This is a genomic window from Burkholderia sp. MSMB1589WGS (genome assembly GCF_001636105.1).
Lineage (GTDB): Bacteria > Pseudomonadota > Gammaproteobacteria > Burkholderiales > Burkholderiaceae > Burkholderia > Burkholderia humptydooensis.
In genome coordinates this window covers 1-57,671 of the sequence record NZ_LNJT01000007.1, presented here as the reverse complement: position 1 = coordinate 57,671, position 57,671 = coordinate 1, and the positions used below count along the sequence as shown (strand labels likewise).

The window sequence follows — 57,671 nt, the reverse complement described above, 5'->3', positions numbered from 1 at the left end:
GACGCCCGCGCGATACAGGCGATACAGCGACGATTGCGCGAGCCGGCGCCCTTCGTCCGAGCGCGCGTCGACGTGCGCGAGACCGACGAGATGCCGGCCCGCGACCTCTCGAAAGCGCTGGACGAAGTAGCCGTTCGCGCGATCGACGGCGCCGACGTAGCGCGCCTTCGTCCACATCACGAACCACGAGATGGCCGCCATCGCGAGCAGGACCGCGATCACAACCCATGCGTCGACCGTCACCGACTGGACGATCACGCCGAAATAGCCGAAGCCGAAGCCGGACTGCTTCTCGTCGGCGCCGTACGCGAGAAGCTTCGATTCGGAGCCTTGCGCCAGCGCGTCGACCGCGATGGCCTGCGGCGAGCGCGCGAGCCTCGACAGCCGGAGCTCGTCGAGCGCCCCCGCGTACCCGGCGAAGCCGGCCGGCGCGCCGGCCACGTCCGCGCCGATCGCGGCCGCGCCCGACAGCGCGGGCAGCGCCGCCGCCGCTTGCGCCACCTGCTTGCCGTTCACGTAGACGGTAAGGTTCCTGCCGTCGGCCGTCACCGCGAGATGCGTCCACTGATTCGCGCCGACGGGCGGCGCGGCCGGCGTGCGCGCCGGCGCGGCGCCGCCGTCGATCTGCGCGAACGGTACGCCGTTGTCGAGACCGATCAGCAGCGCGTTCGCGCCGTCGCGGCGGCTGTAGAGCAGCGCGTTGGGCGCGAGCGCCGACGGCTTCACCCATGCGCTGAACGTGAAGCCCGCGCCCGCGGCGACGTTCAGCGACGGGCTCGCCGGCAGCGTCAGCGAACCGTTGCCGTCGAACCGCGCGCCCTTGCCGACGATGCCGTCCTCGATCGTGCTGAACGACGCGTTCTGCGCGTTGTTGCCGTAGGCCGTCGCGTCCTTCGGCGGCGCGCCCGCCGCGCCGTTGAAGTGATAGACGAGCGTGTAGTCGGCGTCGAACGTCTCGGCCGGCTTGCCGCCGTCCGGCGCCTTCTTGTTGCCGTAGTACATCCAGATCGACTCGGCGGCGCCCGCGGGCATCTTCGGGATGTCGACCCAGATCAGCGCGACGCCGAGCACCGGATCGTACTGTTCGATGTGGAAGTTCAGCGGCGTCTTGTCGTCCGATCCGACGAAGCGGATGTCGGCGCCGTTGTCGGCCAGCCCGTCGAACTGGAAATTGCCCGAATGCAGACGGATCAGCAGCGGCACGCGGCCGGCCGACTCCGTGAGGTTCGCGCCCTTGGCGCTCGCGTCGATCGTGATCGACTTGCGGTACGACCAGTCGCTCTGCCACCATGCGCTCGCGACGCCGGGCAGCGCGCCGAGCATCACCGCCAACAGGAAAAACAAGACTCGCTTCACGATCCACTCCCCGAATGTGCGGGCGTTGCGCACGTCGCGCCGCCCCGGCACGAAAAGAAAATCCGTCAGAACCCCAGCCGAACGTAGAAATCGAACCGCGGGCTGTAGCGCCGCGTATAGACCCCCGCCTTCAGCGGCCATCCCGCCTCGAAATCCGCGCTCGCGTACTTGAGCAACTGCAGCCGCGTGCCGACGCCGACGCTCAGCAGATTGAAGCGCGACGTCTGTTCCGCCTGCGGGCTCAGCAACCACAGATGCGCCGCGTCGACGAACGCGTGGAAGCGCCACTCGTTCACGCGGCTGCCGACCGCGCCGCCCAGCCATTTCGTGAGCGATGGGCTGCGCAGCTCGAGCGAGCCGATCACGCCGCTATCGGCCGTGTCCTCCGCCTGCATGTAGCCGCGCACGCTGTTCATCCCGCCCGCTGCGAACTGCTCGCTCGACACGAGCGGCGAGCTCGAGAGCTGCGCGCTCACGTGCGCATTGGCCTGCATGTCGTTCGCGAAGCGCTGCGTGTGATTGAGGTCGAACTTGCCGTAGACGAAATCCGGCGTCGCGTTGTAGCGCTTGTTGTCCCATGCGCCCCAGTCGCTGCCGATGCCGCGGATGTTCGTCGTGAGCGATGCCAGGAACGACGTCTGCGACTGCTTCAGGCTCAACTGGCCGTTGTAGGAGAACGTCACGGGCACGTAGGTCAGCGGCGCCGTCGACGTCTGGCGGCCGAACATCACGTTTTCGTCGTAATGCTTGCGGTCGATCTCGATGCTGACGGACTGCGCGTAGGTATCCGTCGCCGGCAGCGCGTAGATCGCGGTGAAGCCGTATGTCGTGCCCTTGCCGAGCACGTTCATGCCGCCGACCGACGCCACGTTGCTGTCCGAGTGGACGACGGTCGCGAGGAAGCTCCAGCGCGAATCCCGGATCGGCGCGAGGTACGAAAACGCGTAGACGCGCGCGTCGTTCGGGTGCTGCGGCGCGATCACATAGGTGGCCGACATCACGTGGCCGAGCTGCCACAGGTTCGAGTAGCTGAGGTTCGCGCTCGTGCGCAGCGTGGACGTGCCGGGGCTGTTGTCGTTGTTCAGCTCGAGCGTGCCGTGCAGCGGGCGGTGATCGTCGACCTTCAGGTCGACGTCGACGGTCTGCGGCATCGTCCCCGGCTTGAGCACGGGAATCACCTGCCGGTCGGCCGAGCGATTGAGCTCGGTGAGCTGCTGCTGCGCCTGGCTGAAGTCGGGCACCGCGCCTTCGGCGAGCGCGGGCACCGCGTCACGGATGTGCTGCGGCGAGTGGTACTTCGCGCCGTCGACGCGCAACCGGCCGACCTTCGTCTCGACCACCTGCAGCAGGATCACGCCGTTTTTCACCTGCTGCTGCGGCAATTCGACGACGACCGATTGATAGCCGCGATCCTGATAGACCTTCTGCAGCGCGTCGCGAGCCGCGTTCACGTCGGCGAGCGTTCTGCCCGGCCCTTCGAACGGATAGACGGCCTTCTCGATCTCGATCGCCTGCAACATCGTGTTGCCGCGCACGATGAATGCGTTGACGTCGAACGTCTGCGGCGCCGTCGAGGCCGCGTTCGCGGCCGGCGCGGCGGCAGCCTCCAGCGCGCGGGCGACGGGCGCGACGCTCAGCCCCCCGGCCAGCACGACGCTGGTCAGGCGTCGGCGCATCAACCGCCTTGGCTCGCGTGACTTACGGTCTACTCTCGGCGGCATGCGCCATTCCCCTTTTTGTTCCGGATCGCAACGGCGCGAACGGCGTCACCCGCTCGCCCGCTATCAAATACGTGTTTCATTTCGATGACTCTTACTTCGCCATCCTGATCATGTCCCGCGCACCCCGAGCGCCGACGAACAGCGCCGGTTGGCATCGACGGCGAGATGCGCTCCGGCGCGACAAGCGGCGTCTCACCGGAAAGGACGAAACGAAAGCGAAAAACCCGCAGCGGCCGATGCGCGTCGTCACGATCGACAGCCTGCCGACGCCTCGGCGCGCGAGCGTCGATCGCGAGCGGCACCGCGCGCGACACGCTCGATGCAACGCTCATCTACCTAGACGGAACGAAGCGCGCATTGCCGCAACCTTTTTGCGTGCGACGGCCGACTCGACGCCGCAGGCGTGCGAGCGGCGCGCATGTCGCCCCTCGGCTGCGCCCATGAAACGGCGCGGCCGATCGAGCACGACCCGCAATGCGCGCGCAGCGGATACCCCGCGTCGTTGGCGAGGACGTTGCGCATGACTGTGCTGAGCCCCGTTTCGTGTGCATATCGTCTGCCCGGCCGGCACGGATCGTCGGCGGCGCGCGCGATCGCGACGCACCCGCGGGCAGCCCGACAATCGTCGGGTTTGTACCGGGAACTTTTTGTGACATTCTCCTGAAGATTCGCACGAGTCCGCGCGCCGGCCACGCGCCCGATCCATGCCGCCGCGGCACCGCGCCCGCCGAAATCCTGCGGCTTGCGGCCGCCCGATCCGTCCTAGCTATTGAGAAAGCCCGCCAAGAGAAAGCACGTCAACGACTCGGACGAACTCATGTCATTCGCCGCGATGCTCGCACGGTGGCTCGCCGTGCGCCTGTCCCGCACCACCGCAATGCCGGGCCGGCTGCGCCCGACCGCGGCCGGCCATGCCGCCGCGCGCCGCCCGCTGCGCTGGCGCGCACCGTGGCTCGCGTGGCAACTGCTGTCATGGATCGCGCTCACGCTGCTCGCGCCGCCGATCTGGACGATCGGCACGCTGCTGCTGATCAATTCGTCGAGCGACCAGCCGCTCTTCTGGATGCTCGCGATGGCGATCGTGCCTGTGGCGAACGCAGCCGCGATCGTCGCGACGAACCAGCGCCATCACCGCGCGCCGTTCACGCGGCGTTCGGCGGTCGCGCTCCATGCGTTCTGCGTCGCGATGGCGGTCGGCTGCACGCTGTTCGTGTTGCTGCTGTGGCGCTCGCACGCGATTGCCGGGCTCGTCGGCCCGCTCGCCGTCACGACGGGCGGCGCGCGCTCCGCGACGCTCGCGTGCTGGGTGACGGGGCTCGCGGCGACATTCGGCGTGGCGTCATCCGCGCATGCGAGCATCGCGCATGCGTGGCTGGCGTTCGAAGGCTGAGCGCGGCCGGCATCGGCACGGAATCGCCACATAATCGCCACGATGGGGCACGCGATGGATCGATACGAGAAGCGAGGGGCGACGCGCGCGCGACGCGAGCGCGGCATCGCGATCGTGACGGCGCTGCTCGTCGTCGCGCTGGCGGCCACGCTCGCGGCGAGCGTGCTGTGGCGTCAGCAGGTCGCGACGCGCGACGTCGAGAACCAGCGTCTCGCGACCCAGACGATGTGGGTCGAGCGCGCCGCGGTCGAATGGGCGCGGGCGACGCTGCGCGCGCAAAGCGCGACGTCGAACGTCACCGTCGTCGGTCAGACGTGGTCCGCGCCGCTCGCCGACGTGCAGCTCGCGGACCTGCTGCCGCCCGGCACCGCGGCGCTCAACGCCGAGCTCGCGCGCGCATGGATCTCCGGCCACGTCGAGGATGCGCAGGCGCGCCTGAACCTGACGAATCTCGTGTCGCGCGTCGCGCCCGGCAAGCCGTGGCAGACCAGCGGCGAAGGCGTGCTCGCCTACCGGCGGCTGCTCGGCGAGCTGTCGCTCGATCCCGCGCTCGCCCAGCAGACGGCCGACTACATGCTGCGCTCGCTGCGCGAAACGAACGCGCCCGACGGCTGGCCGCTGCAGCTCGTGTCCGTCGACGATCTCGCGCGCATCCCCGGCTACGACGCGCACGCGATCGCGACGCTCGCGCCGTTCGTGACGATCCTGCCCGATCTGACCACGGTCAACGTCAACACCGCGCCCGAGCCCGTGCTCGTCGCCGCGATTCCGACGCTCTCGCGCAGCCAGGCGAAGCGGCTCGTCGATCGCCGCCAGACCGCGTACTTCGTCAGCACCGGCGATGTCGCCGAATATCTGACGCCCGCGCAGGGCGGCAACCCGACACTGCCGGACGGGTCGACCGTCGGTGTCGACAGCGGCTATTTCGTCGTGCATTGCCGCGTGCATTCGGCCCGGATCAACGCGCGCATCGACACGCTGATCGCGCGCTACGGCAGCGGCAACTTCAGTTGGACCGCGGTGATCTGGGTTCGCCGGCTCGCGGGCTGAACGCGGCGCGTGCCGCCGCGCGCAGGCAAGCTTCGACGCGCGAGCGCCCACCTGCCGCCAGCACGCCGCCCGCGGAAACGCCGCTAGTTCAGCGACGACTCGCTCAGCGTGACCGGACACACGCCCGGCGTCGCGTCCGCGCAGTCGAACGACAGCCTCGTGAGGCTCGTCTCGCGCACTTCGCCGAGCAGCCGGTTCCAGTCGTCGATCGACACGAGCAGCGCGATCGGCCGGTTGTACTTGGTGACCATCACGAGCGCCTCGCCCGCGTGCCGCAGCGCCTTCGACGGATTGCTGCTGAAGTCGCGCGTCGCCATCGCGATCGTGCGCAGGCTGAACACGTTCGCCACGGGATCGTCGCCGTCGTCGTGCAGCAGGCGCTCGAGCGTCGCCGTGCGCAGCAGCGCCTGCGATTTCGCGGACAGCCGGTTGTCGCGACGCTTGCGGCGCTCGCTGCGCGGATCGACGTGCACGGCGAGCAGCCGCACGATCTGGCCGAGCGTCGCCGCCGACAGCCGGTCGTAGCGCCGCCACCACTCGGGCGGCAGCGCGATCATCATCCCCGCGTAGGTCGCCGCGACGCCGTCCGCGATATGCGGCGGCAGACGCTCGATATCGCGCGCGTCCAGATCGAGCGCGCCGGCGACGGCCTTCATCATCGCGCCGAGCGCGTTGTACGCGAGCGCGGCGATGCCGCGCGCGAGCTGCGCCGCGCGCGCGGGCACGTTGCCGAACCGCGCGGCGCCGAGCACGGGCTCGATCGGCAGCGGCAGCGCGTCGCGCCAGCGCGTGCAGGACAGTTGCACGACCTCGCGCGCGTCGAACGGCGCGGCCGGCAGATCGGTCAGCACGGCGATCGTCGAGCCGGGCTCGAGCGAGTCGGAATCCGAGCCCGAATCCGAATCCGAGTGCGAGCCCGCGCCGCGCCGCCACTCGATCCGCCGGAACACGCCCGACATACCCGGCATCCCCGACACGCCGCCATCGCCCGCGATGCCGACCGCCTGCTCGTAGAGGCGTCCGTCGCCGAGCACGCCGGCTTCATGCCAGTCGCCGAGCGGCCGGCACGCGAGCGTGCGGCCGTATTCGCGCACGATGAACGCGCCGCCGCCGCGCGGCCAGCCCGACAGGATCGCATCCGTGTCGAAGCGGCCGTCGACGATCCACAGCTCGCCCGCCCGGACCGTTTCGAGCAACGCGGCGGCAAGCGCGCGCTCGTGCGCGCGGCCGCGCTCGTACGGCAACAGATCGACGATCATGCCGAGAGCCGGATCGTAGACGGGCAGCGCCCGCGCACGCTCAGCGGCGTCGCGCGCCGGATCGTCGCAGGCGCAGCCGTCGGCTCCCGGCGCGCATGCGCCGCCGTCGAGCACGCGCAGCCGCATGCCGCCGACCGCGGGCGCGCGGTCTTCGGCGCGCATCGCCGCGAGGGGCTGCAGCAGCTCGACGCTGTCCTTCACGAGCGCGCGCCCCCAGCCGGCCCGCAGCCGGCTCATGCCGTCGTGCAGCGCCGTCACGGCCGCGCCGAGCGCGGGCGATGCGCCGGCGGCGGCGCTCCCCGGCGCGCGCGTGCGTGCGGCGATCGCCGCGAACGCGTCGACCGCGAGCGCGAACAGCGTCTCGCGAATCGGCTCGCCGTTCGGTGCGTCGTCCATGTCGGCGGCGGCGTCGATCCAGTCCTCGTGCAGTGCGCATTGCAGCACGAGCCGCGCCATGATCGCCATCGGGCTCTGTTCGACGAAGCGTTCCACGATCGTGCGCATCACCTGATCACCCCGCGCTGTATGGTTGAACGCCCGCGCATGCGGCCCGGCCGTCGGCACGATCGCGCTTGACGGGCCGCTTTCGACGCCGCAGCATCGTGGGCGACCGGAGACGCACGACGACGCGCCGTCGCGCCGATCCGCCCGCAATCGATGCACGAGGCACCGGCATGTACGTAGATCCACGCGTGGCGCACGGCCGCGCCCGGTTCGACCTGGGCCGCTCTCCGCGCCTCGTCGCCGACGAGCGCCGCTGGGCAATCAGCGACGTCGTCACGCGCTGCATCGACGACTTCGCGGGCGAGCGCAATCGCCGCAACCTGATGCGGCTGCTCGAGCGCCGGATCGCGCCGAAGCTCGCGCGCCTCGGGCTCGAACCGTACGTCGGCGCGCTCGGCCGGCTCGAAGGCTTGTTCGTCAACTTCTCGACGATGAGCGCCGAGCACGGCCTGCGCGAATTCCAGCTTCAGTTGACGGTGCCCGACCTCGTGCTGCGCAGCTTCGCGTCGAACGTCATCCGGCCGCACGCGGTCGCCCGTTGCATGCAGCGCAACGGCGTGATGACGCTCACGGAAATCGAGCACGAGACGCGCATCGCGTTCGTCGCGGCGCGCGTGATGCGCGCGCTCGCGCTCGCGGAGCGCTGGCGGCAGATCGGCGTGCCGACCCCGCACGGGCTCTTCGTCGGCACGCTGACCGACACGCGCGACATCGCAATGAACACGTATTTCCGGCCCGGCGACAACGACAGGCCGTCCCGCTGGAGCGGATTCGCGGAGCTCTTCTGCGCGATGCCGCACTGGCGCCCGGAGCAGGTCCGGCACGGCGGCGATCTGCTGCAATGGATGGTCGACCATATCGTGGCCCTGAAAGAATCCGCACCGTTCTTCGAACGTTTCCCCTTCCTGCGCGAGCCCCTGCACGACGCCGGCGACCGGCTCGACGCCGCCTGGCGCGGCGCGCGCGCCGGCGCGCAGGACGCGCCGCCGTCCTGATCGCGAACGATTGCGCGGCATGCGCGGCATGCGCGACATTCGCGGCGCGCCGGCCGCGATCGCTCCCCCCGCGCGCCGGGGCCTGCTTCGTCCAGCCGCGGTCGCGCTTCACGGCCCTCTCGCTCTCTCGTAAACAAGGTCGAAACGGGCTCGCCTAACCCGCAGACTTTTCTTGCCGCCCGCTCGCACGGGCGCTTCCGGGCGCGGGGCGGCGCGTCAATGCGAGCGCGTCGATCCGTCCGGCCCCTGCCGGCCGATCGACTCGAGCACCACCCACATCCAGATCAACTCCCGGACGGTGCGCGCATGCTCGTCGCTCTGCGCGCGCCAGCGGCGGAAAGCGTCGAGCTCGCGCGCGGTCGGGCCGCCCGCGCGCAGCCACAGCAGCCAGCGCACCGCGCCCTCGCGAATGTCGTCGGCGCGCGACTGCGCAGCGCCGGAATCTGCATCCCGTTGCGATATGGTCATGATCACGCCACCGCCCGAAGCTCAATCGACGCACCTTCCCCGTTGCGCGCATCGCTGCGCGGGCCGGGGCGCTTGCCACACACGCCTCGGGTCCGACGACGCTCCACCGGGCGGCCGCTGCCGGCCCGCCCGGCGTTTGCCGGCCCTCATGGATCAGGTCGTATCGACGCGCCTTAACCCGCATGCCCCGCAGGCCGCGGGATGCCCGAAAGCGCCGGCGGAATCGCCGAAAGAAGGATGGGGAGAATGCGGACGGGTCAGCTCAGCAGCACGATGTTGCCGGGCAGACGGGTGACGCGCGCGCCGTACAGGCGCCCGACCATGTCGATCACGTCGTCGAGCCGCGCGATCGGGAACTGCGCCTGCATCCGGTTCTCGCCGAGCGCCGCGTTGCGCAGGATGACCCGGCCGGGCCGGTAGCGGTTGATCTCGGCGACGACGTCCGCGAGCGGCACGCCGTTGAACACGAGCATCCCGCGCCGCCATGCGCTGACGGCGCCCGGGTTGGCCCGCGACACCGGCTGCACGCCGCGATCGTCGTAGACGACCTGATCGTCGGCCCGCAGCGTGCGAGCGCCGCGCGGGTGGCTGAGCGCGACCGTGCCCGACAGGCAGGTCACGCACACCTGCGCGTCCGTGCGCCGCACGTTGAACCGCGCGACCGTCGCCTGCATGCGGCCGCCGCCCGCGACCACGGTGACGGGCCCGAGCGGCGCCGAGCGATCGGCCGTGGGCGCGGCCGCGTCGATCTCCGCTTCGCCCGCGACGACCTCGATGCCGTGCGCGGCGACGCGCGCGGGCAGCACGTCGACGCGCGTCTGCGTGTTCATCTCGACCGTCACCTGCGGCGACAGCGCGATGCGGCGCTGCTCGCCGGTGCCCGTGCGGTAGTCGGCCGCGAGATCGCCGAGCGACGGCCAGAGCCGCATCGGCGGGCGCAGCGCGAGCCACGACGCGCCCGCCGCGACCGCGAAGCCGACGAAGGCCCGCCGCCCCGTGCGCACCGCGCGCTCGCGCCTTGCAACGTTTGCCCACGCCGCGGCCGTCCGTTCCTCGTGCTCGAGCTCCGCGGCGGCCGTGCGCAGCGCGCTCCACGTGTCGCGCAGCAGATGCGCGGCCTGCGGGCGATCGGCGCACCAGCGCTCGAACGCGTCGGCTTCCGCTTGGCTCGCGCGCCCCGAGCGCAGGCGCGGCAGCCACGCGCTCGCTTCGTCGAGCGCGTCGTGGGCGGTATCGGCCTGGGCTTTCGTCATCGTCCGGATGCTCAAAATTTACGCGGTCCGCCTCGCGAACCGGCGTACAGGTCACTGTCTTCCTGCATGCGCTGCAAACAATACTTCATCGCCGCGCTCAGCTCGCTTTCGACGAGCCGCAGCGAAATCCCGAACTGCTCGGCGATCTCCCGGTTCAGCAGGCCGTCCACGCGGGCGGCCAGCAGGATCGCCCGGCGTCGCGGCGGCAGGCCGCGCAACACGTCCTTTAGCGTGTCGACCTTGCGGCGCGCCGCGACGATCCGCTCGGGATCGGCCAGCTCGTCGGGCATCTCCAGCAGCGTCTGAACGTCGTCGTCGTGCAGATGCCGCCGTTCGCGGCGATGCTGATCGATCGCGACGTTGTTCGCCATTCCGAGTATGTAGGCGTCGGCGTTGGACACCTGCGCGGAGACGTTCGCGTTCTCGAGGCGCAGCCAGGTCTCGTGCAGCGCATCGGCCGCGCCGTCCTTCGATCCCGTCACGCGCTCGAGGCGCCTGACGAGATACGCATAGCGCGACGCCAGCAGTTTCCTGAGCCCGCTGCGGGTGCTGTCGGACATGGCGGCCTAATTCCTCGCCGCCTGCGGACAGCGCGCATGCACGCCATTGCCGGCGGGCCGCAGCAGGATCGTGACCGGCTGCGGCAGATCCGCCGGCGGCGCGTCGTCCAGCCTCAGCGCGCGCAGCGCGCGCAGGACCGCCGCGTCGCGGGCGGCCGAACCGCTCGATGCCACCATGTTCACCGCCACCACCGCCCCCTTGTTGTCGATGCGCATCTGCGCGACGAGTCGATAGCTGCCCGGCACCGCCGCCGGCTGCGCGCACAGCGCATCGATCAGATGCGCCTGCAGCACGCCCGCGAACGCGCGCCGCTCGCCGGAATCGCCGATCCCGTCGATGCCGTCGACCGGCAGCGCGGCCCCCGCCTGCGCATCGACGGCGCTCGCCGTTTCAACGGCCGACTGCGCGACGATGATCGCCTCGTCCGGGCGCGAGAACGCCGCGCGCAACCCCGTTCCGACCAGCATCCGCTCGAGTGCGTCGCGCGGCGCGAAATCGCCCTGCACCGGCGCGCTCGTCCGCCCGTCGAGCAGCGGCGCGCTCGCCAGCACGATCAGCTCGGTGAGCCGCGCAAAGTCCTGCAAGGTCTTCGCGAGGGGCTGCGCGGGCAGATCGAAGTGCGCGACGCTGCCCGGCTGGCGGCCGGCGGCGCTTGTCTCCTGCGCCTGCGCGCCGCGCATGCACAACGCGACGAACGCAAGCCACGCGACGAGCGCCAGGACACCGGTCCGCGCCCGTGAACGAGTCATGAATGCCTGGACGGAAGTGAAGTGGCACGCCGCCGGCGGAGCCGGCGCATCCCGTGTGCGGCTCCGTCGCGAGCGAACGACAGATTGTGCGTGGACACTATGACAGTCAGGTGAACCGTGCAGCGGCGCGAGTCAATGCGTGCACGCGTGCGTGCACGCGTGCGTGCGTGCGCGACGAAGCCGGTGCGCCGGCCGCACGCCGGAACGCCGCGCCGTTCACGGCCCGCGCACGGCGAAGTTGCCGATGCCCGTGGCCACGACGGCGATGCGCGTGTCGCCGGACCACAGCGTGATCGTGACAGGTACATCGATGCTTTCGTCGCCGAGCACGACGCGCGACAGCGCGTCGCCGCCGTCCGTGTAGCGTACCGACACGCCCGTCACCTCGCCGCCCCAACGACGCGCGCGAAACAGCTCGTCGGTCATCGGCGCCCACGCGCCGCTTTCGGTGCGCTGCATGAAGCGGTAGCCGCCGCCGTCAGGCTGCCATGCGATCGACGTCGAGCGCACCTGCGCTTCGTCGCCCGCCGATTCGAGCAGGTTCGCGAGCCGCTGCGCCTCCTCGGCCAGCCCGGTGCGGCGATTGCGCGACGGCGCGAGCGTCACGACCGCGACGAGCAGCCCGACGATCACGAGCACGACGAGCATCTCGAGCAGCGTGAAGCCGCGTTGCGACCGGCGCCGCCGCGCCCGTTCCCGCGGCCCCTTCGCGTGCGGCGCTCGCGTTTCGCCGTGTCGCGTCATCATGTATTCACCGGCGCGCTGAAAATCCGCTCGTCGCGACGTTCGCCGCCGGCGCGGCCCTCGTCGCCGTATCGCTAGCACGCCTGATGCGCCTGCTCCGGCGCGGCCCGCCGCGCGGAATCCGAACGCGTTCGTGCGCTGAGCGCCGCATCACTGCACCATGTTGTTCAGCTCGATGATCGGCATCATCACCGCGAGCACGATCACGAGCACGACGCCGCCCATCGCGAGAATCAGCAGCGGCTCGAGCAGGCTCGTCAGGAACATCGTGCGGCGTTCGAGCTCGCGCGATTCGCCTTCGGCCGCGCGGTCGAGCATCGTCGTCACGTCGCCTGTGGCCTCGCCCGAGCGGATCAGGTGCACGAGCACGGGCGGAAACGTCTTCGTGTGCGCGAGCGCGCGCGACAACGCCGAGCCCTCGCGCACGCGCACGATCGCGTCGTCGACGTTCGCGCGCATCGCACGGTTCGACAGCGTCTCGCCCGCCGCCTGCAGCGCGCGCAGGATCGGCACGCCCGCCGCGCTCAGGATGCCGAGCGTGCTCGCGAAGCGCACTGTGTTGTAGCCGCGCACGAGCTTGCCCGCGAGCGGCGCGGTGAGCGCCCAGCGGTCGAACGCGAGCCGCGGCCCGGCTTGCGACAGCACCTTGCGCACCGCATAGGCGGCCGCGACGAGCGCGGCGAGCGCCGCCCACCACCAGCGGCGGACGAAATCGGACAGCGCGAGCATCACGACCGTCAATGTCGGCAGTGGCTGCTTCGTGCTCGTGAACACGTTCGCGACCTGCGGCACCACGTAGCTCAGCAGGAACGTGACGATGCCGAACGCGATCAGCGTGACGACGGCCGGATACGTGAACGCGAGCAGGATCTTCTGCCTGAGTGCGTTGCTCTGCTCGATGTAGTCGGCGAGCCGCGACAGCACGACGCCGAGCTTGCCCGTGTGCTCGCCCGCCGCGACGAGCGCGCGGTAAATGTCGGGGAAATCGCGCGGATGCTGGCCGAGCGCGTTCGCGAACGAATGGCCGCCGACGACTTCCGCGCGAATCGCGGCCATCAGCTCGCGCACGTACTCGCGCTCGGCCTGCTCGCTCAGCACCGCGAGCGATTCGTCGAGCGGCAGCCCGGCGACGAGCAGGCTCGCGAGCTGGCGCGTCAGGATCGCCTGCTCGCGCTGCGACAGCTTGCGCCCGAGCGCGAGGCGCTGGTGGCGCTCGCCGTTCAGGCGCGACGCGGCCGCCTCGACGACGAGCGGCGTCAGGCCCTGCGTGCGCAGCCAGTTGCGCCCCCCGCGCGCGCTGTCCGCTTCCAGCACGCCTTTCAGCGTGCGGCCGGCAGGATCGATCGCTTCGTAGCGGAATGCCGACATGTCAGTGTTCTCCTTACGCCGGGACACGCCCCGCGGGCCGCGGGACCGCGGTCCGTTTGCGATGCCGCCGAACGGCGTCGCCGGGCAAGACTAAGGAGCGAACCGGCGCAAATTTGTGACGAATGTTGGGCTACCTTTTCGGCTCGCCGGTCACGCCGATTCGCAATTCCCGCATCTCGAAAAACGATTTTGGATCGCCAAATTCAATCGATTATTCCGATGTCGATTTCCCGTTCAAATATCGCCACCCCAATTTGTTCGCCCAATCAAAATAATGACGAACGGCTGCGAGAGAATCATCGAATCGATTACGGCAAGAATGCTCCGCTCAAGCTCCCGGTGGGCGATGCGCGACGATGCCCGTCGGCTCGATCCCGGCATCCGTTTTTTCTTTCCGTTCTGAATTTTTCCGGAATCATGTTTTTGTCTACCCAAATAAATCGATCGTATTTTTATTTAAAAATGTTCCGTACCATTCGTTATGAAAAATTCACACGCGATTGGAGAATTTCCTCCTAAATTTACTCGGCGGCCGATACGGCATTCCGTCCGCAGCAGCAGGCTTCCCGTTTATCTTCGTTCAAGGAAATTCTCATGAAATCCAGCAAGCGCAAGATCTGTCAGGTCCTGGCTCTCGTCGTTTCGGGCATGGGCGCATCGCTCGCGATGGCCGCGGGCCCGGTGATTCAAGGCGGCGGCTCGTCGCTCGTCGCGCCGACGCTCGGCACCGCTTCGCCGGCTGCCGGCGAATTCGGCCTGTATGGCACCGCCAGCGCCACGTTCACGTACTACTCGGTCGGCTCGGGCGCCGGCCAGAACGCGTTCCTGAACAACCAGCCGACGTACTTCGGCTCGGGCGTCACGGGCACGGTCGACTTCGCGAACAGCGACGCCGCACTCACGACCGCACAAGTCACGTCGTACAACGCCAGCACGGTCGGCGCGAACAGCGGCCCGCTGATCCAGATCCCGTACATCGTGACGGCGATCACGGTGCCGGTCGTCAACGGCCCGGCCGTAACGAGTTCGATCACGCCGCAAACGACGCCGGGTCAAGCACACAGCATCGCGCTGAACGACGATGATCTGTGCGGCATCTTCTCGGGCAAGATCACCGACTGGGGCCATGTGGTCAACCCCGAGACCGGCACGTTCTATGCGTCGAGCGCGCCGATCAAGGTCGTCTATCGCGCTGACGGCAGCGGCACGACCGAACTGCTGACCCGCCACCTGGCCGCAGTCTGCACGACCAATAACACGGCTTCGGGCGTCAAGTTCATCGATTCGCTGACGTTTGCGAATACGTCGGCGTTCCCGACCGGCGTGCCGGCGAACTTCATCGCCGCTTCGGGCAGCGGCGGCGTTCGCGCCTCGCTCGCGTCGCTGTCGACGGCCGGCACGGCCGCCGTCGCGTACCTGAGCCCGGACTACACGAACACGTACATCGCATCGCAAAGCTCGGTCGTGACGTCGTCGGGCGCGCTGCAGCTTCCGCTCGCCAGCCTTTACAACGCAAAGGACACGAAGTACTACGCACCGACGTACGCGAACGCGACGACGGCAATCGGCACGATCTCGGCACCGTCGACGAAGGCCACCGCCGCCGATCCGACGCAATGGGTGCCGGTTTCCGGCACTCCTTACACCAACCTGGCCAATCCGTCTGCCGGCTATCCGGTTTCGGGTACGAGCCAGATCATCCTGAGCCAGTGCTATGCGGACGCCACGGTGGCATCGAATGTTCAGAGCTTCCTGAACCACCACTACACGGACGCCAGCTACGCATCGGTCGTGCACGGCAACGGCTTCGACACCGTGCCGTCGGGCTTCAAGACTGCGATTTCGGCCGATTTCCTGAGCAACACCAGCGGGTACGGGCTCGATATCAACAACGCGAACAGTTGCCTCCAGTATGTGGGCCGTTAATTCGAATCACCGCTGATTCGACGCGTCCTGCTGAACCCGCCTCGAGCGCTTCGAGGCGGGTTTTTTTCATCCTTCGACGCCTTCGCGATCCATCGCCGACACTCGCGGGCTGCATGTATCACGTGCTCCCCGTCTTCCGGGTCGTCCTCCGTCGAATCGGTCAGGATGCGTTGACCGAACAGTCCATCGAACCAGCCTCTCAAACGAGTCCGATTCGGATGCGTAAAATGAAAACTCTCCGCATCGAACAGTCGAAGCGGAGAGTTCTCGTTCACTCAGTCGGACTGAATCGCGAGATACCGGGTCGCGCGGTATCCCCCGGCTTCATTCAGAACCGGTTCAATTTTCCAAGCTCTTCCTTGCTGAGCAACGTCCGCTGAGTAGGCCCTGCCGCCCCGAAGCCAAGCAGCGAAACGGCGTTCGACGAATCGTAGCCAACCTGTTCCGACTTGCGGCGCTTCGCTCCACCGTCCGGGCCGTTATCCCCGAAGCCCTCGACCTGCACGCTGATCGTCCAGCGGCGCGGCGCAGCGCCCGATGCATTGTTCTTCGCGATATCCTGCGCAACCTGACTCGCCGCCGAGGCGGCCGAACTCGCGGCCGTCAGCGCGCCCGTGTTGACGGCCTGCACGAGCGGAATGCCGGTCGCCTTGCCCGTCACCTGAATGTTGTCGGCGTTCACCACACGCAACGCTGCAACGTTGAGGTTGCCCGCGCGAATGCCCGCATCGCCCGCATCGACGGTGCCGCGCGGCGCGATCAGGTTGACCGTGCCTTTCGGCGCGCCCGGTATGCTCTGTAGCGTCGCGATGCCCGCCCCCGTCACTTGACCACGCGAATCGACCGTACAGTAATGATTCGCATCGCAAACATACTGTGGCGCCGGCGTGTCGGCCGACGTCTTTGCGCCCTTGCCCGCGTTGATGTCGCCGTTCGAACTCCAGATCGTCATGTCGCCGCCCTGCTCGGTGAAGATCCGGCTTTGCGCGAGCAGCACGCTTTGATCCGCGAATATGCCGACATTGCCCTTCTCGAGCGTCAGAATCCCCATCGTGCCCGGGCCCGCTACAACCTTGCCGTTGCTGTCCACGATCTGCGGCGGTGCCGTCGTGCTGCCCACGAGCGCCTGCCCGCCCGGCCCGAGGATCGTGACGTCGCCGCCCTGCTGCGTCTGAATCGTCGTGCTGCGGATGTCGAGATCGCCCGTGCTGACCGACTTGTTCGCGCCGTTTGAACCGCCGCCGAGATTGTTCGCGGTATAGCTGTACGAGGCGGGGAACAGCGTATTGATCGCCTGATAGCCTCTTGCGTACTGGCCGCGATACGGGCTCGATGCATCGTTGAAGTCCGCGCCCACTTGCGCCAGCACGCCGAACAGCACCTTTTCCGCAAAGAGTTGCTGAACGTAAGACGGCAACGCCTGGAATTGCTTCCATGCTTCATCGGCCGTCAACGGGCCGACCTTGGCCAGTGCCTGGTCCTTGTCCACCTGCAATCCAGTATCGACGCCAAGTCCCGCGTCGTACTGCTCCATGAACGCAATCAATGCCGGTGTCGCACTCGGTACGCCGGCAACCGCACTGCCCGGCGCGATATAAGTCGCGATGAATCCCGGCAGATCAACGCCCGGCCCGACACCGAACATCACGTTGACGTTCGCGCTCTCGTGCGGCAGATTCGGATTGTTTGCGTTGCCGACTGCGTCGATGCCCGTGAAAACGTGTGCGATGCCGCCGGTATCGGCTTGCTGGTTGTACAACTCGGCCTGACTCGTCAGCGGGCCAATGTTGCGTCCCGCCTGCACGTCGAACCAGCCTGGGCCACCGACCGACAACACCGGCACTGCACCACCACCACCGTTGTGGGGAATCGGCGTGTCGTAAATGTCTCGGCCTGCCACGATGCGCGTTACGTCGGAGCTGCGCAAGTTCTGCCCCCAGAACGCCAGGTTGACGATGTCCTGCCCGGCTTGCATGAACGCCGGCTTGTCGATCGACAGCGTGACGAGGCTCCGGTAGAAGCCGTCACTATCACCGGGGGTATCGGCGGTGCCGTTGAGGATGCTTCCGTTCAGGCTGTAGATGCGCGCAGGCAGCATGTCGCCATCATGGAGCGCAGTCAGCGCATGTGCAGCGAGCGTCATATCCGTCAACGCCGGAATCGCTGCTTGCGGATTCGTCGGCGAAGGCATCTGCGACGGATCGGCGTCGGACAAGCCAAATGTATTAGGCAATGCGGCGCTGGTCCGCCTGGACGATACATTGGAAAGGGACACCGACTGATCCGCAACCAGATTCAACTGGCCGACTGCCGACGGATAGAGCACGCCGCCTGATTCGACATGAATCCCGCCGTCAAATGCTGTCAGATTGACGCTCGCCGGCAATACTCCATTTGCCCCCGTCAACAAGCCACCGAGCGCGCCGATTCGGATGTCTCCGGTTGTGGATAGCACATTCACGGCGGAAGTCGATGAGTAACCCTGGCTGTCGGCGTACTGTCCGTAGTTGAACAGATGAACAGCCGAGGTAGGCTGCCCGCCGGGCGGCGCGAAACTGCTTGCATAAGACGGATTCAACACTGCGCCGATGTCCGCGCCTTGACGCGCCGTGACATCGAATATGCCATTCTGCGTCGCAAGCACCGTCGATACGGCAATCGGAGCCACTCCAGTCTGTGGAGACATCACGGCAATATCCGACCCGATGCTTCCGCCAGCCGATATCGTCCCCGTTCCCTTGGCGACGAAGTAGTCGCCGCTCAGAATATCGCCGCCGGCATGCACTGTCAGATTCCCGCCGCCAACGGTGACGGGCTTGTTGTTTCCATCCAGGTACCACGTAGTCGGCAACGACACGGCCAGATCCGAGATATTGCCGCCGGCACTGATCGACACGTTGCCGCCGACGCTCATCACGCCTTGGTCAAACGCGCCGAAATCAATCGAGGACCGGGTCAACCGAGCAAGGATGGCGCCACTGATGTCGGCGGTTTCTCCCGGCGTGATCTGCATCCACTGCCACCAGTACTGGCTGATGCTGTTGCCTGCCCCGCCCGTCACTGCACCCGTCGCGTCGGTCACGCTCTGGACGCCATTGATGTCGCCCTGCACATGGAGCGAAATATCGCCGGCCGAATCCGGATTCACGGTGGGTGTGACCAGTATGTCTTGCAGACCTGGCTGGCTGCCATGAGCGACCGCCGAGGCGAGACCCAACACAGGATTTCCCTGCGTGGGCGCACCCGCCGTATACACGACGCCCGGTGCGGTTGTATCCGCCAGCGTGAAATCATTGCCCGCCGCGATATCGATCGATCCGGTACCGGTTCGGATCGTTGTCGGTTGCAACAACGTCAACCCGTTCGAATCGACGTAAGCGGTGTGCTGGTTCAACGTCACGTTGCCCGCCGGCGCGCTGCCGGCGTTGAGTGCAGCAACAGGCTGCACGGCAAGCGGATTCGCGCTTGCGAGATCGGCGCCGCCGACAATGCGATACGACGAACTTTGTCCGCCCAGCAACGCGGCAAAGCTGATCGGCAGCGGATTGTCGGCCGTCGCGACATTCGCTGGCGTATTGCCGGGTAATGCACCGATATTGATGCCCGCCATCGGAATCGACAATGGGGCGGCGGGAGCATAGAAAAAATTATATGCGCCATGCGGGCTGATGATCGGCGAATTCGACGAAGCTATTCCGGACACCGTGTCCAGGTAATTTTTATAGACCGATACATACGTCTCATAGTCTGCCGGACTGGACGACAAAATCGGTGGAGTTGGCGTTCCGAATTTCGGAATGACTATCGATCCTTTAACCAATCCCGTAATCCCGATTTGACTATAATTCGAAAACCAGCCTTGGTATTCCGCAATATAGTCGCCGTAGGACGAAGAGCCCGACAAGACGGGAGCGGAGGTATGTAACGGTGCATAAGGCATGATATGGAAAGCGTACTTTCCACTTGCCCAGCTCCCATAATACGTACCCCATGAACTACCGTACTGCAAATAGTCCGAATAATATTGAGCTGCCTGATTCTGCAGCGGCGCACTCAGCGCGTAATTCGGATCATGCAACGGATTCGTCGAATCGGTACCGATCGAAGTCAGCGATTGACTCGACCCGTCGACAAATTGCACGGTAATTGATGCAGGATCATCCAGTGACACCAGGTTGTTGTACAGCGTCAGCGCCGCCGCATACGTCCCGGTAGCCGTCGCATTCCCCGCCGCCCCGAGAATCGTCGCCACCTCGCTCTGGAAAAATCCGTCGGTAATGCTCGCTTGCGCATCGAAATTGTTCGTCGCCCGGAACGTCAGCATCGGCGCGACCGTGCCGTGATACCGATACGAAGGCACGATCGTCCCGCTGTTGTTCGGCAGCCCCGCGCCAAGATTCCAGTTGGACAGGATCGAGATATTGCCGCCGTTGATCGCCGTGCTCGGGTTGTCGAATTCCACACCGGGCGCGACGCGGAAATTCGCGATGTGCGCCGTCGATCCCTGCAGCGTCGGCCCATTGGCGCCGAGCCCGTTCTGAATGAATCCCATCAGCGTTCCCGGCGTCATCGACAGCGTGCCGTCGCTCGCCTTGACGATCTGCCCACCGTAGAACGTCTGGTGATCGGCGTTCGCCGTGGTCGGCACGAAGTACGCGCTGTCCATGCCTGGGAAGCCGATCGATGAAATCCCGGTGTACAGCGAAGCAAGGTCGGCCTGACTACCCGTCAGCGTCACCTGCGCACCCGTCGCGTTGTTCGTCAGCGTTCCGCCGCCGTCGCCGTTCGCATCCGGCGCGAACGTGAAGGTCGGCGGATTGGTGCCTTGCGCGGTGAACGTGCCGGCCAGCAAATGCCCGTTGCTGTCGTACCAGCCGGCCGGATCGACGATGCCGTCGAAGTGCTGCCCGCTCGGCGACGCGTCGGTCGTGCTCCACACCGCATACGCTTCGAGCGTCGTCGCGCGCGAACCGACGATGCCCTTGCCGCTGTTGAATGCAGTCGGCAACTGGACATCGACGCTGCCGTCCGCGAGCAGCGGCGCGCGGAAATTCACCGTGCCGCCCGACAAGCCGCCGGCCGTCCCGCCCGATACGTCGATCAGCGCATTCGCGCCGACACGGATCGCGCCCGAATGCGACGGATCGATGTTCTCGTAGCCGTAAGTCGCGTTGTACGGATTCGCGACGCCCGGATCGAACGTCGCGCTCGTGCCGACGTTCACCTTGCCGCCGCGTTGCGTCGGATCGGAACCGCGCGCGAGCAGCGTGCCCTCCACGTCGACGCCGCTGCGGCCATACAGGTCGATCTCCCCGCCCGCCTTGCCCGACGCGTCGATCGTCCCCAGCACGTTCACATTGCCGTTCGCCGTATCCGACGCATTGCCCGCGCCGCCGTCGGCCGTCAGCGATACCGAGCGCGCGGTCAGCGCATTGCCGGCCGACAGCGTCAGGTTGCCCGACTTCGTGTGAACCGTGATCGACTGGTTCACGCCGCTCGACGCGAGCGTCTTCGCGAGCGAATCCAGGTCGGCCGCGCCGGCCGTGTCGAGCGACAGCGAACCGCCCGCATAGCCGTTCGCCGCACCGCCCTTGATCGCTCCGTTGAGATTCACGACCTGTTTCGACGCCGACAGCGTCAGGCTGCCCGCCGCACCGCCACCGTTCGCGCCCGAGAAATCGAGCGTCGCGCCCGGCTGCACATCGACCGTTCCCGCATCGGCGGTCAGGATGATCGAGCCGGCCGGCGCGTACTGCGTCACATCGAAGAACTGCTTCGACACGCCCGCCGAGCTGACCGTCGAGCCGCTGCCGATCGTCAGGTTGCCGTTGGTCGCCTCGAGGCTCACGTTGCCGGCCGGTGCGGCGATCGTCGCGCCATTGTCGGCAAGCATGCCGCCGACGAATTTCCACGCGCCGCCAACCGGCGTTTTCGTCAATGCGGTGCCCGCTGCACCGTTCAGCGTCAGCGCGCCGGTCGTCTTCACGGTCGATGCGGAACTCGTATCGGCGAGATACACCGGCGCACTCAGCGTCACCGGCAGCGCACCGAAATCGAACGTCCCCGTACCTTGCCCGACGATGCCGCCGCTCGCGGTCATGTTCGCCGACGAGAATCCGTTCAGCGTCTTCGTGCCCGTACCGAAGTCGATCTCCTTCGCGTTGACCGCCAGCGTGCCGTTGCCCGTCGCCGCCGCGCCGGCGGGCGCGCCCGTCTCGTTCGTGAACGCGATCTGCTGCCCGTTCAGCGTCACGTGGCCGCCGTCGCTCGTGAACGTGCCCGCGCTCAGATCGACGCTCTTGCCGAACGTCGCATTCACGTCGCCGACGAAGCCGATCGCACCGTAGCTGCGCAGCGTGACGAGATCCGCATTGGCGAACTGCGCGAGCCCGGCAGGATCGATCACGAAGCCCGGCAGGTTCGCCGCGGCCGCGCCGCTCGCATTGGTGAACGTGATCGCGGAGCCGTCGGCCGTAATCGCCTTCGCCGACAGCACCGCGCTCGGGTCGACCTTCAGGTCGCCCGACGAATCGAGCATCAGCGCCTGCCCGCCCGTGAGCGTCGCACCTGCGCCAACCGCCAGCAACCCGGCGCCGGTGCCGCCCGTGCGCGTGAGCGGCGCCATCGCGCCGTTCGACACGCGCAGCAGCGCGCCGTCGCCGGCGATCGCGATCGGCTGGTCCTTCGCCGCCGGATAATCGCCCGCCGCCGCGATCGACGCGCCTGTGTCCACACGCAGGCCGTTCGCCGCATTCGGATCGGTGCCGCTCGCGTCGGTCTTCGTCACGAGCAGGATCTCGGGGCCCTTCAACGACGAGTTCGCATCGTTCGACACCACCACGCTGTTCGCGATCGGCGTGATCGTCACGCCTTTCGTCGTCGCCGTGCGCGTGCCGCCGATCAGCAGGCTGCCCGCGTTCAGCGAATCGAGCGCATCGCCGCCGATCTGCAGATAGCCGGGCAACCCCGCGCTGCCGTTGCCGGTGACCTGGATGTCCTGCGACGCGATGTCGACCTCGGCCGGCGCGCCGCCCGCACCCGCCGCCGCATTCAGCGTCGCGCCGAGTGCGAGCGCCTTCGTCGCGGCCAGCGCGAGCTGGCCGCCGTCCACCGGCAGCGGCGGCGTCACGTTGCCCTGCTTCGCGGCCTGCGCGGTGAAGAAGTCGTTCGCTCCCTTCAGCGTGTATTGCGAGTATTGCTGCCACACCTTGCCCGACTGCACGTTGAAGAGCGTCGGCGTCGCACTGCGCCCGCCCGTCACCGCATCGGCGAAGTATCCTGCCGCCACGACCGTGCCGTCCGGCAGCACCTGCGATGCGCCCGGCACGACGTTGCCCGTCGTGGCCGACACCGTCACGCGGTACGCGCCTGGCAGCGTCGCGTACTTGCCCGGCAGCAGCGTGTAGTAGCCGGCCGCGAGGCCGGGTACGCCGGACAGGTACACGGCCTTGCCGATCGCGTCGTTCATTCCGGCCTGGCCGACGCCGAGCGCTGCGGGCGTGGTCGTCGGCGTACCGTTCGCGGCGACGTCCGGCTGCACCGACTGCGCGAACACCGGATCGTAAGCAGCCACCGGCGACTGCACGCCCGGCACGATCGCGTAGACATTCCCCGCGCCGGCATTGGTCGGCACCGCCGTCGCACCCTTGCCGCTCACGTAGCTCACGTTGTATTGCGAAAGCACGTCGCGCGTGCCGCCCGTGCCCGGCACCCATTCGGCCGCCTGCAGATCGCCGCCGCCCGACAGGTCGATCGTCGCGCCCTTGTCGAGCGCGACGCTGGTGCCGTTCACGCCGATGTACTTCGCAGGCGGCGCATTCAGGTCGGATGCCGTCGTGCCCGCGAGCGGATTGAACTGCCACTCGACACCATCGATCGTGGTGCCGTAAGGAATGATCGATCCGCCGTTCGAAACCGACGTCACGCTGCCGTTCGCGAACGTCACTGAATCCGTCGCGACGAGCGGCAGGTTGCCGAACTGCTTCTGCGTCGTGCTGTTCGACGGATCGCCGACGCCGAACACGAGCGTGCCGGACGGCGCACGCACGTTGCCGCCCTGCACGATGTTCGTCGCATCGACGAGCAGCGTGCCGCCGGCCGACAGCGGCGTGCCGGACGACCCGGTCGAACCGAACGTAACGGTGGTCGGAGCGAGTTTGCCCGTAACCGGATCGGCGGGGCCGACTGCATCGACGATAAACGTGCTTCCAGTGACCGGATAAATGCTCGCCGCGCTGAACGTCACGTTGCCCGGCGTATACAGCACGCCCGGCAACAAGAGATTCGCCACCTGCTGCGACACGCTGGTCGAACTCAGGCGGATATCGCCGCTGCTATTGAGGTTCGTCTGGCCGAAATTGTTGAGCTGGAACTGATTGCGCAGATCGACGAACGACGCGTTCACGTTCAGCGTTGCGTCGGAGAGCGTCGCGACAGGAACGAATTGGGGCGACAGCGAAGTCATCGTCGGGCCCACCAGCGCGACATAAGGCGCGTCGACCGTCACCGTCGTGCCGAGCGGATTGGCCGGCGGATGGGCAAGCAGGTTCGTGAGTACCGAATTGCCGCTCGCCGGCAACGCCGGGGCCGACAGCAACGTGGACAGTTGGTCCATCCCGATTGCGGCAATCCGACCGGTATTCAGCGTCACCGATTCCGGCAATGTCAGGTTCACGTTACCGGCAAAGACGATCGGCGGCACCGGGGACGGAACAACGGCCGGCGTACTGTCGCCCAGCACGAGATTCGAGAGTCCCGAATCGTTCAGGCGGTCGGCGGCAAACTGGATCACACCGGTCGGCTGTCCGATCGGCTGACCGGTCGTCGGATCGATTGCGGTGGAGAAATCCGCGCCCGGCTCGAGGCCGGCCGGCACGAGCGTGCCGCTCTGTCGCACGACGAGCGCGGTCGCGCCTGCCACGCCACTGTTCTGGTGCGGCAGGACCGTCAGCGTGCCGCCGCGCGCCTGCGATGCACCGCCATGACCGGCCAGCGTCCCGTCCGCGAAAAGACCGTACGCGGCCGACAGCGTGATCGAACCGGCGTCGCTCCACACGGGTTGCGACGCATACGTGCCGTTCGCCTGCAATTGATCGAAGTTCGCCGATGCGCCGGACACGTCTATCTTCGAGCCGGCTTGCGTGACGACGTAGCCCGTATCGCTCGACAGCGTCACCGAGCCGCCCGGCAGCACTTTGCCGGTATTCGGCACGACGGTCGTTCCGCCGATCTTGACAGGAGCAGCGAGCGGATCGGACAGTGCGACGCCCGACACGTCGAGCGTCGCGTCGGGACCTAGCCACACCGACCGGCTGCCGCTCGGAAAACCGCCCGAGTATTGTCCTGTCTGCGCGAACTTGCCCCCGGAGGAATCCGCACTCAACGTGATCGCCCCGCCCGGCGCGCGCATGGAGCCGAGCACCGTGACTTGCGTCGGCGAGCCAAAACCGATGCTCGCTCCCGCATCCGCGTCGATCGATGCGCCCTGCGACAGCGTCACGGCTCCCGTCACGCCCGGATATGACGGCACCGTGTTGGATAACCCCACCCACGACACGTAGGCGCCTCCCGTCATCACGAGGTTCGTGGCCTGACGATGATATGCGTCGAGCTGGCCAACCGTCGTCAGGCCGCCTGTCGACAGGTTCGCGCCCGAACCGGTCTGCTGCAACGCCAGCGCGTCCGGAATTCGATTGCGCTGCGTGAGCGCGACTGTCGCGCCCGGCGCCACCGTCGCGTCGTAATACGCATTCAGAACATACTTGCCGAAACCGTGCTGCGAGAAAAAACTCTCCGGCAGGTACACGTCCCACGGCGATGCCGCGGAAGGATCGCCGCCGATCCGGAGGCCGAGCGCCTGCAGGGACAGCGTCCCGCCGCCGGAAAAGCCTTCGCTGAGGATCGTGCCGCCCATCGCGATCGTGCCGGCCGTCGGTTGCTCGCTAGGCAGGATCGTGGCGCTGCTGACGCCGCCGAAGCCGCCCGAGCCCGACGTTGCGTACGTCTGCAGCGTCACGTTGCCACCGCGGCCGACAGGCACGCCGTTGCACATCAACAGTTGCCCGTTCGCGGTCATCTCGCCGCCGCTGGACACGTCCAGTACGCTCCCTGGCTGAAGCAGGATCGATCCCGTCGTATCCGTGATCGGACCACCCCGCGTCCCGATCGAAGTCGCATCGGCCGACAGCGAAATGCTGCCGCCGTTGATGAACTGACTGTTGCCCGGGGTCGTGCCCGGCGCGGCCTGCACATCGTTGTTCACCCACTGCCCGGCTGCGCTCAGCGCGCCCTGCGGCCCAACGACGACATTGCCGCCGCTCGTGATCGAAATCGAACCGGACGGCGCGGACAACCGCCCCGCAACATTCACGTCGGCACCGACCGCCGGGCTGTTCAGCGAGATCGAGCCGCCCGGCTGCAGGTTCATCTGCGTGCCCTGCGCAACCACGATGCCCTTGCCCGCGTTCTTGTCCTCGGTCACGTTCAGGCTCGCGAAACCGCCGTGGTTCAGCGTCGCGACCGGGATCACCCGAGTCGTCAGCAGATTGTTCGGATCGTTGCCCGACGGCGCCTGCGAAGCGGGCTTGTCGAGCGACGTATCGATCGAGAAACCCGGCATCAGCGCACCGAGTTGCGGCGCCTCGTCCTGCAGGATCGTCAGCCCCGAGATGCCGCTGACGGAATGGTCCACGCCGCTGGCACTGTTCCATGCGAGACCGACCAGCGCCCCACCGGCCAGCTTCGGATCGGCGCCGAGGTTGAACGTGCCGCCGGACGGCAGGCTGTTGCCCTGCATCTGCTTCGCGCCGCCGAATGCCCGCGCGCTGATGTCGCCGTCGAGTACCAGCGCCTGCGACGCGAACAGGTCAAGCGTGCCCGCATTGCCGCCGACGATGTAGTCGCCCTGATAGGTGCCGCCCGTCAACAGCGGGTTGTACCAGGACTTCGTCACGCCCCAGCGCGGATGGCTTTCGATGAACTGCCCCGCGATGCCGACATAGCGCTCGTACGGGCTCGCCTGACCGATCGGCACGATCGCGCCGTTGGCGTCGACGAGCCGTGTCGTGTTGACCATTCCGCCGTTGTAATGCACATAACCGCCGTTCAGGTTCATCGACGAACCGGCCGCGGTCATCACCTCGTTGCCGGACAGCGTGATCGTGCCACCGTTGGTCAGCAGTTGATCGACCGTGCGCGGAATCAGGTTCACGTACCCCGACAGGTTCAGGATCGGGCTGCCGACCCACTGCACGCCGTCGCTGCGCGTGCCCGCGAGCGTGCTGTCGACGACGACGCCCTTCAGCCCGAACAGGAAGCTGTTGCGCAGCAGCGGCGAATCGGCCAGTTCGTTCTGGCCGATCCGGTCGATGGTCAAGAGCGTCTGCGAGATCGGCGTCTGGACGTTCGCGAGCCCCGACACGTCGATCGTCGCGCCGTCATCCACGTAGATCCGGCCCGGCACCGCGGTCTGTCCGGCCACCTTGTTCGTCACCACCGACGGCGCATAGGCCGTCACCGACACGTTCGAGCCCGGCGCCTCGATCAGCGAGCCGCCCTGGAACCACACGGAGCCGGCCGTCATCGCGATGCCGCCGGGCGTGAAGGTCGTGCCCGGCGTCGATGTCGCCGTCTGGCCGTTTTCGTCGGGCAGCACCGTCGTCACCGATCCCGGCCCGAAGCTCAGCAGGCCCGCGCGATTGACGTTGTCGCCACCGCCGGCGCCGCCCGTGACCGGCGTCGGGCCGGTATACGGGTTGCCGAGCGGATTGTTCGACGCGTACTCGTCCGCGGTCGAGATCGTGATCGCGCCCGGCGTGTTCACGCTCGTCGTCACGCCGACCACGCCGTTCTGCGCGACGCGGCTGCCGAGCAGGTTCACGTTGCCGCGCGCAGCCTGCACGATGCCGGTATTGGTCAAGGTGCCGGCCGGCGTGACGTCGATCGTGTAGCCGGTCTGCAGATCCGTCGTGACGATCTGCCCGCTCAGCTCCGGCAGCAGGACTTGCGGATTGCCCGTCGCCCCGGTTCCGTTGGGCCGCAGGCTCACCCCCACGCCCGCCGCGAGCACGACCTGCCCCGCCGTCGCCGAAATGCTGCCCGCGTTCGTCACGTTCGGCGCGGCGACCAGCACGAAGCCGCCATCGCTCGCCGTGCCGTTGGTATGCGTCGTGATCGAAGCGCCCTGTTCGATCGTGACGTCGCCCGGCGCCTGATACGCGCCGCTCAGCAGCACCTTGTTGCCGAGGCCCAGCACTTCGTTCGGATTGCGCGCCCCCGCCACGCCGCTCGAACTCCCCGCCTCCGGATAAGCCAGCCCGCCCGTCGTGCCGGCCGGCAGGCTCAGGAACTGCTTGTTGCTCGCGACGATGCCGTCCGCCGTCGGCGCGAGCTGGTTCTTCATGTCGAGCAGGTTCAGCGACGACGCGACGAGCGAATGCACGTTGATCTGCGACCCCGCGCCGAACAGCACGCCGTTGCGGTTGATCACGTACACCGCGCCCTGCGCGGTGAGGTTGCCGAGGATCTGGCTCGGCCGGCCGCTCGGATCGTTGATCCGGTTCAGCACCGCCCAGTTGTTCGCGCCGTTCGTCTGCGTGCCGGCCGATTGATCGAAGTTCAGCGTCGTCTGCCGGCCGACGTTCATCGTCTCCCATGTCAGCACCGCGTTCTGCCCCGTCTGCTTGACGTCGACGTTCACGTGCCCGTTCGCGTCGACGCTCTGCGCGGGGGCGTTCGCGTTGAACCACAGCACGGGATTGTTCGAATTCGGGTCGCTCGACGCGCCCGTGGCGACCTGCAGCCCGCCTGGCGCGAGCCCGTTCGGCACGGTCGAAGGCAGCCTGGCGGCCGCCGCGGCCGCGTTCTGCTGCGCGGCGATCTGCGCGGCGATCGCATGCGCCGCGTAACCGAGATTGCGGATCGACGGCTGGCTCGCCTGCAGCGCCTGCTGCGGCGACATGCCGAGATTCGGCACGCCCGCCGCGCCGACGCCGCCCGCGCCGCCGCCCGATGCGCGCGCGGCCCGCCGCCCCGAGGTTCATGATGCCCGCCGCGTGCGCGTGCGTCGACGCGCCCCGCCAGCAGCATCAGGGCGACGGCCCGAACCAGCGGCCGCAGTTCCGATTTGAGGGCCGACCGCGAGCCCGTCGTGTCAGGTTGTCGTGCGATACGCGCGCGTGCTGCCATTCTTCACTCCGAATCCTGGAAAATTGCGCATGGCGACGAAACGCGCCGAAAACGACGCCGAATCGAAGCCGCGCATGTCGTTGCCCTTGCGTTGCGCCCGGGTTGCGTCCGAGCTGCGCCTGAAACAGGCCGTGACAGGCCGTGGAATCGAGAGAACATACGAAGGCCCGATGGCAACGGCATGGCGGGTGTTACGGACCATTCCGGCCGCCCGCGAAAGGTCCGTAGCTTTTGTCACAGTCGGCCCGTCGCGCGGGTTCCCCGCGCGATGCGCGCGGCGAGCGCCGCCGCGACGCGCTCGACCACCGGGCGCCAGTCGCCGGGGCGCGTCTGCCTGAACAGCGTCGCGCCCGGATACCACGGGCTGTCGTCGCGATCGAGCAGCCAGCGCCAGTCGGGCACGCGCGGCAGCAGCACCCATGCGGGCCGCCCGAGCGCGCCCGCCAGATGCGCGACCGACGTGTCGACGCTCACGACGAGGTCCAGCGCGTCGACGAGCGCGGCCGTCTGCGCAAAATCCGTCAGCGCGCCGTCGAACGACAGGACGCCGCTTGCGCCGAACGCGTCGGCGTCGCGCGGGCGCATCTGCGGCTGCAGGCTCACGAACGTCGCGTCGAGCGCGACGAGCGGCGCGAGCGCGGCGAACGTCATCGAGCGGTTCTCGTCGTTCGCGTGCAGCGGATTGCCGGACCATGCGAGCCCCACCCGCAGCCGGCGCGACGGCGCGGCCGCGTCGAGCCGCTCGATCCACGCGGCGCGCCGCCGCGGATCGGCGCGCAGATACGGCACGTCCGCCGGCACCGTGTCGAGCGTCGTGCAAAACGCGTAAGGCATGCTCATCAGCGGACAGTGCAGGTCGAACGCCGGCACGGCCTGCCCTTCGGCGACGACGCCGGCGACGCCTCTCAGCGTGCCGAGCAGTTCGGCCAGCGCCTGCGGCGCTTCGACGAGCACGGTCGCGCCGCGGTCGTGAGCGAGGCTCGCGTAGCGGCAGAACTGCAGCGTGTCGCCGAAACCCTGCTCCGCGTGCAGCAGCAGCGTGCGGCCCGCGAGCGGCACGTCGCCGCGCCATTGCGGCCGGTCCGCATGACGCCGGTGCAGCGCGACGTCGGCGGCGTCCCAGCGCGCCTCGTGCTGCCGCCAGCCGGCATCGAAATCGCCCATCAGCAGGCGGCAGAACGCCTCGGATCGACGCGCGACGCCGTGCTTCGGATCGCGTGCGCAGGCGAGCGCGAAATCGGCAAGCGCGGCGGCGTGATCGCCGAGCTGCTGGCGCGCGACCGCGCGCGCATGGATCTCCTGCGCCGAATGGCCGGGCGCGGCGGCGGCGGCGGCGTAACCGGCGAGCGCTTCGTCGTGGCGGCCGAGATGCTGCAACGTGATCGCGCGGTTGCACAGCACTTCCGCATGCGGGCCGGCCGCTTCGAGCGCGCGGTCGTACAGCGCGAGCGCATCGTCGAACGCGCCGAGCGAGCGCAGCGCGCCCGCGCGATTGCGCAGCGCGTCGAAATCGGCCGGCGCGCGCGCGAGCGCCTCGCCATACGCGTGCGCGGCCTGCGCGTGGCGCCGGAGCCCGAGCAGCGCGTTGCCGCGGCCGATCCACGCGCCGACGTCGTCGCGGTTCAGCGCGAGCAGCCGGTCGCATCGCTTCAGCAATTCGTCGCGCAAGTGCAGCAGATCGAGCGCGACGCAGCTCACGAACAGCAACTGCGCGTCGTCCGGCGCGCGGGCAAGCCCTTCGTCGATGCATGCGAGCGCCTCGGCCGGCCGGCCCAGCTCGATCAGCGCGTACCCGCATGCGTAGACGAGATCGGGCGTCTTGCCGCGCACGACCATCGCGAGCTGGTAGCTGTGCAGCGCTTCGTCGCCGCGACCGAGCGCACGCAGCGCGTGGCCGCGTTCGGCGTGCGCGCGCGGGTCGTCCGGATCGACACGCAGCGCGCGCCCGACGCTGATCAGCGCGTCGGCGGGCCGGCCGAGCGCGCGCAGCGCCTCGCCGCGCCGGACCCACGTGGCGGCGCGGCCCGGCTCGCGCGTGAGCGCGCGATCGTACGACGCCACCGCGTCGTCGTGCCGGCCGAGCGCGAGCAGCGCGTCGCCGCGCGCCGCATGCGACGGCGCGTGGCCGGCGTCGCCCGCGAGCGCGCGCTCGGCGGCGTCGAGCGCTTCGCGATGGCGGCCCACGCCCGTCAGCGCCGCCGCATGATTCGCGAGATTCCACGGCTGGTTCAGGCCGAACCGCATCGACCGCGCGATCAGCGGCTCCGCGCGCGCCGGATCGCCGAGCTGCAGATGGACGAGCCCGAGCAGATGGAGCGCCTCGACGTGGTCCGGCATCATCGTCAGCACGCCTTCGTAGAGCCGCCCCGCGCCCGCGAAATCGCGCTGTTCGAGCCGCTTGCGCGCGTGGCGCAGCGCGTCGTCGACGGCTGCCCGCAGCGATGCGGCATGAACGCCGGACGCCGGCCCCGCGCTCACCGCGCGCCTGCGGCCACGAGCGCCGGCAGCGCGCCGCGGACCCGCTCGACGACGCTCGCCCACTCGCCGCCCTCGGGCTGGCGGAACAGCCGCGCGCCCGGATACCACGGGCTGTCGTCGCGATCGAGCAGCCAGCGGAAGTCGGGCGTGTGCGGCAGCATCACGGCGAGCGGCCGGCCGAGCGCGCCGGCCAGGTGCGCGACCGACGTATCGACGCTGATCACCGCATCCATCGCTTCGACGAGCGCGGCCGTGTCCGCGAAATCCGCCAGCTCGTCGCCGACGAAGCGAACCGGGCTCGCGTCGAGCGCCGGACGGTCGTCATCGCGCATCACCTTCTGCAGGCTCACCCATTCGTAGCGGTCGTCGAACAGCGGCAGCAGATCGGCGAGCGTCATCGAACGGTTGCGGTCGTTCACGTGCAGCGGATTGCCCGACCACACGAGACCGACGCGCGGCCGGCCGCTCGCACCGAGACGCATCCGCCAGCGCTCGACGCGAACGGGGTCGGCCCGCAGGTACGGCACGTCCGCCGGAATCGACGACAGATCGGTGCGCAATTCGAGCGGCAGGCTGAGGAGCGGGCAATGCAGGTCGAACGGCGGCAGCGGCTCGCCGCGCGCGACGAGCGCGTCGACGCCGTCGAGCGTCGCGAACAGGGTCTTCAGCTCGACGGGCGCCTCGACCACGACGCACGCGCCGAGCGCCTTCACGCGCGGCACGTAGCGGCAGAACTGCAGCGTATCGCCGAGCCCTTGCTCGTGGTACAGCAGGATCGTGCGCCCGTCGATCGGCATGCCGCGCGTCCAGCGCGGCTGCGCGAAGTCGCGCCGGCTTCCGTCGAGCTGGCTGTCTCGCCAGCGCCATTCGTACTCGGCCCAGCCGGCTTCGAAATCGCCGATCGACAGGCACAGGAACGCGCGCATGCAGTGCGCGGGCGCGTAGTCGGGATCGATGTCGATCGCATCCGCGTAGGCCTGCCGCGCTTCCTCGTGACGCCGCAGCGCGCGCAATGCGTTGCCGCGGTGGAAATGCGCGAGCTTCTCGCGCGGCGCGACGGCGATCGCGCGCGCGAGATCGTCGAGCGCCTCGTCGTAGCGGTGCGTCTCCAGCCTCACGCGCGCGCGCGTCAACGACGCGTGCGGATCGTGCGGCGCGAGCGCGAGCGCGCGGTCGCACGCGCGATGCGCATCGCGATGGCGATCGACGCGCATCAGCGCGCTCGCGTAGTTGCACAGCACGCCGACGCTGTCCGGTTCGACGTCGAGCGCGCGGGCGTAGCTGTCGACCGCGTCGCCGTGGCGCCCCAGATGGCTCGCCGCGTTGCCGCGATTCGCGAGCGCGCGCGCGTGGCGCGGCTCGATCGCGAGCGCGCGCTCGCAGCGCGCGAGCGCGTCGTCGTGCCGGCCGAGCTGGTCGAGCGCGATCGAGCTGTTGAAGATCGCGTCGACGAACCCGGGGCTCGCCGCGATCGCCGCATTGAAATCCGCGAGCGCGCGCTCGGGCTCGTGCAGGTCCAGATACGCGACGCCGCGCAGGAACAATACATCGGCGCTGCCCGGCGTCAGCGCGAGCGCGTGGCCGTAGCTGTCCGCCGCGTCGCCGAAGCGGCCGAGCGCGCGCAGCGCGAGCCCGCGCGCGCGCATCGCGTCGAACGTGCGGCCCGCGAGCGCGACCGCGCGGTCGCAATCGGCGAGCGCGGCGTCGAAGCGGCCGAGCGCGCGCAGCGTGTCGCTGCGCTTCACGTAGCCGTCGGCGAAGCCGGGCGTGCGTTCGAGCAAACGATCGTATGCGGCGCGCGCGTCGTCGTGCCGCGCCAGTTGCGCGAGCAGGCCGGCCCGCTGGTACAACGCGCGCGGATGCGCGGGATTGATCGCGAGCGCTTCGTCGAGGCGCGCGAGCGCGTCGCACGCGCGCCCGAGCCCTGCGAGCACGGCCGAGTAGTTCGCGAGCGCGAGCGGCGCCGGCCGATGCTCGACCGAGCGCCGCATCAGCGGCTCGGCGTCGTCGAGCCGCCCTTGCTGGAAGCGCACCGCGCCGAGCAGATGCAGCGCTTCCGGGTGATCGGGATCGAGCGCGAGCAGCTCGGCGTACGCTTTCTCCGCGTGCTGCAGCGCGCCCTCGCGATGCGCGTTGCGCGCGCGGGCGAGCAGCCGTTCGAGCTGCGCGGCGTCGGGCGGGCGGCGATCCGGCGATCGCGGCTCCGCCAGCGCGCTCGCGAGTGTCGTCCCTTCCCCGTTCGATGTCATCGTGTGGCCCCGCTGATCGTTGTGCTTCGTTATCCCCAGGGTCTGCTGTTTACAGACCCTAACGTGCCATCGCCTCGATCGCGGCGAGCACCGCGTCGATCACGTCCGCCCATTTGCCGGGCGCCGGCTGGCGGAAGAGCCGCGCCGACGGATACCACGGGCTGTCGGTGCGGGCGCGCATCCAGCGCCAGTCCGGCGGATCGGGCAGCAGCAGCCAGACGGGATGCCCGAGCGCGCCCGCGAGATGCGCGACCGCCGAATCGACTGCGATCACGAGATCGAGCGCGCTGATCAGCGCGGCCGTGTCCGCGAAATCGCCGAGTTCGTCGTCGACGCGCCGCACGGGAACGGTCGCGAGCAGCGCTTCGTCATGCTCGCGCACGGGCTTCTGCAGGCTCACCCAGTCGATGTCGAGATCGAACAGCGGCGCGAGCCGCGCGAGGTCGATCGACCGGTTGTGATCGTTCCGGTGCGCCGGATCGCCGGCCCATGCGAGCCCGATCCGCGGCCGGCGCCGCGCGCCGAGCGACGCGTCCCACTCGCGCGTGCGTTGCGGGTCCGCATGCAGGTAGGCGGCCGCGCGCGGAATGCTCGCTTCGTCGGTGCGAAACGCAAGCGGCAGGCTCAGCAGCGGCGCGCGACAGTCGAACGGCGGCAGCGGCGCGCCGCGCGCGATTACGTCGGCCGCGCCGTGCAGCGACGCCATCAGCGTGCGCAGCGGCGGCGCGACTTCGAACACGACGCGCGCGCCGCGCGCGGCCGCGAGCGGCACGTAGCGGCAGAACTGGAGCGTGTCGCCGACACCCTGCTCCGCGTGGATCAGGAGGGTCTTGCCGTCGAGCGGCGCATCGCCGCGCCACGACGGCTGCGTGAACGGGCGATCGTGACGCGCGAGCCGCGCATCGCGCAGCCGCCATTCGTATTCGGGCCAGCCGCGCGCGAACTCGCCCGCCATCAGATGAAGCGACGCGCGCGCGACATGCGCGTCGACGTAGCCGGGATGCAGGGCGATCGCGCGGTCGTATGCGGCGCGCGCGTCGTCCATCTGCGCCATGTCCGCATGGAGGTTGCCGCGATCGAGCCAGTTCGCCGCATGATCCGGGCGCAGCGCGAGCGCACGGTCGAGCGACGCCGCCGCTTCGTCGTGGCGGTGCAGATCCCGCAGCACGCCGCCGCGAGCCATCCATGCGTGCGCGAAGCGGCCGTCGCACGCGAGCGCGGCGTTGCAACTGGCCAGGGCTTCGTCGAAGCGCTTCAGGAATCGCAGCGCGGTGCCGCGCTTGCACAGCGTCTCGGCCGAATGCGGCTCGATCGCAAGCGCGCGCGCATAGCTGTCGAGCGCGTCGCCGTAACGCTCGAGTTGCAACAGCGCGTCGCCGCGGCTCGCGAGCGCGCGGGCGTGGAGCGGATCGAGCGCGAGCACGCGCTCGCAGCGCATCAGCGCCTCGTCTGCGCGGCCGAGCCGCGCGAGCGCGACCGCGCTGTCATGGAGCGCGTCGACGCACGCGGGATCGGCCGCGATCACCTCGTCGTATGCGGCGAGCGCTTCGCCGTAGCGGCCGAGAGCGACGAGCGCCCGGCCGCGCTCCGCCGCGATCGCGGCCATGCCGGGCCGGATCGCGAGCGCGCGGTCGAAGCATGGCAGCGCGTCGGCCGGCCGCCCCAGTTCGCGAAGCACGAGCCCGCGGTTGAACCACGATTCGAACGAACGCGGCTCGACCATCAGCGCGCGATCGTACGTGTCGAGCGCCTCGTCGAAGCGGCCGAGCGCGCGCAGCGCGCTGCCGCGATTGCACAGCGCATCGAGCACGAGCGGCGACACGGCGAGCGCGCGGTCGAACGACGCCAGCGCATCGTCATGGCGGCGCAGCGCGAGCAACGTGTTGCCGCGGCGCACGAGCGTCTGCACGTCGCCCGGCTCCGCGCGCAACGCGGCGGCAAAATGCTCGAGCGCCTCGTCGAGGCGGCCGCGCTCGCCGGCGATCGCGCCGAGATCCGACAGCGCGCGCACGCCCGACTCGATGGCGATCGAGCGGCGCAGCAGCGATTCGGCGTCGTCGGCCGCGCCGCGCTGGAACTGCAGCACGCCGTACAGATGCAGCGCCCGCGGATCGTCGGGCGCCTTCGCGAGCACGCCGAGATACTCGCGCGCCGCGTCGTCGAGCCTTCCGGCGCTGTGCCAGTTCCTCGCGCGCGCCAGAACGGCTGCCGATTGCCATAGTCCGGACGCGTCGTTCCCCGACGCGCCCGCGTGTGCCTCATGCCGGTGCTCGACCGTCACGTTCGCCCCCTTCCCGATTGCCGGCGCCGCTGCTCGACCGTCCGAAGCGGCGGTCGCGGCGATCATGCCCACGGCGAGACTAACGGACGGCCGATAACAGACGTATGACGAAAGTTACGGACCATTTCGCCCTGGGGGACGGCGCGCTTTTCGCGCCGGGGCGGTCGCGCTCGCGCTCGGGCGGCCCGGTCGCGCAGACGATGTGCCGATGCGCCGCAAGCGCATGCCCGCGCTCGATCCGATCCGCGCCCGGGCGCCCGCCGGGGCGCATGGGCGGCGTCGCGCGGCGCCGTCACTGCCCGATCGGAATCGTCCGCACGTATTCGACCGCGGGCGAGCCCATCGTGACCGCGAAGCGAACCCCGCGCGGCAGCGGCATCCCGAGCGACGTCGAATTGCTCACGCCGTGCTGCGCGAGGAATTGCGCGTAGGCCTGCTCGACGACGGCCTGGCTCGTGGTCCATCCGCCGGGCGGAATCCATACGGAAAGCTGCATCGACCGCGCATCGCGGCCGACGACGACGCGCGCGAACGCATCCATGTGATGCAGCGCGTCCTCGACCTCGGCGAGCGACGCGAGCGGCCGGGACGCGCTGCGCACGAGCTCGCGCCCGCGCAACTGGTAGCGCACGACCTGCACCTGCGTCGGCCCGCCGCCTACGCCGAGGTGACGCACCATCACGAGCTCGTTCGGCAGGATGCGCAGCGGCGGCCCGAACACCTCGTCGGCCGTCACGAGGTTCAGCAAGTCGAACTGCAACTGCGAGAAATAGCGGCCGAGCAGGCGCGTTTGCGCGAGATTCGACGCGATGCCGTCGCGGCCGCGGATCGTCGCGTCGAGCCCGCGCCACGACAGCAACGCGATCACGGCCAGCAGCGCGATCGCGACCAGCATCTCGATCAGCGTGAAGCCCCGTGCGCGCGCTAGCGCGCGCGGTTCAGCGCCGCGCCTCATTCTGGATCACCGTCGCGACTTCGGCGAGCACGTTACGGCTCGACGCCGACGGATAGACGCTCACCGTCACCCGGCGCACGAGCGGGCTCGGCAGCGCCGCGACGGATTGGCGGCACACGAACGGATAACGCCCCTGCGGGCACGCGAACGTGCGCGCGCCGACCGGCGGCCAGCTCGACGCGATGCGAATCTCGCCGAGCGCGTTGTCGGCGCTCCACAACGCGAGCAGGCGCATGCGGGCCGTATCGGTGTCCGACGCGAGCGCACCGATCGCGCGCATCACGGCGCCCAATGCGATCGCGACGATCGCGAGCGCGACCAGCACCTCGATCAGCGTGAATCCCTGTTCCTGTTCCCGTTCCCGTGCCGCGCGCGAACCGCCGCGTGCCGGACGATCGTGATGGTCGGTTTTGTCGTCGCACATGGCCTGCGTCTGTCGATGAGTCGCCCGGTGCCGTACTGGATGCGAAGCCGGCTCACGCGAGGCATCCCGCGCCGGCGCGGCCGGCGCCGCGTACGCACATTAAGCGACGCGTATGGCAGACACGTGTCGAATGGTACGGACCATTCCAGTCGGGACGAGACAGCCAGGCGGCGGACGTGGCGCGAATCGCGGAACGCATCGAACGCGCCGCCGTCGCGAAGCGCGCGTGCGTGCTCGGGCATGCCGCGCCAGGGCAACGCGTTCGAGCGTCCGTCGCTCGCGTCACGACGGGTCGTCCCTCGTCGCGACAAGGGCCGCGTGACATCGCGGTCATGGCGCTCACATCGCCGCCTCGAAGATCGCGATGACCTGGGCGAGCGTCGCCTTGCGCGGATTGGTCAGCATGCATGCGTCTTTCTGCGCATTGCTCGCCATCACCTCGTGGTCTTCGGCCTTGACGCCCAACGCGACCAGGCCGGCCGGGATGCCGATCGATGCCGAGAGCCCGCGGATCGCCGCAATGGCGGCCCGAGCGGCGTCGACGGTGCTCAAGCCTGCCGTATTGACGCCGAGGAGCGACGCGACGGTGGCGAAGCGTTCAGGCGCGGCAATCAGGTTGAACTCGGACACGTGCGGCAGCAGGATCGCATTGCAGACCCCGTGCGGGAGGTTGTAGAAACCGCCGAGCTGGTGCGCCATCGCGTGCACATAGCCGAGCGACGCGTTGTTGAACGCCATCCCGGCGAGATACTGCGCATAGCACATCGCCGCGCGCGCCTCCATCGATTCGCCGTTCGCGACAGCCTTCGGCAGCCATTCGCCGATCAGCGCGATGGCCTTCTTCGGCGCAGGCGTCGGTGATCGGCGTCGCGGCCGTGGAAACGTAGACCTCCACCGCGTGCGTGAGCGCGTCCATGCCGGTTGCGGCGGTCAGCGCGGGCGGCATCGCCACCATCAGGCGCGGATCGTCGATGGCGATGAGCGGCGTGCAGCGCCAATCGACGATCGCCATTTTCACGTGATTGCTGGAGTTGGTGATGATGCAGAATCGTGTCATCTCTGCTGCCGTGCCCGCCGTCGTGTTGATCGAAATCAACGGCGTCATCGGCACCGTCGATTTGTCGATCCCTTCATAGTCGCGGATATGTCCGCCTCCGGCGGTGACGAGCCCGATGCCTTTCGCGCAGTCGTGCGACGACCCGCCGCCGAGCGAAACGATGAAGTCGCACCCCTCGCGCTGATAGAGCTCGATGCCGTCGTGGACGTTGATGTCGGTCGGATTGGGCTCCGCGCCCGGGAAGATGACGGCCTGCAGGCCGACGAGCCACGACAGATCCGCGCCGTCGAGGTAGCGCGGAATCGGGCCCGCGTACATCGGCGTGTTCATGAACGGAATCTGCACGGCGACGCCGATCGCGCAGGCCGCGAGCGCCTGCGGATTGAAGCGGCCGGAGATGCCGCCGTCCGCGACGAAGATCGACTCGATGTCGTACCTCCCCTTGTGGATCACGTGGATCAGGGGATGGAATGAGAGGCAAAAGTCTTGTTCCACAAGCCTCTCGCCTCGTGCTGTAGCAAATCTGTCGCACTGGAAAAGTGCCCGTGATCAGCGGGCTTTAGCGTATCCGGCCCTAACCGGATCGCAGATCAATTGCAACGCGGCTCTGGTTGCTCTCCACTCGCCCTCAGACATCGACGCACAAACCACGCTGAAGTCCCCGCGTTCTTTTCGGGAAGACCGCTCGAGCCACCGTAATGGCTCTGACATCGGCAAAAGCCTACGCCACTGCTAAATCCCCCGCATTCATCGGGTCATTCTCCGCGAGATAGCGCCGCTGGTCACACCAGATCCCCCGCTGATCCCATAGCGCACAGGGCCACGACGTGAATGCAGCAACCGAATCGTGAACGTATTCGGCCAGCAGTTGATCGACGGCCAGCAAAGGCGGCTCCTGCTCGTCCCACGCCGACAGGATCATTTTTTCGTATGGAGTCAGTTCGCGCGGGGTCGGCGGGTAGCTATGCGGGCCGGGGCGGCGTTCGATCGGGTTGCGCAGGAACTCGATATGCCGCTCCAGCCGCCGTTGCTCGCCCAATAGTTGTCTGGCTTGCTCTTCGGGATCCTTCGGGACGTCATAGACCCATTCGTTCGGCTGGCATGGCGGGTGGTCAGCGTCGGTTCCGGCCGACACGGCCGCGCAAAACGATGCGCCGACTTTTTGATAGAGCCGCCCCAATACGCGATCGTCCGCACGGTTGCGAGCAAGAACGCTGCGCCACCGGAAGTTCAGGTAACGGTGTGGTTGGATCAGCGCTTCGAGGCCATCGCCGAACGCGGCCGGAAGCGCAGCCATATACTCGTTGTACAACTTCACGATCCGAGCGTCGTCGGCCAGCTTGAAATCGTCCCGAAATCTCGGCTCCATCTGATCCAGCGGTTGCAATGGCACGCCCGCCCGCAAAGCTTCGGCATACATGTGTCGTAGCGGGATCAACGACAAGTCCTGCTCGCGCCCCTGCTCTTCCGGCCCGTAACCGCCGCCGACATCGGAATGCACGCCCGGATATACGACTTCCTCGCAGTTGCCCGGATAGGTCTTGTCGACGCGCACCGAATCGAGCGGAAATGCTCGTCGCACCTCATGCGCCGAGACATAGTGCACGCAGCGCTCCACTTCAGCCGGGATCGCCAGTTCCGACGCCCAGTCAAGATGTAAAGCGGGACCGCCCACTGAAGCGACGGTATCGAACAGTCCCATAAAGTTGATACGCAACGGCACGCGCACGCCATTCGGAGCGGCCCAGTACAGCTTGCCGCCGTCTTTACTGCATTTCTGCTCCACGAATCGACGAACAAACGCTCGTGCCTCCGTTGCGCCCCGCGAAAACCCGAAAATCGCCACGGTGATTTCGCGCATGTGCTTCCATGAGCCCGGTCCCCATTCAATCTCGAGTCGGCGAGAAAACTCGGCCAATGCATATTTGATACGCAGATCGCCCCCCGCGCCTAGCCCCAGTCCGGCAATCCCACCGTCATCGTCTTTCAATTGATCGGTATAACCCGCCACCTTCATAAACTTAAAAGGCGTTCCAACGCCAGGAAGATAAAGAGCCCTAGCTTCATCGCCCACGGAGTCCTTCGCAGAACGAAACAGCTTGACAACGTTCGAATGCTTTTTGAGTGGCAGGTCTCGATCCATATTATTATTCGTACCATCGAAGAAGAACGACAGTGCCGGATAGAGTCGACATGCAATCGCATCTGCCTGATTGGCTGGACACTGTCGAAGGATACGCTTCGTCGCTCCGTCAACCGCTGCACGCGCGATCTCTTCATAAGTAATCGGCTTGCCAGCTTGTCGAACTGTCATAATCGTCCCTGTTTGATAGTTTTACTTGGCCGCACACCCAGTTCCGCTAGGCGAAAAAGCCAACTCGGCAGTATTACGATCACGCAAAATAACGCAGAGGTACGCGTCCGTCTTGTATGGATCGGAACCTTGATTTGGGCCACCCGGCGGAAAATGAACTTGCACGGTATGTTTTTCGTCTGGCCGTGTTACCGCCTTTGTCTTCGGATCCTCCTCGTACCCCCATTCCCACGTCACTGTCACGGGCTTATTCCAGTCCTTCACACCGGGAAAACAGCAAGCCGTTTTCCCTCCTGCGTTATGTGCTACTGCGTCGCCAGCCCAATACTTTTCGACGAAGATGTTCACCGCATACCGATCCGTATGATTAATCGGCACCATTCCAAGTGCAGGCCCGGCTCCCTTAAGAGGATCGTCGGGCAAGAAACTAGAGCCCGCGCAAGCGGTCAGCGTGACGACAGCAAAGCCCGCCGCGAAAGCCATGCGCTGGAATGTAGCAAAGGTCATCTTGTGCGTCCTTCTTGGCAAATAGCCTGATTATGCTTGGGGTCGATCGATCGCTACCGGTAGTAGCGGTTTCAATAATGCAGCGCCTTCGGGCGATGCCTCGAACGCCTCCCCATACCGGGTGGCAAGCGAGCAGTATTCCATGAGCACGCCGACTCCCTCGATACCGCGCTGCCGAGCACGTTCAATCTGCCGGCATACGAATCCGTAGCGCTCGTCTTCCGGGATTTCAGCTAACGTCGACGGATCGCGTTCATTGAGATGCAATAGCAACCCGTCCGGCACACTCGCATCGATCAATGCATCCACCTGCCCCTGATCGAGCTTGAGCGGCGGCTTGAGCGTCGCGGCGGAGGCCGGCATCCGAGCCTGACGCCAGTCGATCTGACGCAGCGCGCCTTCGCGATCCCAATACGTCCACCTCAGGATCGGCGCGAGCCATGCCTGACGCTGCGCGTCGGACAGCACCGGCCCTTTCACGAACAGCGTCTCGTCGTCTTGCGAACCGACCAGCGTCGCGAGAATCGCCGGATCCCAATACGCGAGCACGATCGGTTCGCCATCCGGCAAGCGCACGCGCAGAAACAACTTCAGATGCTCCGCGAGCACTGCAAGCGGCAATGGCGATGCGAGCAGCGTCGCGCACGGCGATGACGGTCCATGTCGTTCCAGCCATGCGCGCGCCGATTCAAAGTGACTTGGAGGGATATAGACGAGGTGCGGCGAAACGGCCCGCACGTCCGCTCCGCCGTCCATCAGGCACGCGACATGATCCGACCGGACCGACAATGCACCGGGCAAACTGCCGTTCTGCAACGGGTCGACGAGCACATATAGGTGCGCCCCTAACGAATCGGCCTCGCCGAACACGGTTTGCGTATCCATCAGCCCCCCGTCGACACGAACGCCGATCGCCCCGCCGCGCGTTTCATCATGCACGGCACGCACACCGCATCCGGCTGCGTCGGCATCGGATACGGCATGCCGGCCGGGCCCGAGAAGCTGTGCATGCTGCCCTTGATGTCTATCTTGCCCGGCGCATGGATCTGGATGTCCCCGTCCTTCAGGCGGATGTACGCCTGCCCCGACGTGATCAGTATCTCCTTGTCCGCCGCGATCTCGATGCGCTCCGTCGCCGACACGATCCGCACCGTCTTCTGGCCGATCAGATCGATCGTCTCGCGATGCGACTCGATTTGAACCGCGTCCTTCGCGAACAGCTTGATCCCGTCCTGCGCGAACACGCTCACCTTCTCGCCCGCGCTTGCCACGAACGACTTCCCCGTCGCGACGAACGCGTTTTGACCCGCGACGACGTTCACGTGCCGATCCGCCGACGTGTGCAGCGACTGAAACGTCGTCAGGCCCATGCCGCCCGCGCTGCCGAGCAGCATCGCCGGCACCTTGAAGCCGTTCGCGCTGCCCGTGCCGCCGCCCGACGTGCGCCCGCCGCTCAAGCCCGGCTCGACTGGCTGCCGCGTCGCGTCGGTCAGTTCCGTGAGCGCGTCGTGACCCGCTTTCAGACTCTCCGCGCGATGCTGCTCGCTCAGCGACGACTGCTGCGCGAGCACCTCGGCCGCGTCCTTCAGTTGATCGCGCGCCGCGTCCACCTCCAGTTGCTCGGCGTCATGGCGGGTCGAGTGCGTGCCGATGTACAGGCCGCGATTCGCGCGGACCGCGCCGTATTGGTCGGCATGCAGCGTGAAGCCCGAGCCGAGATAGCGGCCGCGCGTATTGCCCCGCTGAACGATCCCGTAGCCGAGCGTCAGATGGCTGTAGTCACCCCGCGTCTTGCTCAGCAGACGCGCACGCACCTGTCCGGTCGCATCGTCGAGCTGCATCTCGCTGTAACCGCCGCCGCCTCCGTATTCGCGCGACTGGAAGCCCGACAGCAGCCCGTCCGAATGCCACATCGGCGGCGTCGCCCCGCCCGGCGCGCGCGATACGATATACGGGCGGTCGCAGTCGCCGCCGACGAAATCGACATAGACGGTCTCGCCGCGACGCGGCACGTGTACGCCGCCGTACTGCTGCCCGGTATCCGACTGCGCGACCAGCAACGGCGGCGACGTCTCGAACGCGTCGGGCGGACTCTGCCTGTCCCAATGGAATCGCGCGCGCACGCGGTTCAGCGGATCGGTCCAGACCTCCTCGCCGTTCGGCGTGACCACCGTCGCCATCTCGACCGACATGGCCGGCTTGCGATGCTCGAACGGGCTGCGGTATTCGATGTCGGTGCGCTGCGCGTCCACTTCGATGACGTAGAGGCCCGTCGCGCCGTCCTGCGGATGCGGCGCAACCGCGAACGCCGGGCCCTCACCCGAGCGCGCCCGCTCGATGTCCGATTGCAGGCTGTACGGGAAATGCAGGCCCGAGCGGGCGATCGGCACGTTGTTCTCGATCGTCCAGCGGGCCGCGACGGCGACGAATTCCCGCTCCTTCGGATCGGCTTCGGCGTGCGCCGGATGATCGTTCAGCACGAACCGGCCGCCGACATCGACCCAGCGCGAGCCGCCGACGCCGGCGTACCGCCTCGAGCGCGACTCGTATTCCTCCGCTCGAATGCGCGCCCACGCAACGCCTCGATCCGAGTCCGGATACCGGTACGCACCCGCGCTATAGTCTTCGAGCGGCGGATACGGAATCGCCTTCTGCTCCTGCGTGCGCCAGTTCGTCTGCTCGACATAGCGGGTCGTTTGCACCGACTGCCGGACCTCGAAGGGCGTCGCCGGGCGCTGGTAGTCGCCGGAACGCGAGGCGACGTGCACGCTGTTCAACTGGCGCAGCGTTGCCCATTGCGTCAAGCCGTCGAACTCGTCGCCGGCATGGCCTCGATAGAAGTCGAGCGGCTTGGCGTCCGGCAGCGCCTCGACGCGATCGACGATCCTGAGCATCGTCTTCTGCTCGCGACCGTCGTGGGTCCAGTAGCCATAGAGCCCTTCGTCTTCCATGATCCGGTTGACGAAGTGCCAGTCGGTTTCGCTCTGCCGGCAATACGAACGCTTCGCGAGCGCCCCGCTCAGCGCGAACCGGAATGCGCCCTGAAGCTGCGGATAGCGATTGAATACGTCGGACAGGATGTCCTGCGCATCGCGGTCGAGCCAGAAATGCTCGTCGCGGCGATGCCGGAGAAAGTGCAGCGCCGACGAAAAGCCGATTTGCCACGACGTCAGGCCGCCGTCGGCCCCGAGCCGGCGCACGGTATGCACATAGCCGTGGATCGGCCGGTAGTCGGCATTCAGGTCGAGCACGCCGCGCGGCTGCTGGAGCCACAGCGTCACGGGCTGCGCGATCAGCGCGTCGGGATTCAGGTCGTCGCGCGTGGTCGCGGCGTCGATTGTCCACGTGTAATCGCGGCCGAGCCTGGCGTCGCCGATCGCGCGCAACGGAATCAGCGTGTTCGCGCCGAGCGGCGTGTCGAGCTTCAGCAGCCGCTCGCGCTGCAACAGCCCACGATGAATCGCCTCGAAGATCGGCGCAAACGCCGCCTCCTGCGGCCCGCGTGGCCCCAATGTCATGGTTCAAATCCTTTTTTTCTCAGGTTCGCCGGAATGGGGCGCGTCGCGCCCCTTGTTGTCAGGCGATCGAGCGCGGTATCGGTACCGGCGAACCGCCATCTTTGGCGAATAAGGATACCAAATCTGCTGGGGAAAACTTGAAAGCAGCCAGCCTCCGGCGCGCCGGCCAAGTCTGGCTAACCAAAATGGACAGATATTTTTGCGAATATTCCTCTACTTTTCACGCTGGAAAGGCTGATATGAACCGACTCGCCGAGCACGCCGAGCCACCAGCAAAAGGCGCGATTGCGATAGCAGCGCGGCGGACGATCGTGCGGCCCGATCGACAGATAGACGCGCCGGCCCGCGCGCCGCAACTCGTCGGCGATCTGCACGCCCGACGATCCCCCGACCACCAGCACGCCGCCGTCCGGCAACTGGCCCGGATTGCGATAGCCGGCGGAATGGATCTGCTCGATGCGCGCATCCGGCGGCGCGATGGGCGGGATGACGGGCCGCTGGAACGGCCTCGTCGCGACGACCACGCGGCGCGCGTCGATCACGCCGTCTGACGTGTCGACGACGAAGCCGGGCCGGCCGCTCGCGCGACGCGCGTCACGTCGACGCCCGTGCGGATCGGCGCGTCGATCCTTCTCGCATACGCTTCGAAGTAGTCGGCCACCTGATCCTTCGATGCGAACGCATCCGGATCGAGACCCTCGAACCCGAGGCCCGGGAACCGGTCGTGCCGTGCCGGCCCGTTCGCGACGAGCGTATCGATTGACGTTGTTTCAGCGGCCACGGCTGTCTCCTTCAGAAAGGCGGCTCGATCGAAGCCAGCCGCCGCTTCGATGCCGCTGTCGGGCGCGGCCTGTGTCGGCCGCCGCGGCGACGCGCGGCGCAACGCGCGAGTGGGAATGCAGACATTCTTCGCAGACGCCGCCGTGCGCGAAACGATGATTTTTGTCGTCGCTGGCGAGCAAAAAGCCGCTCATGCGACAGCGGGGCGCGGCGAAAGCGCCCGGTCGCGCCGAAGCGGCCCTTCATTTTGGCAATCGGCCCCGAGCCGCCGAACGCATTTGCGCGCCGGCGAGCCGATTCGCCGCCCGTATTTCGTTTTTCGCGAGAAATGCGTCAATCAAAATTCTCGATTCCACCGTTTACCGCAAGCGCATTGGCGCCCTTTCTTTTTGTAAAAAACAATCCATCAAATCATCGAACACCATTCATTCAATGAAATAACCAATCGGTCTCTCTTTATTTTTAAAATCACGATCGAGAACGATTCATTCTCTTTAAAAAAATTCCACCCTCCGTTTTATTGACATATCCGCATATGCACCTAGACTCCGTCCTGAGGCAAGACAATCCGCTCGAAATTTTCGGCCTCGATCCCCCCACAACAATGCGACTCGTTCACCACAGGAGTTTGCGTCATGAGGGAAATTCTCGAAACAATTCATAGAAAAAAGGCCGCGCTTCTCGACCACCCGGTCTTCCCGCAGCTCGAAGCAGTCACCCTTCCCCAAATCAAGGAAATGATGCGCGTCTGGTCGCCGCTGTTGATTCACCTGGCCATGACCTTTCGCGACATCAATCGCATGTATTACCACTACGAAAAGCCGGAAGACGAATTGCAGAACGCGATCAACGATCACGTCGACGTCGACAGCGAGCATTGGCACATGATGGTGTCGGACATCAAGACGCTCGGCGTGAACAATCGCGCGTTCGATTGCGAAAGCGCGATCAATGTGATCTGGGCCGATCTCGGCAGCCCCGTGCGCCAGTACATGTATTCGCTCGTGTCGCGCGCGCGCCGGTGCGGAAACTGTCCGCTGCTGAAGATGGCGTCGATGGAGGCCGGCGAGGCGACGTCGAAAGTCTTCTTCACGACGTCGCGCAAGCTCGCGGCGGCCTACGAAGCGGATACGGGCAATACGCTGCGCTATCTGGGCGCCGAGCACATCGACAGCGAACTCGATCATTCGATCAACGAATCGGTCTTCTTCGACGAGCCGCTGTCGGCCGACAAGCGCGCGGACGCGCAGTCGATCGTCGACGATCATTTCCGCAGCTTCATCGCGTTCCTCGATTACAAGTACGAGGTCAACAAACTGGCGCTCGCCAACTGACGAGCCCCCGGGCAGCGCCCGGGCATGATTCGCGAAGCCGGAGTCCGGCTGAATCGTCAAGCGCTCCGAATCGAATCGCCGATCCGGGGAGCGCACGCGCTCGCGGTCATGACGTCCCCCATACAAGGAGAAACAAGCATGCGTCTTCCGAATCGCACACAAGTCCTCGTCATCGGCGGCGGGCCGGCCGGCGCGACCGGCGCGGCATTCCTCGCCCGCGAGGGCGTCGAGGTCACGCTCGTCGACAAGGAGGTGTTCCCCCGCTATCACATCGGCGAATCGCTGCTGCCGTCGTGTCTCGAAATCCTCACGCTGATGGGCGCGCGCGACACGTTCGACCGCCACGGCTTCCAGCGCAAGCCCGGCGCGTACTTCAACTGGAAAGGCGAGACCTGGAAACTCGATTTCGGCGAGCTGGGCGGCACCTATCACTACAGCTACCAGGTGCGCCGCGAGGAATTCGACCACTTGCTGCTGCAGCATGCGCGCACGGTCGGCGCGCAGGTGCACGAAGGCGTCAGCGTGCGCGAGATCCTGTTCGACGACGGCCGCCCGTGCGCCGCGCTGTGCGTCGCGCAGGATTCCGGCGAGACAGCGACCGTCGAGTTCGACTATCTCGTCGACGCGTCCGGACGCAACGGGCTGATGTCGACCCGCTACCTGAACAACCGCAAATTTCACGAGATCTTCCGCAACGTCGCGGCGTGGGGCTACTGGGAAGGCTTGAGCTGGCCCGACGATTGCGCGCCGGGCTCGATTCTCGTCAGCTCGATTCCGGACGGCTGGTGGTGGGCGATCCCGCTCGCCGACCGCCCGACGAGCGTCGGCGTCGTCATGCATCGCGACGCGTTCCTCGCGGCGAAGCGCGCCGGCTCGCTCGAGCAGGTCTACGAGCAGGCGCTCGCGCTGAGCCCGGTAATGACGAAGCTCACGCAACACGCGCGCCTCGTCACGCCGCTCAGGACCGAGCAGGATTATTCGTACACCTGCGATTCGTTCGCGGCGGACGGCTACTTCCTGTCCGGCGACGCCGCGTGCTTTCTCGATCCGCTGCTGTCCACGGGCGTGCACCTCGCGATGTACAGCGGCATGCTCGCCGCCGCGTCGCTCGCCAGCATCCTGCGCGGCGAGGTGGCCGAGCGGGAAGCCGCCGCGTACTATCGCGACAGCTACCGGCAGGCCTATCTGCGCTTCCTCGTGTTCGTGCAGACGTTCTACGAGGCGCACGGCAAGCTCGGCTACTTCAGCAAGGCCGACGAGCTGAGCCACTACATGATCGAGGCGGGCGACATCCGGCGCGCGTTCCTGAATCTCGTCTCCGGCCTCGAGGACATCGCCGACGTCGAGCAGGCCACGTCGCACCTGATGGGCGAAATGTCCCGCCGCATCGATCAGAACCTCGCGCTTCGCAAGAACAAGGAGGCGCTCGCATCGGCGATCGGCAGCCCGGAAGCCGAGGACAACGCGCGCTTCTTCGATGCGATCGAGGGTCTGCCCTGCCTGTCGGCGAACATGGCGCTCGACGGGCTTTACGTGTCGACCCGGCCCCGGCTCGGCCTGCAGCGCGTCGCCGCGATGTAGCCCGCGCGCTTGGCGGCAATCCGCGCGCATGCGTCGAACGGCCGCCGCCGCGGCGGCCCCGACCCTGCGCGCGGCGCACCGGGCCGATGCGCCGGCGCACGGCGCGCTCATCGGCATGCACCAAACGCGAGGAGCCGGGACAAGATGGCGGACTGGATACTGCAACTGTGCGTCGTGATCGTCGTCGCATTCGTGCTGGGCGCGCTCGCGCAGCGGCTCGGCCAAGGGCGCGTCGTGGGCGAACTGCTCGCCGGGCTGCTGCTCGGCCCATCGGCGTTCGGCGCGCTCGCCGCCGCGGGGCACGGCGTGCTGCCCGGCGAGGAGTCGGCCGCGATCCTCTCCCGGCTCGGCGAGCTCGGGCTCGTTTTCCTGATGTTCCAGACGGGCACGCACATCGCATGGACGATTCCGCAAAGACGCTCCGCCGCGCTCGTCGCGACAGTCGTCGCGGCGTGCGGGATGGCGTTGCCGTTCGCAACCGGCAGCGTGATCGCGATCGCGTCGTCGCACGCGTTCCAGCCGCAGGCGTCGCCGCTCGCCTACGTGCTGTTCTGCGGCATCGCGCTGTCCGTTTCGGCGCTGCCCGTCATGATGCGCATCGTCGCCGACGCGCGCATCGCGCATCGCCCGGCGGCGACGCTGTCGATACTCGCGGCCACGCTGACCGACGCGCTCGGCTGGCTGATTCTCGCCGCCGTCGGCGCGATCGCGACATCCGGCCTGTCGCCTGCGTCGACGCTGCATGCGCTAGGCGTGCTCGTCGCGTTCTTCGTCGCGTCGATCACGCTCGTGCGCAAGATCGTCCTGTGGCTGCTCGATCGCGCGCGCCGGGACCGCAGCGGATCGGCGACATTGATTTGCGCGCTCGGCTATCTGCTGCTGTCGTCGTGGGCCGCCTCCCGGCTCGGCTTTCACAGCGCGTTCGGCGCCCTGGTCGCAGCCGTCGCCCTGTCGGGCCGCGACGATCTGCGGCAGTGGTGGGATGCGCGCTTCGCGGGGCTGGCCGACCTCGTCCTGATCCCGCTGTTCTTCGTCAGCATGGGCTTTCGCGCGTCGTTTTCCGCGCTCGACGGCGGCGCGGCGTGGGGGTGGCTCGTCGCGTTCCTGATCGGCGGCGTGGCGGCGAAATTCGGCGGCTGCTACGCCGGCGCGCGGCTATGCGGGATCGATCGCACCGAGGCGACGCTGATCGGCGTGCTGATGAACTGCCGCGGCACCGTCGAGCTGATGGTGCTCGCGATCGGCCTGCAACTGAGGATCATTCCTGTCTCGCTGTACACGGTCCTGCTGATCGCGACGCTGACGATGACCTGGCTGAGCGCCATGTCGACCCACCGGCTCGCGAAGCGGCAGCCGCCTCGCGCGCGACGCATGCCCGCCGCCGATGCGCGTTTGCCAAACTTGCCCGACTTGCCGGAGGCATCGCGGCCATCGCGATGAACGCCCATGATGGAGACCGTCGCAACGCTTCGTTCCGATTCCGCCGCGCGCTGGCTGCCGCTCGCGCTGTCCGAGCAGGTGAGCGCCCGGGCGCCGCTCGGCGTCGTCTGCATGGGACAGCCGCTCGTGCTGTATCGGGATGCATCGGGCGCCGCCCGCGCGATGGAGGATCGCTGCGCGCATCGCCGCGCGCCATTGTCGCTCGGCCGCGTGACGCCCGACGGCCGACTGCAGTGCGGCTATCACGGCTGGATCTACGACGGCGCGTCGGGCGCATGCGTCGCGATCCCGAATCTGTCGCAAGGCGAGCCGGTGCCGCCGCACTATGCGGTGCGCGCCTACGAAACGTTCGAGCACGACGGCTACGTGTGGGGCCGCGCGGCCCACGGCGCCGACACGCGAAAGCCGGCCGCGCCCCCTGCGCCCGCGTCGCGTTGCGCGCAGCGGTTCGCGGGTTGCGCGACGGTCGCCGTCGGATGCGACGAGTATGTCGCCGCGCTGGCCGACGGCCCGCATCTGCTGATGCGCATCGCCGGCCTGCGCATCACGGATTACGTGATCGCGGACCCCGAGCCGCGCGGCGGCCGCATCGAGATGGAGCGCGGCGTCACGTGGGCGGCGCGCGCGCACAATCACCGGTTCGGCGCGCATTATCCGTGGACGCTGCGGCTCGCGCCGCCGCGCGACGATGCGCTCGCGTCGGTCGAGCTCGACACGCGCGACGGCGAGACGGCGCTGTGGGCGTCGATCGCCGTCGTTCCCGCGGCGCGCGGCGCGACGAACGTCATGTGGCGCGGCGGCATCGCGGCTGACGCGAGCGGCGCCGACGCCACGCTGCTGCGCCTGTGGGCGCGGCTGCGCCGCGCGCCGTTCGCGATGCGCGAGCAGATCGACGCACGCGCGCTGTCGAGGCTCGACGTGACCTGCTCGCGCGCCTGGCTCGGCCCGTACTCGCGGTCCGCGGGTGCCGCCGCCGCGCGCGGGCCCGATCGATTACCGTGTGCGAGGAAAGGATGATGCTGACCGTCGACAACGAAGATATCGAGGCGGCAAGCCGCCCGAGCGACGACTGGGTGCCCGGCGGGATTCGCCTGCGCAACGCATGGTTTCCGCTCGCCCACGCGTTCGAAGTCGGCGCGCGCGCATCGCGCTGGCGGCTCCACTCGCAACCGTGCTTTCTGTGGCGCGCGGGCGGACGCATTCACGCATCGCGGCGGCACCCCGACCTGCCGGCCGCGCGACGCCCGGCGTCCGATTCGCCGGTCGACGCCGACGGCTATCCGGTGCTCGAGCGATACGGCTACGTGTGGATCTGGTACGGAGACCCCGGCGACGCGAGCGACGCGCTCGTGCCCGACGTGCCGTTTCTGCCGCGCGACGGCGGGCTGCCTCCGCACATGCAGGGCAATGTCCGGCTCGACTGCTGCTCGCCCCTCCTCGTCGAAAATCTGCTGGACCTGACGCATGCGGACTTCCTGCATGCGAACGTGCTCGGCAACGAGCGTTCCGACGAGGACCGGATCGACGTGCAGTTCACGTCCGAGACGGTGACGATGATCCGGCGCTGCACGCACAAGTCGGTCGCGCCGATCATGCGCTGGTTCGGCGGCGTGCGCGCGAAGCATCAGGACGTTCACGCGGTGATTCACGTGCATGTGCGCAGCTCGGTCGCGCTCGCGTACGGCCGCTATACGCCGGGCATCGACCTGCCGCTGTTCCACCCGTGCCTGCCGGAGTCACGCGACCGGTGCCGGCTCAGCTTCGCGCTGAACGCGACGTCCACGCCCTGGCCGCTGCGCGTGCTGATGCCGTTGACGCCTTATGTCGTCGCGCCGCAGGACAACCGGATGGTCGGCCCGCAGAACGGCCGCTACCAGGAAGCCGGCGAGCGCCGCGACCTGTTTTCGCGCTTCGACCGCGCGGGCCTGCGCTACCGGCTCCTGTTGCGGCAGCTCGCCCGGCGGCAGCTCGACGGCGATTTCTCTTACGCCGCCGATGCGCTCCCCGGCCAGGATGCGCGCGGCATCCTCGGCATGCCGTCCCCATAGAAGGGTCTGTTCACGCTAACGACGGGCTTGCGCTCGCCGCCGGAAGGGCCGGGCGCGCCGGATCGCCCGACCGGCCTCGATCGGCGACGCGGGCGACGGCGCGCGCCCCCGGGCAGCACGCGATTAGCCGCTACGCGACGTGCGGCTGCAACGCGCGCAACCAGCACGCCACGGCGACCGCGCCGCCGTCGGGCGATCCCACGGCGCGCGCGCCCAGGTAGCTCGCGCGTCCCGCGCGCGGCGTCATGCCTGCGGTTTTTGCCGCGCCCTCTTCCGCGGCGCGCACGGCCGCCGCCCACGCATCGCTCGCGCGCCTGCCGGCCGACAGCTCGCGTTCGAGCGCATCGACGGCAGGCACCAATGCATCGAGCATCGTGCGGTCCCCGGGCTTCGCGCCGCCCAGATCGCCGATCGCGTCGACGCCGCTGCGGAACGCGCCCGCCCAGTCGCGCGCGCTCGGCGCCGGCGCGTCGGCGAGCCGGCGGGCCGCCCGCACGAGCGCCGTCGCGTAAAACGGCCCGGAACTGCCCGCGATCGCCCGGCGCAGCGCGGCACCGAGCGCGGCGAGCAGCACGGCCGGCCCCCGATACGCATCGGCGGGCAGCGCGAGAATCGCGTTCGCCGCGCGCCGCATGCTCGCGCCCAGATCGCCGTCACCGGCGATGGAATCGAGTTCGGTCAACACCGGCTCGTTGTCGATCAGCGCGGCCGCGACCGCATGCAACGCGGGCCGCAGCCCGTCGGCACTCGCCGCGCCGCCCGTCGCCCATTCCGGCAGCCGGTCGCCCGGGCCGGGTTCGGCCGCGGCCACGCGAATGTCCCGGTTCACCGCGCCGCCGCCGGGCCACGCTCGCGCCTGCGTCGGCGCGTCGAGCAGCGCGAGCATGCCGTCGCTCAGCTTGAGCAGCGAAATCGAGCAGCCGGGCATGTCGAGCGCGGACAGGAACGTGCCCGCCCACGCGCGCGCCACCTCGACGCCGCGCCGGCTCAGGCTGTCGTAGGCCGCGCGCAGCACGATGCCGAGCTCCATGTCCGGCGTCGCGCCGAGCCCGTTCACGAGCAGCGCGACGCGGTCGCCGCGCGCGACGGGCTGATCGTCGACGATCGTCGCCACGAGCGTTTCCGCCAGCGCGTTTGCGGGCATCGGCGCCGTGCGCCGCACGCCCTTTTCGCCGTGGATGCCCAAACCGAGCTCGATTTCGTCATCGGCGAGGCTGAAGCCGGATTGTTCGACGCCCGGAATCGTGCAGCCGTCGAGCGCGACGCCCATCGTGCCCAGGTTCGCCGCCGCCTCGTTCGCGACGGCGGCCACCTGCGGCAGCGTCAGGCCGCGCTCGGCGGCCGCGCCGGCGAGCTTGTGCACGAGCACGGTGCCGGCGATGCCGCGGCGCCGCCCGCGCCCGGTGAGTTCGCGCAGCGACACGTCGTCCGCGACGACGACGATCTCGACCGGGATGCCCTCCGCGCGCGCGAGCTCGGCCGCGAGACCGAAATTGAGGCGATCGCCCGTGTAGTTCTTCACGATGAGGAGCGCGCCGTTCGGGCCCGCCGTCGCGCGAATCGCGGCGAGCACGGCGTCGGTGGACGGCGACGTGAAGACTTCGCCGCACACCGCCGCGCTCAGCATCCCCGCGCCGACGTAGCCGCCGTGCGCCGGTTCGTGGCCGCTGCCGCCGCCGGAAATGACCGCGACCGGGCGCTGCGCCGGCTCCGGCAAGGGCCGCCGGATCAGCACGTGTTCGTCGCCGAGAATGGCGACGTGCGGCGACTGCCGCGCGATGCCCTCCAGCATTTCGCGCACGACATCGGACGGGTGGTTGACGAGCTTTTTCATGGCGGCGATTTCCTGACTGTGAGTGAGGGCGGCGGCTCGTCACGACAGCGGGCGCGTGCGATTCGGCGTGCGATGCGGCGTGCGATGCGGCGTGCGATTCGGTGCATGCGGAGCATCCGCTTCGTGCGCGAGCCTCCTCTTCGTTGCCGACCGGCCGGCCGGCACGCTGCCGTGCATTGTGCCATCGGGACCGGTTCACGGTGCGTTCGCGGCGGTCCCCGCTTTCGCTCGCAAACGGCGCGCGCTCGTGCATCGCGTCGCAGCCTGCCCGCGGGCGGACATCGGCCGCAACGGCGCGGGCAAGAGCACGCTGTTCCAACTGATGCTCGGCCTTCTCGCCGCCGACGCGGGCGACGTGCGGATCGACGGCGTGTCGGCCCGCGACCCGCGGTTCCGCGCCGTGCGGCGCACGCTCGGCTATCTGCCGGAAAACGTCGTGCTGTACGACAACCTGACCGGGCTCGAGACGCTGCGCTTCCTCGCGCGCCTGAAAGGCGCCGACGCGGCCGCGTGCGCGCCGCTCGTGGCCGTTCGTGCTGTTCTGGACCGCCGTCGTCGGCGCGTCGATCTTCGCCGAGCGGCCGTTCTGCAAGTACCTGTGCCCGCTCGGCGCGAGCCTCGCGCTGCCCGGGCGCTTGCGGCTGCTCAAGCTGCGGCGCAAGCCCGAATGCACGAGCTGCCATGCGTGCGCGGTCGGCTGCGGCTCGCAGGCGATCGACACGGCCGGCCGGATCGACCCGATGGAGTGCCTGCTCTGCCTCGACTGCATGGTCATGTACTACGACGAGCACAGTTGCCCGCCGCTGTCGAAGGAACGCAAGCGCCGCGAAAAGGCCAGCCTGCCGCTCACGCCCGTCGGCAAGGATGGACGGTACATTCCGATCGAGCGGGTCTGACGCGCGGCGCGCCAGCGCGCAAAGGCCCGGCGCGGCCGGCAAAAATATTTCGTTTTCCTTTCAATTGTTTCGGATTGTCGTCGGCAATCCGCAAGCCGAAAAACCGTGGCAATCTACAGCGCAATCCGGTTGTCCGTTCGCACAACCGATCCGTAAGGTTTCCCGATGATTCGTCTTGCGACATTTGCGCGCCGCGTCGCGCTGATTGGCCTATTGCATCTTTTCTGTGCGGCGCTGCCCGCGGCGGCGGCGGCCGACCTCGCATCGGGCGCCGCCGTGCCGCCCGCGCCGACGATCTCGCGCGACGAGGCGCTCGCCGAGCTCAAGCGCGTGCAGGCCGCGCTCGACCGGATCAAGCAGCAGGCGTCGGCCGCGACGACCTACAAGCAACTGGACGCGCTCGACGAATCGACGCAGGCGCTGGCGGCCGACGTCGACAAGCTGACGGCCGCGCTCGTGCCCACGCGCGCGCAGCTTCAGGCGCAGCTCGACGTGCTCGGGCCGCCGCCCGCGCCGGGCGCGGCGCCCGAGACGGCCGCCGTCGCGCGTCAGCGCGCGGATCTGAATGCGCGCAAGACGCAGTTCGACGCCGCGCTGAAACAGGCCGCCGACGAAAAGGAAAGCCTCGCGAACCTGATGCAGCAATACTCGAAGCTGCGCCGCAGCCTGCTGCGCGACCAGCTCGTGCTGCGCTCGGGCAGCATTCTCGGCGCGCAATTCTGGGCGCCGCTCGTTCATCCGTCGGACGACGACCGGCAGGAGCTCGACGCGTTCAGCGCGCAGATCGGGCAAGTGCTGAGCGCGGCATGGGAGCCGGGCCGCCGGCTCGGCACCGCGCTGCTGCTCGCCGCCGCGCTCGCCGTGTGGACGCTCGGCGGGCGGCTCGCCGAGCGCGCGCTCGCGTGGTTCAGCCTGACGAAGCTGCCGGAGACCCGCGTGCGGCGCAGCGCGCTCGCGACGTCGATCGCGGTGTCGAGCATCGTGACGACGGGCATCGCGGTGCAGTTCGTCTACCTCGCGCTCACGCGCGACGTCGTGCTGACGAGCGCGCTGCAGGATTTCGCCGACGAACTCGCGAAGCTCGCGCTGACCTGCGCGCTGATCGCGGGCCTCGGCCGCGCGCTGCTGTGCACGCGCCACCCGAGCTGGCGGCTGCCCGCGCTCGCCGACGAAGTCGCGCTCGCGATGCGGCCGTTCCCGGCGATCCTCGCGGCGCTGCTGCTCGTCGCGGGTGCGCTCGAGGAGCTGAACCGAACCGCCGACACGAGCCTGCAGGTCACGCTGTTCGGGCGCGGGATCGTGTCGCTCGTCGTCGTCGTGACGATCGGCGCATCGCTGCTGCGCGCGAACCGCGCGCGCACCGCGCTCGCGGCCGCTGGCGAGCCGCCCGAGGCCCGCTCGACGCTCGCGGGCTGATCCACGCGGGCGTCACGCTGACCGTCGTCGCGGCGCTCGTCGCGCTCCTCGTCGGCTACATCTCGGTCGCCCGCTTCCTCACCTACGAGCTCGTCTGGTTCGAGATCGTGCTCGGCAGCGCGTATCTGCTGACCCGCCTCACCCGCGACGCGTACGCGAGCGCGTTCTCCGCGAACCTGTCGAGCGGCAGGCTGATCAAGAATCTGTTCGGGCTGAACGACGGCCACCTCGATCAGGCGAGAACCGTGCTGACCGGAATCAGCACGAGCGTGCTGCTGCTCGTCGCCGTCGTCGCGCTGCTGACGGGCGGCTTCGGAACGACGCCGAACGACCTGCTCGTGAGCGTGATCTCGATGTTCGGCGGTGAGCGCCTGCAGCGTCTGAACATCGTGCCCGACCGCATCCTGAACGCGGCGCTCGCGCTCGCGATCGGCATCTACCTGCTGCGCTCGGTGCGACGCTGGCTCGACAACGAGCTGCTGCCCGCGGTCGGCATGGATCAAGGCATGCGCGCGTCGCTCATCACGCTGTTCAGCAATCTCGGCTACGTCGCGATCGTGCTGCTCGCGCTGTCGCTGCTCGGCGTCAAATGGGACAACCTCGCGTGGATCGTGAGCGCGCTGTCGGTGGGCATCGGCTTCGGTCTGCAGGAGATCGTGAAGAACTTCGTGTCCGGGCTGATCCTGCTCACCGAGCGGCCGGTGAAGGTCGGCGACATGATCAGCATCTCGGGCGTCGAGGGCGACATCCGCCGGATCAACGTGCGCGCGACCGAGATCCAGTTGTCCGACCGCTCGATGGTGATCGTGCCGAACTCGCAGTTGATCTCGCAGAACCTGCGCAACGTGACGATGGGCAACAGCACGCAGGGCGTCGCGACGCTGACGCTCACGTTTGCGCTCAACACCGATCCCGAGCAGGTGCGCGACCTGCTGCTCGACGCGTCGCGACGCTGACGCTCACGTTTGCGCTCAACACCGATCCCGAGCAGGTGCGCGACCTGCTGCTCGACGCGTACCGCGAGCATGCGTCGATCCTCGAGAAGCCCGCGCCGTCCGTCACGTTCAGCCAGTTGACGCCGGACGGGATCACGCTCAGCGTGACGGGCTACGTCGGCAGTCCGCGAATCACGGCGGCGACGAAGAGTGACCTGCTGTTCGAGATCCTCAAGCGGCTGCGCGCGGCGGGCATTCCGCTGTCGAATCCGCAGACGCTGATGGTGCAGAACCTGCCGCCGCCGAGCGAATGACGCGAGCCGGCGCGCGGATCGGCGTGGACCGATGCGGATGCGGCCGTGCACGAATGTCCGTTCACTCCGCGGGCCCACGTCATATCGCGTTGCAATCCATTACACGCGGGAATTCGCCGGCTTTCTATGATGGGAACCACGAACCCGCTTCAATGGATGGCGCGACCATGAAAAAACTGATGATTCTGCCGCTCGTCGCGAGCGCGCTGCTCTCGGGCTGTGCGGTGTATCCGACGGAGCCCGCCGTCGGCGTGGACGTCGGCATCGGCTGGCATGGCGAGCGCTATTGGGACGGCCACCGCTACTGGGAGCGCGACGAATGGGAGCGCGCGCATCCGCCGCAATACTATCGTCGCGACGACGACCGGCGCGACGATCGCGGCGGCTACCGTGACGGCGACCGGCGCGACGGCGGCCGCTGGCGCGACGACCGGCGCGCGACGACAATCGCCCATACTGACTGACGCCGTCGCCGCGCGTCGATCCCGGCGACGGCCGCATGCGTCGAAAGGCGTCCGGCACGCATGCCGGGGCGCGCGCCACGCCGGAATCGAATGCGCCGGACGATCGTCAAGCATCGTTCGACGCAAGCCGGCGGAAAGGTCGGCGCACCGCAATCGCGCTATGCTCGTGCGCCCCATTTGGACAGAGGAGCCCATACGTGAAGCTTTCGATCTTCATCGCGGCCGCGTGCGTCGCATTCGCGTTGACGACGGCTGCTCGCGCGCAAACGTCGCAAACCTATCGATTCGGCGAAGGCCAGTCGGGCTTGTCGGGCCAG

Annotated in this window: 31 protein-coding genes and 5 pseudogenes (1 of these 36 running past the window's edge); 13 read left to right on the top strand and 23 right to left on the bottom strand. The window is 68.1% G+C overall.

The window, feature by feature from the left end:
- Positions 1-1,356: the 5' portion of a MotA/TolQ/ExbB proton channel family protein gene (locus WT16_RS08270; protein ID WP_015600080.1), read on the bottom strand. Its footprint begins 441 nt before the window's first position; the window shows 1,356 of its 1,797 coding nt (coding positions 1-1,356); it begins with the start codon at positions 1,354-1,356; the stop codon falls past the left edge of the window.
- Between the two features lie 65 nt (positions 1,357-1,421).
- Positions 1,422-3,032, bottom strand: a complete 1,611-nt coding sequence (locus tag WT16_RS08265) for a ShlB/FhaC/HecB family hemolysin secretion/activation protein (protein ID WP_015601009.1) — start codon at positions 3,030-3,032, stop codon at positions 1,422-1,424.
- A gap of 862 nt (positions 3,033-3,894) precedes the next feature.
- On the opposite strand from WT16_RS08265, the gene WT16_RS08260 reads away from it, so the two are divergent.
- Both WT16_RS08260 and gspK read left to right on the top strand, forming a co-directional pair.
- Entirely contained in the window at positions 3,895-4,467 is a 573-nt protein-coding gene (locus WT16_RS08260) for a hypothetical protein (RefSeq protein ID WP_063533810.1), read from the top strand.
- 54 nt (positions 4,468-4,521) lie between these two features.
- Complete coding sequence (gspK, locus tag WT16_RS08255; RefSeq protein WP_015600766.1) at positions 4,522-5,517, top strand: type II secretion system minor pseudopilin GspK; 996 nt, start codon at positions 4,522-4,524, stop codon at positions 5,515-5,517.
- Positions 5,518-5,600: 83 nt separating this feature from the next.
- On the opposite strand, the gene WT16_RS08250 is transcribed toward gspK, so the two are convergent.
- The gene (locus tag WT16_RS08250; RefSeq protein ID WP_197486461.1) at positions 5,601-7,280 is read right to left on the bottom strand and encodes a type II toxin-antitoxin system Phd/YefM family antitoxin; all 1,680 of its coding nucleotides are present in this window, start codon (positions 7,278-7,280) and stop codon (positions 5,601-5,603) included.
- 170 nt (positions 7,281-7,450) lie between these two features.
- Between WT16_RS08250 and WT16_RS08245 the strand changes: the two genes are divergently transcribed.
- Positions 7,451-8,275, top strand: a complete 825-nt coding sequence (locus WT16_RS08245) for a hypothetical protein (RefSeq protein ID WP_063533094.1) — start codon at positions 7,451-7,453, stop codon at positions 8,273-8,275.
- 216 nt (positions 8,276-8,491) lie between these two features.
- Here WT16_RS08245 and WT16_RS08240 read toward each other — a convergent pair whose 3' ends face one another.
- The 6 genes from WT16_RS08240 to gspF form a co-directional block, all read right to left on the bottom strand.
- Positions 8,492-8,743, bottom strand: coding sequence for a FecR/PupR family sigma factor regulator (locus WT16_RS08240; protein WP_231892037.1), 252 nt, complete (start codon positions 8,741-8,743; stop codon positions 8,492-8,494).
- A gap of 257 nt (positions 8,744-9,000) precedes the next feature.
- Positions 9,001-9,996, bottom strand: coding sequence for a FecR domain-containing protein (locus WT16_RS08235; RefSeq protein WP_063533092.1), 996 nt, complete (start codon positions 9,994-9,996; stop codon positions 9,001-9,003).
- 11 nt (positions 9,997-10,007) lie between these two features.
- Positions 10,008-10,556, bottom strand: a complete 549-nt coding sequence (locus tag WT16_RS08230) for an RNA polymerase sigma factor (protein ID WP_006026840.1) — start codon at positions 10,554-10,556, stop codon at positions 10,008-10,010.
- A gap of 6 nt (positions 10,557-10,562) precedes the next feature.
- A complete protein-coding gene (locus WT16_RS08225; RefSeq protein ID WP_059928438.1) occupies positions 10,563-11,306 on the bottom strand; it encodes a secretin and TonB N-terminal domain-containing protein in 744 nt (247 codons plus the stop codon).
- A gap of 216 nt (positions 11,307-11,522) precedes the next feature.
- On the bottom strand, positions 11,523-12,053 hold the full coding sequence (gene gspH / locus WT16_RS08220) for a type II secretion system minor pseudopilin GspH (RefSeq protein ID WP_006026842.1): 531 nt from the start codon (positions 12,051-12,053) through the stop codon (positions 11,523-11,525).
- A 147-nt stretch (positions 12,054-12,200) separates the two neighbouring features.
- On the bottom strand, positions 12,201-13,418 hold the full coding sequence (gspF, locus tag WT16_RS08215; RefSeq protein WP_063533091.1) for a type II secretion system inner membrane protein GspF: 1,218 nt from the start codon (positions 13,416-13,418) through the stop codon (positions 12,201-12,203).
- A gap of 594 nt (positions 13,419-14,012) precedes the next feature.
- Between gspF and WT16_RS08210 the strand changes: the two genes are divergently transcribed.
- On the top strand, positions 14,013-15,344 hold the full coding sequence (locus tag WT16_RS08210; protein ID WP_063533090.1) for a substrate-binding domain-containing protein: 1,332 nt from the start codon (positions 14,013-14,015) through the stop codon (positions 15,342-15,344).
- Positions 15,345-15,672: 328 nt separating this feature from the next.
- On the opposite strand, the pseudogene WT16_RS08205 reads toward WT16_RS08210, so the two are convergent.
- The 13 genes and pseudogenes from WT16_RS08205 to WT16_RS08155 all read right to left on the bottom strand — a co-directional run.
- Positions 15,673-28,529 (bottom strand): annotated as a pseudogene (locus WT16_RS08205) (filamentous haemagglutinin family protein).
- Positions 28,495-28,731 carry a hypothetical protein gene (locus WT16_RS33555; protein ID WP_156521415.1) on the bottom strand — a complete coding sequence of 79 codons (237 nt, stop codon included), beginning with the start codon at positions 28,729-28,731 and terminating at the stop codon, positions 28,495-28,497. The pseudogene WT16_RS08205 and the gene WT16_RS33555 overlap by 35 nt, the downstream one beginning before the upstream one ends.
- 32 nt (positions 28,732-28,763) lie before the next feature.
- Positions 28,764-31,007, bottom strand: coding sequence for a tetratricopeptide repeat protein (locus WT16_RS08200; RefSeq protein ID WP_063533089.1), 2,244 nt, complete (start codon positions 31,005-31,007; stop codon positions 28,764-28,766).
- Positions 31,004-33,256: a tetratricopeptide repeat protein gene (locus WT16_RS08195; RefSeq protein ID WP_063533088.1), complete on the bottom strand. Its 2,253-nt coding sequence runs from the start codon at positions 33,254-33,256 to the stop codon at positions 31,004-31,006. The genes WT16_RS08200 and WT16_RS08195 overlap by 4 nt, the downstream gene beginning before the upstream one ends.
- 58 nt (positions 33,257-33,314) lie before the next feature.
- The gene (locus WT16_RS08190) at positions 33,315-35,537 is read right to left on the bottom strand and encodes a tetratricopeptide repeat protein (RefSeq protein WP_063533809.1); all 2,223 of its coding nucleotides are present in this window, start codon (positions 35,535-35,537) and stop codon (positions 33,315-33,317) included.
- 292 nt (positions 35,538-35,829) lie between these two features.
- Entirely contained in the window at positions 35,830-36,492 is a 663-nt protein-coding gene (locus WT16_RS08185) for a prepilin-type N-terminal cleavage/methylation domain-containing protein (RefSeq protein WP_063533087.1), read from the bottom strand.
- On the bottom strand, positions 36,476-36,916 hold the full coding sequence (gene gspI / locus WT16_RS08180) for a type II secretion system minor pseudopilin GspI (RefSeq protein ID WP_006026851.1): 441 nt from the start codon (positions 36,914-36,916) through the stop codon (positions 36,476-36,478). The genes WT16_RS08185 and gspI overlap by 17 nt, the downstream gene beginning before the upstream one ends.
- Before the next feature lie 339 nt (positions 36,917-37,255).
- Positions 37,256-38,234: pseudogene (locus WT16_RS34820) on the bottom strand (iron-containing alcohol dehydrogenase); the annotation flags it as partial.
- 460 nt (positions 38,235-38,694) lie between these two features.
- Positions 38,695-40,287 carry a DUF2235 domain-containing protein gene (locus WT16_RS08170; protein ID WP_063533086.1) on the bottom strand — a complete coding sequence of 531 codons (1,593 nt, stop codon included), beginning with the start codon at positions 40,285-40,287 and terminating at the stop codon, positions 38,695-38,697.
- A 21-nt stretch (positions 40,288-40,308) separates the two neighbouring features.
- On the bottom strand, positions 40,309-40,794 hold the full coding sequence (locus tag WT16_RS30585; protein ID WP_082874750.1) for a DUF3304 domain-containing protein: 486 nt from the start codon (positions 40,792-40,794) through the stop codon (positions 40,309-40,311).
- A gap of 30 nt (positions 40,795-40,824) precedes the next feature.
- Positions 40,825-41,679, bottom strand: a complete 855-nt coding sequence (locus tag WT16_RS08165; RefSeq protein WP_063533085.1) for a DUF4123 domain-containing protein — start codon at positions 41,677-41,679, stop codon at positions 40,825-40,827.
- Positions 41,679-44,312 carry a type VI secretion system Vgr family protein gene (locus tag WT16_RS08160; protein WP_063533084.1) on the bottom strand — a complete coding sequence of 878 codons (2,634 nt, stop codon included), beginning with the start codon at positions 44,310-44,312 and terminating at the stop codon, positions 41,679-41,681. The genes WT16_RS08165 and WT16_RS08160 overlap by 1 nt, the downstream gene beginning before the upstream one ends.
- Before the next feature lie 248 nt (positions 44,313-44,560).
- A pseudogene (locus tag WT16_RS08155) lies at positions 44,561-45,108 on the bottom strand (NAD(P)-binding domain-containing protein); the annotation flags it as partial.
- Between the two features lie 100 nt (positions 45,109-45,208).
- On the opposite strand from WT16_RS08155, the gene WT16_RS33540 reads away from it, so the two are divergent.
- The 6 genes from WT16_RS33540 to WT16_RS08130 all read left to right on the top strand — a co-directional run bounded on the left by WT16_RS33540 (position 45,209) and on the right by WT16_RS08130 (position 51,495).
- The gene (locus WT16_RS33540) at positions 45,209-45,487 is read left to right on the top strand and encodes a hypothetical protein (RefSeq protein ID WP_156521412.1); all 279 of its coding nucleotides are present in this window, start codon (positions 45,209-45,211) and stop codon (positions 45,485-45,487) included.
- Positions 45,488-45,727: 240 nt separating this feature from the next.
- Positions 45,728-46,426, top strand: coding sequence for a hypothetical protein (locus tag WT16_RS08150; RefSeq protein ID WP_009912245.1), 699 nt, complete (start codon positions 45,728-45,730; stop codon positions 46,424-46,426).
- A gap of 138 nt (positions 46,427-46,564) precedes the next feature.
- Entirely contained in the window at positions 46,565-48,007 is a 1,443-nt protein-coding gene (locus WT16_RS08145; RefSeq protein WP_009912243.1) for an NAD(P)/FAD-dependent oxidoreductase, read from the top strand.
- A gap of 144 nt (positions 48,008-48,151) precedes the next feature.
- The gene (locus WT16_RS08140) at positions 48,152-49,447 is read left to right on the top strand and encodes a cation:proton antiporter (RefSeq protein ID WP_063533083.1); all 1,296 of its coding nucleotides are present in this window, start codon (positions 48,152-48,154) and stop codon (positions 49,445-49,447) included.
- 9 nt (positions 49,448-49,456) lie between these two features.
- On the top strand, positions 49,457-50,464 hold the full coding sequence (locus WT16_RS08135) for a Rieske 2Fe-2S domain-containing protein (protein ID WP_063533082.1): 1,008 nt from the start codon (positions 49,457-49,459) through the stop codon (positions 50,462-50,464).
- A complete protein-coding gene (locus WT16_RS08130) occupies positions 50,464-51,495 on the top strand; it encodes an aromatic ring-hydroxylating dioxygenase subunit alpha (RefSeq protein WP_063533808.1) in 1,032 nt (343 codons plus the stop codon). Before WT16_RS08135 ends, WT16_RS08130 begins: the two co-directional genes overlap by 1 nt.
- A gap of 130 nt (positions 51,496-51,625) precedes the next feature.
- Here WT16_RS08130 and WT16_RS08125 read toward each other — a convergent pair whose 3' ends face one another.
- Complete coding sequence (locus WT16_RS08125) at positions 51,626-53,329, bottom strand: dihydroxyacetone kinase family protein (protein ID WP_015602023.1); 1,704 nt, start codon at positions 53,327-53,329, stop codon at positions 51,626-51,628.
- Between the two features lie 518 nt (positions 53,330-53,847).
- Here WT16_RS08125 and WT16_RS08120 point away from each other — a divergent pair.
- The 3 genes and pseudogenes from WT16_RS08120 to WT16_RS34345 form a co-directional block, all read left to right on the top strand.
- Positions 53,848-54,225 (top strand): annotated as a pseudogene (locus WT16_RS08120) (4Fe-4S binding protein); the annotation flags it as partial.
- A 165-nt stretch (positions 54,226-54,390) separates the two neighbouring features.
- Positions 54,391-56,890 (top strand): annotated as a pseudogene (locus tag WT16_RS08115) (DUF3772 domain-containing protein).
- A gap of 167 nt (positions 56,891-57,057) precedes the next feature.
- A complete protein-coding gene (locus tag WT16_RS34345) occupies positions 57,058-57,354 on the top strand; it encodes a hypothetical protein (protein ID WP_197486460.1) in 297 nt (98 codons plus the stop codon).
- The last annotated feature ends 317 nt before the right edge of the window (positions 57,355-57,671 follow it).

Bases quoted from the DNA above. Each gene is read 5' to 3' on its own strand.
- WT16_RS08245 (WP_063533094.1), top strand. From the start codon at position 7,451: ATGTACGTAGATCCACGCGTGGCGCACGGCCGCGCCCGGTTCGACCTG.
- WT16_RS30585 (WP_082874750.1), bottom strand. From the start codon at position 40,794: ATGACCTTTGCTACATTCCAGCGCATGGCTTTCGCGGCGGGCTTTGCT.
- WT16_RS08260 (WP_063533810.1), top strand. From the start codon at position 3,895: ATGTCATTCGCCGCGATGCTCGCACGGTGGCTCGCCGTGCGCCTGTCC.
- gspI (WP_006026851.1), bottom strand. From the start codon at position 36,916: ATGTGCGACGACAAAACCGACCATCACGATCGTCCGGCACGCGGCGGT.
- WT16_RS33540 (WP_156521412.1), top strand. From the start codon at position 45,209: ATGCAGACATTCTTCGCAGACGCCGCCGTGCGCGAAACGATGATTTTT.
- WT16_RS08125 (WP_015602023.1), bottom strand. From the start codon at position 53,329: ATGAAAAAGCTCGTCAACCACCCGTCCGATGTCGTGCGCGAAATGCTG.
- WT16_RS08165 (WP_063533085.1), bottom strand. From the start codon at position 41,679: ATGGATACGCAAACCGTGTTCGGCGAGGCCGATTCGTTAGGGGCGCAC.
- WT16_RS08265 (WP_015601009.1), bottom strand. From the start codon at position 3,032: ATGCGCCGACGCCTGACCAGCGTCGTGCTGGCCGGGGGGCTGAGCGTC.
- WT16_RS08235 (WP_063533092.1), bottom strand. From the start codon at position 9,996: ATGACGAAAGCCCAGGCCGATACCGCCCACGACGCGCTCGACGAAGCG.
- WT16_RS08160 (WP_063533084.1), bottom strand. From the start codon at position 44,312: ATGACATTGGGGCCACGCGGGCCGCAGGAGGCGGCGTTTGCGCCGATC.
- WT16_RS08130 (WP_063533808.1), top strand. From the start codon at position 50,464: ATGCTGACCGTCGACAACGAAGATATCGAGGCGGCAAGCCGCCCGAGC.
- WT16_RS08170 (WP_063533086.1), bottom strand. From the start codon at position 40,287: ATGACAGTTCGACAAGCTGGCAAGCCGATTACTTATGAAGAGATCGCG.
- WT16_RS08195 (WP_063533088.1), bottom strand. From the start codon at position 33,256: ATGACATCGAACGGGGAAGGGACGACACTCGCGAGCGCGCTGGCGGAG.
- WT16_RS08210 (WP_063533090.1), top strand. From the start codon at position 14,013: ATGAAATCCAGCAAGCGCAAGATCTGTCAGGTCCTGGCTCTCGTCGTT.
- WT16_RS08185 (WP_063533087.1), bottom strand. From the start codon at position 36,492: ATGAGGCGCGGCGCTGAACCGCGCGCGCTAGCGCGCGCACGGGGCTTC.
- WT16_RS08250 (WP_197486461.1), bottom strand. From the start codon at position 7,280: ATGCGCACGATCGTGGAACGCTTCGTCGAACAGAGCCCGATGGCGATC.
- gspH (WP_006026842.1), bottom strand. From the start codon at position 12,053: ATGATGACGCGACACGGCGAAACGCGAGCGCCGCACGCGAAGGGGCCG.
- WT16_RS33555 (WP_156521415.1), bottom strand. From the start codon at position 28,731: ATGGTCCGTAACACCCGCCATGCCGTTGCCATCGGGCCTTCGTATGTT.
- WT16_RS08240 (WP_231892037.1), bottom strand. From the start codon at position 8,743: ATGACCATATCGCAACGGGATGCAGATTCCGGCGCTGCGCAGTCGCGC.
- WT16_RS08225 (WP_059928438.1), bottom strand. From the start codon at position 11,306: ATGACTCGTTCACGGGCGCGGACCGGTGTCCTGGCGCTCGTCGCGTGG.
- WT16_RS08230 (WP_006026840.1), bottom strand. From the start codon at position 10,556: ATGTCCGACAGCACCCGCAGCGGGCTCAGGAAACTGCTGGCGTCGCGC.
- WT16_RS08145 (WP_009912243.1), top strand. From the start codon at position 46,565: ATGCGTCTTCCGAATCGCACACAAGTCCTCGTCATCGGCGGCGGGCCG.
- gspK (WP_015600766.1), top strand. From the start codon at position 4,522: ATGGATCGATACGAGAAGCGAGGGGCGACGCGCGCGCGACGCGAGCGC.
- WT16_RS08135 (WP_063533082.1), top strand. From the start codon at position 49,457: ATGGAGACCGTCGCAACGCTTCGTTCCGATTCCGCCGCGCGCTGGCTG.
- WT16_RS34345 (WP_197486460.1), top strand. From the start codon at position 57,058: ATGAAAAAACTGATGATTCTGCCGCTCGTCGCGAGCGCGCTGCTCTCG.
- gspF (WP_063533091.1), bottom strand. From the start codon at position 13,418: ATGTCGGCATTCCGCTACGAAGCGATCGATCCTGCCGGCCGCACGCTG.
- WT16_RS08140 (WP_063533083.1), top strand. From the start codon at position 48,152: ATGGCGGACTGGATACTGCAACTGTGCGTCGTGATCGTCGTCGCATTC.
- WT16_RS08150 (WP_009912245.1), top strand. From the start codon at position 45,728: ATGAGGGAAATTCTCGAAACAATTCATAGAAAAAAGGCCGCGCTTCTC.